Annotated in this window: 44 protein-coding genes; 19 read left to right on the top strand and 25 right to left on the bottom strand. The window is 63.8% G+C overall.

All coding sequences use genetic code 11. The features are described 5' to 3' along the window. The coding region (locus ABIV12_RS04480) for a PPC domain-containing protein (RefSeq protein WP_348056659.1) at window positions 1–188 on the top strand (188 nt) is incomplete at its 5' end. 93 nt (window positions 189–281) lie between these two features. Here ABIV12_RS04480 and ABIV12_RS04475 read toward each other — a convergent pair. From ABIV12_RS04475 to ABIV12_RS04455, 5 genes are all read right to left on the bottom strand, one after another. After that, window positions 282–602 carry a DUF3761 domain-containing protein gene (locus ABIV12_RS04475; RefSeq protein WP_348056657.1) on the bottom strand — a complete coding sequence of 107 codons (321 nt, stop codon included), beginning with the start codon at window positions 600–602 and terminating at the stop codon, window positions 282–284. Between the two features lie 162 nt (window positions 603–764). After that, window positions 765–1,139, bottom strand: coding sequence for a hypothetical protein (locus tag ABIV12_RS04470; protein ID WP_348056655.1), 375 nt, complete (start codon window positions 1,137–1,139; stop codon window positions 765–767). 231 nt (window positions 1,140–1,370) lie between these two features. Next, window positions 1,371–2,633 carry a hypothetical protein gene (locus tag ABIV12_RS04465; protein WP_348056653.1) on the bottom strand — a complete coding sequence of 421 codons (1,263 nt, stop codon included), beginning with the start codon at window positions 2,631–2,633 and terminating at the stop codon, window positions 1,371–1,373. Window positions 2,634–2,756: 123 nt separating this feature from the next. After that, window positions 2,757–4,034 carry a DUF6596 domain-containing protein gene (locus ABIV12_RS04460; RefSeq protein WP_348056651.1) on the bottom strand — a complete coding sequence of 426 codons (1,278 nt, stop codon included), beginning with the start codon at window positions 4,032–4,034 and terminating at the stop codon, window positions 2,757–2,759. Window positions 4,035–4,088: 54 nt separating this feature from the next. Continuing rightward, entirely contained in the window at window positions 4,089–4,436 is a 348-nt protein-coding gene (locus tag ABIV12_RS04455; RefSeq protein WP_348056649.1) for a YciI family protein, read from the bottom strand. Between the two features lie 225 nt (window positions 4,437–4,661). On the opposite strand from ABIV12_RS04455, the gene ABIV12_RS04450 reads away from it, so the two are divergent. From ABIV12_RS04450 to ABIV12_RS04425, 6 genes are all read left to right on the top strand, one after another. After that, window positions 4,662–6,110 carry a M48 family metalloprotease gene (locus ABIV12_RS04450; protein ID WP_348056647.1) on the top strand — a complete coding sequence of 483 codons (1,449 nt, stop codon included), beginning with the start codon at window positions 4,662–4,664 and terminating at the stop codon, window positions 6,108–6,110. Between the two features lie 262 nt (window positions 6,111–6,372). Beyond that, complete coding sequence (locus tag ABIV12_RS04445) at window positions 6,373–6,639, top strand: DksA/TraR family C4-type zinc finger protein (protein WP_348056645.1); 267 nt, start codon at window positions 6,373–6,375, stop codon at window positions 6,637–6,639. Between the two features lie 50 nt (window positions 6,640–6,689). Continuing rightward, window positions 6,690–7,595, top strand: a complete 906-nt coding sequence (locus ABIV12_RS04440) for a dienelactone hydrolase family protein (protein WP_348056643.1) — start codon at window positions 6,690–6,692, stop codon at window positions 7,593–7,595. A 274-nt stretch (window positions 7,596–7,869) separates the two neighbouring features. Further along, window positions 7,870–8,232 carry a hypothetical protein gene (locus ABIV12_RS04435; RefSeq protein ID WP_348056641.1) on the top strand — a complete coding sequence of 121 codons (363 nt, stop codon included), beginning with the start codon at window positions 7,870–7,872 and terminating at the stop codon, window positions 8,230–8,232. A 178-nt stretch (window positions 8,233–8,410) separates the two neighbouring features. After that, window positions 8,411–9,544: a diguanylate cyclase gene (locus ABIV12_RS04430; protein WP_348056640.1), complete on the top strand. Its 1,134-nt coding sequence runs from the start codon at window positions 8,411–8,413 to the stop codon at window positions 9,542–9,544. Between the two features lie 80 nt (window positions 9,545–9,624). Further along, entirely contained in the window at window positions 9,625–9,798 is a 174-nt protein-coding gene (locus ABIV12_RS04425; protein WP_348056638.1) for a hypothetical protein, read from the top strand. Between the two features lie 27 nt (window positions 9,799–9,825). On the opposite strand, the gene ABIV12_RS04420 is transcribed toward ABIV12_RS04425, so the two are convergent. The 3 genes from ABIV12_RS04420 to ABIV12_RS04410 all read right to left on the bottom strand — a co-directional run bounded on the left by ABIV12_RS04420 (window position 9,826) and on the right by ABIV12_RS04410 (window position 12,196). Next, window positions 9,826–10,395, bottom strand: coding sequence for a gamma-glutamylcyclotransferase (locus ABIV12_RS04420; RefSeq protein WP_348056636.1), 570 nt, complete (start codon window positions 10,393–10,395; stop codon window positions 9,826–9,828). A 101-nt stretch (window positions 10,396–10,496) separates the two neighbouring features. After that, window positions 10,497–11,258 (bottom strand): ABC transporter permease, encoded by a 762-nt coding sequence (locus ABIV12_RS04415; RefSeq protein ID WP_348056634.1) that lies wholly within the window; start codon window positions 11,256–11,258, stop codon window positions 10,497–10,499. After that, window positions 11,255–12,196 carry an ABC transporter ATP-binding protein gene (locus ABIV12_RS04410; RefSeq protein WP_348056632.1) on the bottom strand — a complete coding sequence of 314 codons (942 nt, stop codon included), beginning with the start codon at window positions 12,194–12,196 and terminating at the stop codon, window positions 11,255–11,257. Before ABIV12_RS04410 ends, ABIV12_RS04415 begins: the two co-directional genes overlap by 4 nt. Before the next feature lie 142 nt (window positions 12,197–12,338). Between ABIV12_RS04410 and ABIV12_RS04405 the strand changes: the two genes are divergently transcribed. Beyond that, on the top strand, window positions 12,339–12,617 hold the full coding sequence (locus ABIV12_RS04405) for a DUF3297 family protein (protein ID WP_348056630.1): 279 nt from the start codon (window positions 12,339–12,341) through the stop codon (window positions 12,615–12,617). Further along, the gene (locus tag ABIV12_RS04400) at window positions 12,614–12,988 is read left to right on the top strand and encodes a YciI family protein (protein ID WP_348056628.1); all 375 of its coding nucleotides are present in this window, start codon (window positions 12,614–12,616) and stop codon (window positions 12,986–12,988) included. Before ABIV12_RS04405 ends, ABIV12_RS04400 begins: the two co-directional genes overlap by 4 nt. A 54-nt stretch (window positions 12,989–13,042) precedes the next feature. Here the strand turns inward: ABIV12_RS04400 and ABIV12_RS04395 are convergent, their stop codons facing one another. Further along, on the bottom strand, window positions 13,043–13,510 hold the full coding sequence (locus ABIV12_RS04395) for a hypothetical protein (protein WP_348056626.1): 468 nt from the start codon (window positions 13,508–13,510) through the stop codon (window positions 13,043–13,045). A gap of 265 nt (window positions 13,511–13,775) precedes the next feature. Continuing rightward, window positions 13,776–14,120 (bottom strand): hypothetical protein, encoded by a 345-nt coding sequence (locus ABIV12_RS04390; RefSeq protein WP_348056624.1) that lies wholly within the window; start codon window positions 14,118–14,120, stop codon window positions 13,776–13,778. Window positions 14,121–14,426: 306 nt separating this feature from the next. On the opposite strand from ABIV12_RS04390, the gene trxC reads away from it, so the two are divergent. Beyond that, on the top strand, window positions 14,427–14,873 hold the full coding sequence (gene trxC, locus ABIV12_RS04385) for a thioredoxin TrxC (RefSeq protein WP_348056623.1): 447 nt from the start codon (window positions 14,427–14,429) through the stop codon (window positions 14,871–14,873). Window positions 14,874–14,904: 31 nt separating this feature from the next. On the opposite strand, the gene ABIV12_RS04380 is transcribed toward trxC, so the two are convergent. Next, a complete protein-coding gene (locus tag ABIV12_RS04380) occupies window positions 14,905–15,642 on the bottom strand; it encodes a methyltransferase domain-containing protein (RefSeq protein ID WP_348056621.1) in 738 nt (245 codons plus the stop codon). 219 nt (window positions 15,643–15,861) lie between these two features. Here ABIV12_RS04380 and ABIV12_RS04375 point away from each other — a divergent pair, with 219 nt between their 5' ends. Both ABIV12_RS04375 and ABIV12_RS04370 read left to right on the top strand, forming a co-directional pair. Then, window positions 15,862–17,514 (top strand): M28 family metallopeptidase, encoded by a 1,653-nt coding sequence (locus ABIV12_RS04375; protein WP_348056619.1) that lies wholly within the window; start codon window positions 15,862–15,864, stop codon window positions 17,512–17,514. 130 nt (window positions 17,515–17,644) lie between these two features. Next, window positions 17,645–18,847, top strand: coding sequence for a cation:proton antiporter (locus ABIV12_RS04370; RefSeq protein WP_348056617.1), 1,203 nt, complete (start codon window positions 17,645–17,647; stop codon window positions 18,845–18,847). On the opposite strand, the gene ABIV12_RS04365 is transcribed toward ABIV12_RS04370, so the two are convergent. Then, window positions 18,844–19,554 carry a pseudouridine synthase gene (locus tag ABIV12_RS04365; protein WP_348056611.1) on the bottom strand — a complete coding sequence of 237 codons (711 nt, stop codon included), beginning with the start codon at window positions 19,552–19,554 and terminating at the stop codon, window positions 18,844–18,846. The two genes, ABIV12_RS04370 and ABIV12_RS04365, sit on opposite strands and share 4 nt — an antisense overlap. Window positions 19,555–19,563: 9 nt before the next feature. Beyond that, window positions 19,564–20,115, bottom strand: coding sequence for a YgjP-like metallopeptidase domain-containing protein (locus ABIV12_RS04360; RefSeq protein ID WP_348056609.1), 552 nt, complete (start codon window positions 20,113–20,115; stop codon window positions 19,564–19,566). 166 nt (window positions 20,116–20,281) lie between these two features. Here ABIV12_RS04360 and ABIV12_RS04355 point away from each other — a divergent pair, with 166 nt between their 5' ends. Continuing rightward, window positions 20,282–20,791 (top strand): DUF1993 domain-containing protein, encoded by a 510-nt coding sequence (locus tag ABIV12_RS04355; RefSeq protein ID WP_348056607.1) that lies wholly within the window; start codon window positions 20,282–20,284, stop codon window positions 20,789–20,791. A 15-nt stretch (window positions 20,792–20,806) separates the two neighbouring features. Here ABIV12_RS04355 and ABIV12_RS04350 read toward each other — a convergent pair whose 3' ends face one another. Continuing rightward, window positions 20,807–21,253: a YbaY family lipoprotein gene (locus ABIV12_RS04350; protein WP_348056661.1), complete on the bottom strand. Its 447-nt coding sequence runs from the start codon at window positions 21,251–21,253 to the stop codon at window positions 20,807–20,809. A 191-nt stretch (window positions 21,254–21,444) separates the two neighbouring features. Here ABIV12_RS04350 and ABIV12_RS04345 point away from each other — a divergent pair, with 191 nt between their 5' ends. After that, window positions 21,445–22,158: a pseudouridine synthase gene (locus ABIV12_RS04345; protein WP_348056605.1), complete on the top strand. Its 714-nt coding sequence runs from the start codon at window positions 21,445–21,447 to the stop codon at window positions 22,156–22,158. Window positions 22,159–22,332: 174 nt separating this feature from the next. Then, on the top strand, window positions 22,333–23,739 hold the full coding sequence (locus ABIV12_RS04340; RefSeq protein ID WP_348056603.1) for a M20/M25/M40 family metallo-hydrolase: 1,407 nt from the start codon (window positions 22,333–22,335) through the stop codon (window positions 23,737–23,739). Between the two features lie 222 nt (window positions 23,740–23,961). On the opposite strand, the gene ABIV12_RS04335 is transcribed toward ABIV12_RS04340, so the two are convergent. From ABIV12_RS04335 to ABIV12_RS04315, 5 genes are all read right to left on the bottom strand, one after another. Next, window positions 23,962–27,066 carry a S8 family serine peptidase gene (locus ABIV12_RS04335; protein ID WP_348056601.1) on the bottom strand — a complete coding sequence of 1,035 codons (3,105 nt, stop codon included), beginning with the start codon at window positions 27,064–27,066 and terminating at the stop codon, window positions 23,962–23,964. 328 nt (window positions 27,067–27,394) lie between these two features. Further along, entirely contained in the window at window positions 27,395–28,111 is a 717-nt protein-coding gene (locus ABIV12_RS04330) for a YebC/PmpR family DNA-binding transcriptional regulator (RefSeq protein WP_348056599.1), read from the bottom strand. 164 nt (window positions 28,112–28,275) lie between these two features. Next, window positions 28,276–31,140, bottom strand: coding sequence for a S53 family serine peptidase (locus ABIV12_RS04325; RefSeq protein ID WP_348056597.1), 2,865 nt, complete (start codon window positions 31,138–31,140; stop codon window positions 28,276–28,278). Between the two features lie 127 nt (window positions 31,141–31,267). After that, entirely contained in the window at window positions 31,268–32,266 is a 999-nt protein-coding gene (locus ABIV12_RS04320) for a hypothetical protein (protein WP_348056595.1), read from the bottom strand. A gap of 60 nt (window positions 32,267–32,326) precedes the next feature. Next, a complete protein-coding gene (locus tag ABIV12_RS04315) occupies window positions 32,327–34,117 on the bottom strand; it encodes a DUF255 domain-containing protein (protein WP_348056593.1) in 1,791 nt (596 codons plus the stop codon). A gap of 140 nt (window positions 34,118–34,257) precedes the next feature. Here ABIV12_RS04315 and ABIV12_RS04310 point away from each other — a divergent pair, with 140 nt between their 5' ends. Then, window positions 34,258–35,010, top strand: coding sequence for a queuosine precursor transporter (locus ABIV12_RS04310; protein ID WP_348056591.1), 753 nt, complete (start codon window positions 34,258–34,260; stop codon window positions 35,008–35,010). Window positions 35,011–35,042: 32 nt separating this feature from the next. Here ABIV12_RS04310 and ABIV12_RS04305 read toward each other — a convergent pair whose 3' ends face one another. Continuing rightward, window positions 35,043–35,171: a hypothetical protein gene (locus tag ABIV12_RS04305; protein ID WP_348056589.1), complete on the bottom strand. Its 129-nt coding sequence runs from the start codon at window positions 35,169–35,171 to the stop codon at window positions 35,043–35,045. 63 nt (window positions 35,172–35,234) lie between these two features. Between ABIV12_RS04305 and katG the strand changes: the two genes are divergently transcribed. Then, window positions 35,235–37,412, top strand: a complete 2,178-nt coding sequence (gene katG, locus ABIV12_RS04300; protein WP_348056587.1) for a catalase/peroxidase HPI — start codon at window positions 35,235–35,237, stop codon at window positions 37,410–37,412. 184 nt (window positions 37,413–37,596) lie between these two features. On the opposite strand, the gene ABIV12_RS04295 is transcribed toward katG, so the two are convergent. The 5 genes from ABIV12_RS04295 to ABIV12_RS04275 form a co-directional block, all read right to left on the bottom strand. Then, window positions 37,597–37,764, bottom strand: a complete 168-nt coding sequence (locus ABIV12_RS04295; protein WP_348056585.1) for a DUF2256 domain-containing protein — start codon at window positions 37,762–37,764, stop codon at window positions 37,597–37,599. Continuing rightward, window positions 37,764–38,345, bottom strand: a complete 582-nt coding sequence (locus ABIV12_RS04290) for a hypothetical protein (RefSeq protein WP_348056583.1) — start codon at window positions 38,343–38,345, stop codon at window positions 37,764–37,766. The genes ABIV12_RS04295 and ABIV12_RS04290 overlap by 1 nt, the downstream gene beginning before the upstream one ends. Before the next feature lie 3 nt (window positions 38,346–38,348). After that, complete coding sequence (locus tag ABIV12_RS04285; protein WP_348056581.1) at window positions 38,349–39,329, bottom strand: cryptochrome/photolyase family protein; 981 nt, start codon at window positions 39,327–39,329, stop codon at window positions 38,349–38,351. A 4-nt stretch (window positions 39,330–39,333) separates the two neighbouring features. Further along, window positions 39,334–40,350 carry an FAD-binding domain-containing protein gene (locus tag ABIV12_RS04280; protein ID WP_348056579.1) on the bottom strand — a complete coding sequence of 339 codons (1,017 nt, stop codon included), beginning with the start codon at window positions 40,348–40,350 and terminating at the stop codon, window positions 39,334–39,336. A 206-nt stretch (window positions 40,351–40,556) separates the two neighbouring features. Further along, a complete protein-coding gene (locus ABIV12_RS04275; RefSeq protein ID WP_348056577.1) occupies window positions 40,557–41,918 on the bottom strand; it encodes a chloride channel protein in 1,362 nt (453 codons plus the stop codon). 237 nt (window positions 41,919–42,155) lie between these two features. Here ABIV12_RS04275 and ABIV12_RS04270 point away from each other — a divergent pair, with 237 nt between their 5' ends. Together ABIV12_RS04270 and ABIV12_RS04265 are read left to right on the top strand one after the other, a co-directional pair. Continuing rightward, window positions 42,156–43,430, top strand: coding sequence for a sodium:proton antiporter (locus ABIV12_RS04270; RefSeq protein WP_348056575.1), 1,275 nt, complete (start codon window positions 42,156–42,158; stop codon window positions 43,428–43,430). Beyond that, window positions 43,430–44,737 (top strand): DUF2254 domain-containing protein (locus ABIV12_RS04265; protein ID WP_348056573.1); only part of this gene is annotated, 1,308 nt, incomplete at its 3' end. The genes ABIV12_RS04270 and ABIV12_RS04265, both read left to right, overlap by 1 nt.

Raw genomic sequence — 44,737 nt, 5'->3', positions numbered from 1 at the left:
GTGACGGAGATCTGTATGTCCGTTCCGGCTCCGCGCCGACCACCTCGACCTATACCTGCCGGTCGTGGGCAACCGGCAACACCGAAAGCTGTTCGATCAATTCGCCGTCGGCAACCACGTACTACATTCGCGTGTACGGGTACACCGCGGCATCGGGCATCACGCTGAAGGCCACATACACGCCGTAGCGGCATGTCGATGCACTCGGGCAACTGACGACAAGGTGGCGGAGCAATCCGCCACCTTTTTTTGCGCGTGGTATCTCGTGTGCGTAGCGGAGATTACTGCTGGGCGACCAGCCACTCCATCACGCCACCGTGCTTTGCACAGGCACTTTCGCGCCGAGGGTTGTAGCTAAACGACAAATCACGGCATTGGGCGCTGGCTTCGAGCCCATCGCTTTCCTTGGTCTTGGGCGGCGCCTTCGCGACGCATTTACCGTCTGCGTTGAGGTGTCCGATGGTCGCATTGGCGGCATTCTGCGGACCTGCAGCGCGCAACGCGCAGCCTTTTCCTTCCGCTGCAGACACCGGCGCGGCCGTCGCCGCAAGGGCCAGAACCGCGGCACACGCGACAAGCTGGAGTATATTTCTGGAATTCATGGCGCACTCCCTTCGTTGACAAGCGCAATGAGAGAGGCATATTGCGTGCCATGAATGGTGTCGCTGCTCAATCGAGCGCGCCACGCAGTCCGATCGTGTTTGAAATCGATACCGACCGGTGCGATTGGGAACCGGTCAGCAGGAATCAAAGCTCCGTGGTGCTCAGGGCTGACTCCAGTTGTCGACCTTGCCGTCGCGATCGAATCCGACGCGACGGTCGCCGTCGTAGAACCAGGTTTCCGACACCGAGGTGATTTGCTTGCTCTGCGGTCGGCCCAGCAGGGTCGTCACCGCGCGCTCGCCCATGCCTCGGTGCAGTCCCGACCAGTCGCCCGCGGAGATCGGCTTGGGTGGAGGCGGGGGTGCGACCACGACCGGTGAGGTGGCGGCAGGTGCTGCGATCGGTGCTGCGATCGGCGCCGGCGGGGTCGACTCATACACACCGAGGCGTTTTTCGAGTTCGGCCATCCGCGCCTCCAGCGCCTTGATGCGCTGGTCCGTCACCGGATCCGCCGCGCGCGCAGGAAAGATCGGCATGACTCCGATGACCAGTCCACACAGAAGCCCCGTCACTGCCAAACGCTGTCGCATAAAACCCCCGCACATGGACCGATGCCGGGAGACTAGCAGGAAATCGGATTGCCGCTGATCGCCGACCGACGCGTGCGCGGTCGATTCGCGGATTGTGCATTTGCACACGGTGCCGTCGTCGATTGACGGATGCGGAGCGCGAAGCGCAACGCCAAAACGCGGACCGGCACTCCATCGTCAGCGCGATGGATCATCGAATCCGCTGGCAAAGATCGTATCCACTGCCGGCTCGATGTAGCGCCAGACGACGCCATGCGTGTGATCGCCCATCAGGATCACGTAGCGGCCGATCGACGCGGCATATGCGACCGATGTGCCATAGGGATTCGAGCCGTTCGCATTGACCGGTGCACTGTAGTCGCGCACCCAGTTCGTATCGTCGCCAATGACTGCACGGGCTTGCGTCGTTCCGATGAACGAATTTCCGTAGAGGTAGTTCGCTGTCGCGACGATGCCCGACGTCTGCACGCCTTCGAACGTTCCGGGCCAGTTGCCCGACACGACTGTGGTCCACGTCGCGCCCTGGTCGCTCGATTTGGCGATGTCGTTCCAACCCGCCGCGTACCACGTGCCATCGGCGATTTTCCAGGCGCCGAAGCTCCCATGCACGTGTTCGACGTCGCTCACCTTGGCCCATGCGGAGGCGCTGATCGCGCCGTCGCGGAATTTCAGTGCCGCAGTGCCGCCGATGCGGCCTGCGGTCGCGGTGCGCCAGATGCCGTTTTCCCCGTTATTACTCTGGGCAATCACGCACCACGTCGTGCCACTGATCGGAATGACGTAGTGCGACGTGCCGACTCCGGGCGGCGGCGGATGCACGACCCAGCTGACACCACCGTCCCAGGACTCGCCGAAACCGCCATCGGGGTTGTCGGCGAATCCGTAGTGATAGGTCGCGAGGATGTGGTTCGGTGGGTCGTCCGGAAGCACCATCACGTGGTACAGATCGGTCAGGGTAGGGCCGAACGGATTGAATGGCGCGAATGCCGCATCCGCTCCTTGCAGGCGGATCCATGATGCGGCGCCGTCGGTCGATTTCCATGCGCCGAACGAGCCATAGCCCGCCGGCGAGTACAGGGTGGGTTCGCTTCCCGCCGGTCGGAGCGGGTCGGGATCGATGCTGAAGCCCCACGGATTGCCGTGCATCGTGGTGGCGTTGCGCACGGTCCATGTGTCGCCGAAGTCGGTCGTGCGCAGCCAGGTGATCGCGCGGCCATCGTTGTTGCCCGCGCCGAGATAGAACACGCCGGGGTTTGCCGGATCAGCCATGATGCTCTGGATGAAATCGCCATCGTCGACGTTGGCATCACCCCCGTTCAGCGCGGCAATCGTGATGGGTTGCCAGACGCCGTCCGTGCCGGTCGGTCCGCCCGCCGAAGCCGGCGACATCGTGCCGGCGACGCAAAACGCTGCCGCCGAAATCATCGTTCGATTGATCATGCCGTGCACCGGTGTCCCATCCGGAGCGAACTGTGGACCGGACATTCGCCGCGATCCATGACGCGGCGAACAGTTCACGCATGCGATCTATCCGCACGATGGAGGGTTTGCCGGTCACGACGGTCACATTTCTGACCGCACGACGACGGAACCCAGCAGGCCCTGACGCCGCCGCAGGAAACGCCGGACCGCATCGTCGCTCTCGAGCGCAATCGCCATGTCGTACGCCGCGTGTGCGTCTGCATCGGCTCCGTTGCGCGCCAGCAGATCGGCGAGTGCCGCCCAGTACGGTTGATAACCGACGAGGCGGGAGTCCGTGGCCGGATCGGGCATTGCTTCAAGCGCTGCCGCAGCGCCGCTGAGATCCGCGATGGCCAGTGCGCGATTGACCGCGGCGACTGGGGAATCGAGTCGTTTCGCAAGCGCGTCATGGAGTTGCACGAGTGCACGGGAGACGTCCTTGCCGCTGCGTCGTCGCTCGACCTGCGCCGATTGCAGCGCCGCTTCCAATTGGTACCGCCCGATCTGGTGCATCGCGCTCGCGCGTCGGAGCGCGGCTTCCGCTTCCTCGATCATCGACGCGTCCCAGGCAGACGTGTCCTGTTCGGTCAGCGGCACGTAGTCGCCGTTCGCGTCGCGCCTCGCGGCGCGGCGGGCGTGTGCGTGCAGCAGGCAGGCGAGCAGTCCGGCGCATTCCGCCTCGTTCGGCATCAAGGTGACGAGGAGGCGGGCGAGGAAAATCGTTTCGTCGGCCAGATTGCGGCGGGTCGCATCGATTCCTGCAGGATCCGCCCAGCCGTGGCCGAAGGCCGCGTAGACCGCATCGAGGACGGTTTCGAGTCGTCCGTAGAGTTCGTCGCGTGCGGGGACCCGAAACGGGATTGCCGCCTGGCGGATTTTCTCCTTCGCGCGGCCGAGACGCTTGCCGATCGCTGCCGGCGACATGAGGAACGCGGCGGCGATCCGGCGAGCGTCGAGTCCGAGTACTGCCTGCAACATCAACGGCGCGCGAACGCCGGCGTCGATCGCCGGATGCGCGCAGGCGAACATCAGTGCCAGCCGATGGTCGGGGATCGTCGCATCGTCCGGCGCGGCGTCGAGTGTGTCGGCCATCCGTTGCAGCTCGGCTGCGGCGGCCAGCGCAATGTCCTGCTGGCGCGCGCGATCGATCAGCTTCCTGCGTGACACCGTCAGCAGCCACGCTTCCGGATTCGTCGGGCAACCGGTGCGCGGCCAATCCGCCAACGCGATCGCGAATGCGTCCGCCAGCGCGTCTTCCGCTGCAGCGACATCGCGCGACCGCGCAGCGAGAAAGGCGACGAGCTTGCCGTAACTGCGACGTGCAACCGCCTCGGCGGTTGCACGTGCAGCATCGATCGGATTGATCCCGGCAAGCGTCATGCAGCGGTCCGCATCAGGTGTCCACCTTGCGGCGTCCACGACATGCGATCGCCCCTACATCGACCAGACCGGACGCACCTCGATGGTGCCATGACCCGCTCCGGGGCAACGCGCTGCCCAGGCCAGCGCCGCGTCGAGATCGGCCGCTTCGATGAGGTAGTAGCCACCGAGCTGTTCCTTCGACTCGGCATACGGCCCATCGAGCACGTTCGGCTTGCCGTCTTTCAAGCGCACGGTGGTCGCCGATGCGGACGGCTGCAGCCGGTTCGATCCGGCCAGCGCACCGGCCTTTTGCAGCGCTTCGGTGTAGGCGGTGTAGGCGGCGATTCCGTGTCCGCGCTCGACTTCGCTCATCGCGTCCCAACCGCTCTCGTCCGAATACAACATCAACAGATACTGCATGGTTGCCTTCCTCGTGATGGTCGACGGCCAGGATGCCGCCACTACGATGACGTTTGCGATTGTCGCATTTGGACAGGTCGGCCGATCGATGCGCGCCGGGGGACATGGTGCCGCGTCGGTCGAAGGTCGGCACGCGCCCGGACGTTGTCGGACGGGCGGGCCGTTTCCCGTATGGAGGTCGAGCAACGGCGTTCCGCCGGCGCTCCCTCCGGACATTCCAACACGATGACGACCGATCCACCGTCCGCAGACGGGTCTTCCGTGGCGCCCTTCACGCCAGCCGAACGCGAGGGATTCTTCGCCGGCATCGAGCGCCACCGGCGCGCGGCGCTGCGGGTCTCGCTGATCGCCGCGCTCTGCGCGATCGTACTGGCGTTCGTGGTCGCCGTGCTGATGTCGCCGTTGCTGTACGCGATCGTTGGCCTGCTGCTCGATGTCGCGAACCATGTCGTCGCGACGCCGGATCTGATACGCGACATCACCCAGGTGATGTCCGAGACAACCGATCATCTGGAAAGCATTCCCGCCGCACGCTGGCTCCAACTCGCGGTCGTTGCGTCGCTGCCGGGTCTCGTCGTGATGGCGCTTGCGGTGCGCACGCTCGGACGCATCACGCGCGAGGCGATGGGGAGCGATTCCATCGCAGCCCTCGCGCGACCCATCGATCGCGGCGTGCTTGCCGAGCAGCGGTTTGCCAACGTCGTCGGCGAAATGGCGGTGGCTGCCGGCCTGGCGATGCCGCGTGTGCTCGTCGCGCCAACCAGTGCGGTGAACGCGGCAGCGTTCGGTGCCGACAGGGCGCATGCCACCATCGTCGTCACGACGGGCCTGCTCGTCGAACTGGATCGCGCCCAGTTGCAGGGCATTGCCGCTCATCTGGTCGGGTCGATCGCCAACGGCGACATGCGGATCGGCGCACGCATCGCAACGATGCTCGGCCTGTTCGGGCTGATCTCGAAACTCGGAACGTCGTTCACCGATCGTGAGGGCGCGCGTCGATTTTTGAAACTCCTGCTCGCGGCGCTCAAACCCGGCGGCAGCGCCCGCGATGGCGAGCTGGTCATGGAGCTCACCAATCCGTTCGAGCCGGAGCGTTCGGACACTGCGCCGGCTCCAGCCGACAGGTCCGACAGGATTCCCTGGAAAACCCTGCTCTGGATGCCGCTCGCAGGTCCGCTCGCGATCAGCGGCTTCTTCGGCGGGTTGCTGTGCGCACTGGTGCTCGGTCCGCTGCTCGCGCTCACCTGGCGTCGACGCAAGTCGATGGCGGACGCGACGGCGGTGCGACTGACTCGCGACCCCGACACGCTGGGGCACGCGCTGGAAAAACTGCGGGGAGCGCCGGTCGACGGGGCCTTCGGAAGCTGGATCGCCCATCTGTGCGTAGTGCCGAGCGGGCTGATCGGCGCGCGCAGCATCCTCGGCCGCGCGAGTGTGCCGATGGCGCCTTCGCTGGATCGACGCCTGCAGGCACTCGGTCTGATGGGCGCGCGCGTGTCGCCGCGTTTGGAGCGGACAATACCCGGTTGGGCGTGGGTCATCCTCGCGCCTGTGTGCGCGTTGCTCGCGGTGCTGATGGGGGTGGTGGTGTTCGGCCTGCTGTACATTTCGGTCGCACTGTCCGGGCTCTTCACGTGGCTGCCCGCGATGCTCATCCACGCAATCGTGCGCTGAGGCCCACGCGTTGCCTCGCAGTGCCTGCGCGGGCGGGCGTGCGTGCGGTTCGTTCTGGCTGTGACCGATCGTTTTGTGCGGGAACGCTTCACCCCGGAATCGAGCAACGCTTGACGTTGCCGCGGACGCGCCCCATGTAGCGGCACGGCGTGCAATTCAGACGCGTTGGAGCAAGGGTTGGCGCGCGGTTCCATCATCCCGAATCAGTTCATCCGGTCGGCGCTATTCTCGTCGTCGATCGTGGCAATCCCTGGAGAACATCATGGCGACCGGTTGGGCCGGAGACGGCGCGGTGCAGGATCAGATCGACGCAACCGTCGGCGATGCAGTGAAGCGCGCGCGCAGCCAGCTCCCGAAAGGGCCGGGTCTCGCGCGCTGCGAGGATTGCGATGCGCGCATTCCGAAGGCGCGACGCGAAGCCGTGCCAGGTGTACGCCTGTGCGTCGCCTGCCAGGAGATCCACGACCATGCGCAAGGCTCTGCCAGCGGCTACAACCGGCGCGGCAGCAAGGACAGTCAGCTTCGCTGATGCGCGAAGCGACGGTTTCGCATCCGACCACCTGTTCAAAGGAGTTTCCGATGTCTGATGGCAAGCAGTCCAAGGCAAGCGATTTCGACCCTGAAGTGCTGCGCCTGTTCGACCAGTACGTGCATGGTCAGATTGATCGACGTGGCTTTCTGTCGAGTGCCGCGCGGTTTGCCATCGGCGCGAGTGGCGCGGCGGCCTTGCTCGACGCGCTCAGTCCGAAGTTTGCACAGGCGCAACAGGTGAAGCCCGACGATGCTCGGATTCGCGTGAAGTCGGTCGATTTTCCATCACCGAACGGCTACGGAAAAGCGCGTGGCTATCTCGCTCAACCGGCGAAGGCGACGGCGAAATCGCCTGTGGTGCTGGTCGCTCACGAAAATCGCGGCCTCAACCCGCACATCGAGGATATCGCCCGCCGCCTTGCGCTCGATGGCTTCATCGCATTTGCGCCGGATGCGCTGTTCCCGCTCGGAGGCTATCCGGGCGACGAGGACGCGGCGCGCGACCTCTTCGGCAAGCTCGATCAGGCGAAGACCCATGAAGATTTCCTCGCGGCTGCCGAATGGCTGGCGCACGTGGAAGGTGGCAACGGCCGCGTCGGCGCGGTGGGCTTCTGCTATGGCGGCGGTATCGTCAATTTTCTTGCAACGCGCCTGCCACATCTGGCGGCGGCGGCCCCGTTCTATGGCGTGGCACCGCCCAGCGAGGACGTTGCCAAAATCAAGGCAGAAGTACTCGTGGTCTTGGCGGGCAACGACGAGCGCGTCAACGCGGGGTGGCCGGGTTACGAGGCGGCATTGAAGGCAGCCGGCACGCGCTACACGCTGTTTCAGCCTGCCGGGACCCAGCACGGTTTCAACAACGACACCACGCCGCGCTACGACAAGGAGGCTGCGGGCCAAGCTTGGAGCAAAACCCTGGCTCTGTTCGATCGGACACTCCGCAAGTCCGCCTGACGACCGGCCGCGAGCACGTTTTCGACGTTCTGTTGCGATCCACGTCCGATCTGCCCGACGACCCGGATGCGTCGCGCGAGCGCCTCCGGCGAACTCGCCTGCTCCACGCGCGCGCAAATCCGATGTCTTGGGGTTCACCGTGAAGGAGGAATCGCGTCCTGCAGACCGTCCTGTTGTGACAGTTTCAGGTTGGCCCGATCGTTGCTCTCCATGATGAGTCGGCCGTTCGAGGTCGACATCCGGTTGGACGTTTCCATTCATCAGGAGAAAACCCGTGTCGAAAATCCTTCGTTTCAGCATGCTCGGTTCAGTGTTGCTCGTCCTTGCATCCGCTCCTGCGCTCGCCGAGAAGACCGCGTCAAAGATCGTCGTCGTCAACAAGTCGGCCTGGGCCATTCACGAATTGTATTTTTCTCCCACCAACGAGACCGAGTGGGGCGAAGACCAGCTGGGCAAGAAGACGATCAACACCGGCGACCAGTTCACGCTGACCGGCGTTCCATGCGGCAAGTGGGATGTCAAGGTGGTCGATGAAGACGGAGACGAATGCGTGGTAGAGGATGTGGCGTTGTGTGGCGTGACCGACAACTGGGTTATCGACGACAAGAGTCTTCTTGCCTGCCAGTCGAAGAGCTGACGCAACGCGATGCGCGGAAGGAGGCTCGCTCCGATGCGGGCCTCTTCGTCAGCAGCAGGCATCGGACCTGTCGCAGAACGCAGGTCGTCCAGTCGCAGCGGAATCGAGCGTCGCTCGGTGGATTCCGTAAACGGGGGCGACTGGTAATAGACTTGAGACGTCGTCCGAGCGGTCGCGCATGACCCACTCCGCAGCCATCAACCTGAACGCGCTTGGCTCGGCCGCCAACTGGGATGCGCTCGACGCGGCCGGTCGGCGCGTGATGCTCACGGAAATTCTCGCCCACGTTTCCAGCGAAGCGTTGCAGGGTGAGACTCTGGAGGCCGTGCTGCAGCGAATCGTTGACTGTATTGCGCAACGTCTCCCGGTGACGATCGCCCGCATCATCATGCTCGACGAGGAGGGAGAGCATTTCGTGCAGGAAGTATGGTCCGGCCATCTCGCGCTCGACCTCCCGGGCGGGCTGCCCTGGCCCGTGTCGATCGGTGTATCGGGACGTTGCGCGCGCACCGGCCAACCGCAACTCATCTCCAATGTGTCAGGAGATCCGGACTATGTGCCCGGAAATCGCGATGTGAAGTCCGAATATCTGGTTCCGATCCGTCATCGCGACCGGCTGCACGGCGTGCTGAATCTCGAAAGCACGAGCGCAAATTTCTTCACTGCCGAGGTGTGCTCCGTCTTCGACGCGATCGCTCGCCAGATTGCCGGTGCGATCCACTTCGCGCGCGTTGTGCGCGATCTCGAAATCGCCAATCGAAAACTGCGTCAACTCTCGATGAGTGATGGCCTCACGGGCATCGCGAACCGGCGCTGCTTCGACGAGCGCATGGCGCTGGAATGGTCGCAGCACGCACTCGCCGGGTGCCCACTCGCGCTGCTGCTGGTCGATGTCGACTGCTTCAAGCCCCTCAACGATGCGCGCGGTCATCTGCACGGCGACGAATGCTTGCGCGAACTGGCTGGCGTCTGTTTCCGGGCGCTGCGCGGACACGATGATCTGGTCGCGCGCTACGGCGGCGAGGAGTTCGCCTTGCTGCTGCCGGGCTGCGATCTTCGCAGCGCGCGGCGGGTTGCCGAACGACTTCGGCGTGGGGTCGAATCGCTCGCGTTGCCGCATCTGACCTCGCCGGTCGAGCCCTATGTGACGGTCAGCGTCGGAGTGAGCGCGGTCGTACCGGCGTCCGCATGGTCATCCGACGCGCTGATCGCCGCCGCCGACCGCGCGCTCTATATCGGCAAGGCGCGCGGTCGCAACCGCGTGGTCGCGAGGCTGGTTTCCGGCGACGGTTTCTCAACCGATCGCCGCTGACAGCCGATGCGGGCGGTGATGGTCGGCAACCATTCAAGTCGCTTGCAGCACGCTCGCGCCTGCCCTTCGCGAGTTGTCCGATGACCCAGCCGAAACCGCCTCCGTGGAAGCGCCCGTTGCCGAAGGCGCGCAAGGCGCCAGTGTCGTTGACGACGGCGCAGAAGAACGCAGCACGCGACCGTGCGAACGCCGCCGGACGCCGCTATCCGAATCTCGTCGACAACATGTGGGCGACGAAGCAACCGAAGACTTGAGTTTCTGCTGTGCACGTGTGTGATCGATCACGCGGCGTGCAATCCGCGCAGATGACGCTCGATCGCGAACACATGGACATCCACTTCACCCAGTTCGCGGAGCGCATCGGCGAGATGGAAGAGGTAGTCGCGATTGTCTCCGCTTGGTCCGGTTGATCGGTCGATCTGGCGCGCGATCTCCTCGTCGGATGCCGGCCCGAGATACGCGGCGTTGTTCTCGTCGGCGATGTAGATCAGTCCGTTGTCGACGCTGTGATCGTCGAACCGGAGCTCGACAACGTGCCGCAGATAACCGTTCTTCTCCCGATGATCGAGATGGTCGAACACCTCCGGCGTGATCAGGTAGCCCATGCCGGCGCACACGGAGCCGTGGTCCGGCACCAGGGTGAGCACTCGCCCGGGTGAATCGGGCGTCCCGCGATGATCGTGCGACCCCTGCCAGAAGCGGCGTGACCAATTGCGAATGGTTGCCCGACGCCGCTCGATGAACGGAAACTCCGTTTTCCAGATCAGTGATCCGTAGCCGAACAGCCACACTTGCGGCTGGCCGTCGAAACGGTTCATCCGCTGGTTGAGGGCAATCGTGTCTGCCGACATGCGCGCGATTGAGCAGGAGAATTGAACATCGTAGCGAAGCGTCCTGCCGGATGCGAAGACGCCGGTTGCAGAATGCTCCCGCTCGACGTCGGCCGCGCGACTCAGCTCTTGAGCTTGTAGCCGGTGCGAAAGATCCACCAGACCGCGACCAGGCACAGCGCCAGGAACCCCAGCGTCGCCACCGCGCTGACCACCACGTTCACATCGGAGATTCCGTAGAAGCTCCAGCGGAATCCGCTGATGAGATAGACCACAGGATTGAACAGGGTGATCTTCTGCCATAGCGGGGGCAGCATGTTGATCGAGTAGAAGGCACCACCGAGGAAGGTGAGTGGCGTCACCACCATCAGCGGGATCACCTGCAGCTTCTGGAAATCGTCCGCCCACAGGCCAATGATGAAACCGAACAGACTGAACGTGATAGCGGTCAGCACGAGGAAGAACGCCATCCAGAACGGATGCTCGATGTGGTACGGCACGAAGAAGCGCGCGGTGACCAGAATCAGGATGCCGAGGATCACAGACTTCGTCGCCGCGGCACCAACATAGCCCAGGACCACTTCGATGAACGACACCGGCGCAGACAGCAGCTCGAAGATCGTGCCGGCCCATTTGGGCATGTAGATGCCGAACGATGCATTGGAGATGCTCTCGTTGAGCAGCGACAGCATGATCAGGCCGGGAATGATGAAGGCGCCATAGCTGACGCCGCCGACGTCGCCCATGCGCGATCCGATCGCCGCGCCGAACACCACGAAGTAAAGCGACGTGGACAGTACCGGCGAAGCGATCGACTGGGTGATCGTGCGGAACGTGCGCGCCATTTCGAAACGGTAGATCGCGCGGACGGCATGCAGGTTCATGCGGCGACTCGCTTTGGCGCCGAGTGGACGAGACTCACGAAGATGTCCTCCAGCGAACTCTCGCTCGAATGCAGGTCCTTGAAATCGACGCCCTGCTCGCCGAGACGTCGCAGCAACGCGGCAATGCCGGTTTCGTCGGACTGCGTATCGAAGGTGTACACCAGTGCGGTACCGTCCTGGGCGAGTTCGAGGGGGAGGTCGGAGAGCGCGACTGGAATCGACAGTAGTGGCGTCTGCAGTGTGAGTGTGAGCTGCTTCTTGCCCAGCTTGCGCATCAGCACCGACTTGTCCTCGACCACGACGAGTTCACCTTTGTTGATCACGCCAATGCGGTCTGCCATCTCCTCCGCTTCCTCGATGTAATGCGTGGTGAGGATGATGGTGACGCCGTTCTCGCGCAGTTGCCGAACCATGCGCCACATGTCGTGGCGCAGTTCGACATCGACGCCCGCGGTCGGTTCGTCGAGAAACAGGATGGTTGGTTCGTGCGCAAGTGCCTTGGCAATCAGAACGCGTCGCTTCATGCCGCCCGACAGCGTCATGATCTTGCTGTCCTTCTTGTCCCACAACGAGAGGTCGCGCAGCACTTTTTCCAGATGCGCCGGATCGGGCGGCTTGCCGAAGAGCCCGCGACTGAATTTCAACGTCGACCAGACATTTTCGAACGCGTCGGTCGAGAGCTCCTGCGGCACGAGTCCAATCTTCGAACGTGCATGACGGAAGTCGCGCACGATGTCATGACCATCGGCCGTGACGCTGCCGGCGGTGGCATTGACGATTCCGCAGACAATGCTGATCAGCGTGGTCTTGCCAGCGCCGTTGGGCCCGAGCAACGCAAAGATTTCGCCGCGCTGGATGTCGAGATCGACTCTCTTCAGGGCCTGAAAGCCCGACTTGTAGGTTTTTTCCAGATTCCGGATGGAAATGATCGGCGGCACACTGGATCCTTCGGGACAGCGGGGCGCTTATCCTAGCGGACCTCTGGTTGGCCCGTCAGTGCAGGCGGAGGGGGCGAGCCCTACTCAACATCGGGCAACCCGCCTATGCTTCCAACCCCTCTGCATTGCGTGAGCGAACCCGATGAACGAACCGATGCCGGACCGCCTTGCGGTCAACCCGAAAAGCCCGTTCCACAATGCAGACCTCCTTGCTCGCGGAGTGGGCATTCGTTTCAACGGAAAGGAACGGGTCGACGTGGAGGAATATTGTGTCAGTGAAGGCTGGGTGCGCGTCGCCGCCGGGCGCGCCCGCGATCGTCACGGCAACCCGATGACTATCAAGCTGAAGGGCGAGGTTGTGGCTTACCTTCAGGAGAGCCCTGCGCCCAGGGCTGCAGCAGTCGGTGAGGAGACGACGTGAAGTTCCTGGTGATGATCTACAGCGACGAAACGCTGGTCGAAGCGATGCCCGCCGGCGCCTTCGATACGACGATGCGCGAGTGTTTCGTGCATGCCGACGAGCTGAAGTCGCAGGGAAGCCTGATCGAATCGCAACAACTCGAACCGCCGGCAACCGCGAAAACGATCCGCGTGCGCAACGGTCGACGCACCGTGCTGGACGGTCCGTTCGCCGAGGCGAAGGAAATGCTTGGCGGGTTTAACGTGATCGAGGCGCCCGACATGGACGAAGCGCTGCGCATCGCGATGGAATTTCCGTGGGCGGCAACGGGCAGCATCGAGGTGCGTCCGCTGAAGGACCTTTCCGACGTCAGGCGCCGGGTCGGGGCCTGAAGGGCGCGTTCACCGGCCCTGTCATGCCCAGGTCCTGATCGTCCCGGCGGATGATCAGTGTGGGTGGAACTTCCTCGTCGCGACAATTCCCAGCGCAATGAAGACCAACAGCACGATGCCCTGCGCAATCGCGAACGGGGGTTCGGCCTGCGTCGGAGCGAGGGCATGCAGCGCCGGCACTTTCTGGAACGCCTGCGCCACGAGCACGAACACGTTGAGGTAGAGCGGGAACACCGCCGTTGCGACATAGATCCAGCGCCAGGCGCCTCGCAGGTGCAGGGCGTACAGCGCAGCGAGCGCAATCGCCAGCGCCGCCAGCGACATGATGCCGACGATATGCGACGGCAGCAGATGGTCGAACGGAAAGAAAAATCCGGTGACGCTGGTCGCGACCGTCGTTGCGAGGAAGGTCGCCGTGAGTGCGGGCAGCCGGTTGGATGCGAGCATCCCGAACAGGACGAGAAGCCCGGACGCAATGCCGATCAGACTCAACAACACGTGGAAAAACGTGAATGGTGTCATTCCGAAGATCATCCGCCTTCCCCTTGCCAACGGCTCAACCCAGCGCTCGATACTGAAGCTGAACACCGTCGAGGGCAATAGTGCGAACGATGTTCCTTGGAGTCGCGCCACGTCGTTGCAGTGTTTTCGACATTTGGCGCTTCCGTCCGGCTTCGTCGTTTGCCGGTCCGCTCGGGATGCCGATGGACGTGGAGCTTTGAATGAACGCGGGTGACACCGGCGACGACGTCGCCCGTGTCACCCGCGTCCTTCAGACGTCCCGTTCTTACTCGCCGAACTCGATCGGGGTATCGAGGTCTTCGCAAAAGTTCTGCTTGCTCGCTTCGCTGAAGCTGCCGTCGGCGAACTTGGCGCGAATCCACTGATCGCAATTCTCGCCGTCGGTGCTCTTGTCCCATTCCATCGTGGCCGTTTCACCGACAGCGATGCCGCTGCCGACGTCGAACGCGCCCCATTTCTTGTTGTCCTGCGACACCTGCAGGGCGGTGATCTTCGACTTGGATGTGTTCTTCACGACGAAATGCCACTCGTCGGCTGCATTCGCGAACGCCACGGTGAGCGGCAGCGCGCAGAGGAGCAGGGCGATCTTGAAACCGGTTCGGCTGGACATGGAACACCTCGTGGGTTGGTGGGAGTTGCGCGACGATCGACGATGACCGCGCGGTCCTTGAGCTCTGGGGCCGTGAACGCGGGTCTCGCCCAACGCAGAGCAAGAAGAAGGCCAACGCAATTCAGCGCGTTTGCACGGCGCATCCTGATCAATCAACGGCGCGTGTCCGCTTGTGACGGGAGTGTGCGGCCAATTGTGACGCGTCGCTTCGGCCCATCGTGCGTTGCTGCGCCCCGTTCCGCTGTCAGCGCACTTGCACTTGCGAGACTGCGTCCCTACCTATCGTCGAACGGAACGAGATCGACGATGAACGCAATGCCCATTCTGATTCCATGCCCGTCCTGCGGTGCGATGAACCGTGCGGCGGTCGATCGCGTCGCGGAATCGCCGACCTGCGGCCGCTGCCACGTTGCGCTGTTCCAGGCAAAGCCGATCGTGCTGACGACCGGCGAATTCGACCGGCATGCCCTGCGAAGCGGCGTCCCGCTTCTGGTCGATTTCTGGGCGCCCTGGTGTGGTCCGTGCGTCGGCATGGCAAAACATTTCGCGGCCGCCGCGCGACAACTGGAGCCGCGGATGCGCCTTGCAAAGGTGGACACCGACGCCGAGCCAGCGCTCGGGACGCGATTTGCAATTCGCAGCATCCCGACGCTGATCGTGTTCGCGAACGGCCGAGAGGTGGCGCGCCAATCGGGCGCAATGGGCACGGACGACATCGTGCGCTGGGCCATGTCGCAACTGCCGGGTGGGTGAGTCGACTGCGCTGCGTCGGGTGGCGCCCGCGTCAGCCCGCCAGCGGACCGGGACGGTGAGTCCCTTCGCAACCTGTCGCCATTTGACCGGCATCCGCGACTGACCCGGGCACGCGAGCACTGCGCCGATAGCTCAACAGGCGCCCGCGAAAGGGCGGCGTATCGTTGGTGCCCATCGGGCCGCGCTGTTCGCTCACGTCGAAACCTTGCGCCGCCAGTGCGCGCGTCAACGGACCACTGTTGCCGCGGCCGGGGTCGCTGATGAGGACCTCCGCGAGTTCACTGGCGTGTCGCGAGACGAGCGCAGCGAGAAGGCTGGAGTGGTCGCGTTCGTACAGGATGTCGCTGCCGATGATCAGATCGAAGCGGCCGAGCGTCTCGTTCGGAACTGACCATTGCAGCTCCCGATAGCTCACCGCCGGCAGTTCATTCAAGGCGCAGTTGTAGGCGAGAAACACCTCGGCAAGCGGATGGTAATCGCTGGCGACGACGTCCGCGCCACGACACTGCAGCACGAGGCTCGCCAAGCCAAGGCCGCATCCGATTTCGAGAATGCGCTTGCCGGCGATTGCGTGGCGGCTCATCGCTTCGGCAAGCATGCGAGCTGCGGGCCATACCTGTCCGAACAATGCCCATTGTGCCGATGAGATGCCTGCGCGTTCGGCATGCTGGTCCGGATCGGCAAATTGCTGGAGATCGCTCAACGCGCGGATGCGATAGTCCTGATCGCCGAAGCGAAGGACAATCCGGCGTGTGACATATCCCTGCATGTGTGCTCCCGGTGTGCAACGTGCGGCCGCGACAATAGGAAATCGCGGGAAGGGAGCGATGGGTCGCCGCAGAAACGTCGTGTGGATTGCGTGGACGTGTGCGAGTCCGTGCGCATGTTACGTGAAAGAGCTCTTGCTGCACGTCGCAGGCCATCCTGCACTGGACCCCTCGGCAAGGAGACTCTAGCATTCGCTGATTCACGATCTGGAGTGTTGCCCATGCAGCGTTGGCTGTTCTCTCTTGTCACCTTCTCCGTTTCCGCCGCCGCGATGTCTGCGGCCCCTCCGTCCTTTGATCCGAAGCGTCTGTCGGACGAGGTGAAGACGCTGTCGTCCGACGCGTTCGAAGGGCGTGGTCCGGCGACTGCTGGCGAAACGAAAACGGTCGCGTACGTGATCTCGCAGATGAAGGAAGCCGGTTTGCAGCCAGGTGGTGACCTCAAGGACGGCAAGCGCGCATGGACACAGGCGGTGCCGCTGCTGCGCGCCGACATCACGGGCACGCCGAAATTTTCGGTCGATGTCGGCGGCAAGGCGCAGGCGCTGACGCAAGGCACGGAAATCGCCGTCCGCGCCGCGATGGACGGTTCGAAGGCCGTGACGATCCACAACGCGCCGATCGTGTTCGCCGGCTATGGAGTAAAAGCGCCGGAACGCAACTGGGATGACTTCAAGGGGATCGACCTGCATGGCAAGGTCGCGCTCGTGCTCATCAACGATCCTGATTTCGAAACTGGCACCGGCGATTTCGGTGGCAAGGCGATGACCTACTACGGTCGCTGGACGTACAAGTTCGAAGAAGCCGCGCGCCAGGGTGCGGTCGGCTTGCTGGTGATCCACGAGAGCGATCCCGCGTCGTACGGCTGGGCCACGGTCAAGAATTCCAATACCAATTCGATGTTCGACATCGTTCGCGACGACCCGGCATCCGTGCATCCGAGGATGGAAGGCTGGGTGCAGCGTGATTTCACCGTCGATCTCTTCAAGCGCTCCGGCCTCGACTTCGATGCACTCAAGAAGCAGGCGCAGACACGTGCGTTCAAACCGGTCGTGCTGAAGGGGGCTACGTTTTCCGCCGACTACGCGGTCGATGCAAAGGTGATCAATACGCAGAACATCGTCGGGCGCATCGAAGGCAGCAAGCGCCCCGATGAAACGGTCATCTACAGTGCGCACTGGGATCATCTGGGCATCGGCGCACCGGACGCGAAGGGCGACACCATCTATAACGGCGCGGTGGACAATGCGACGGGCACTGCGGCGCTGATCGAACTCGGACGTGCATTCGCACACGCGCCAAAGCCGCAGCGCTCGATCGTTTTCCTCAACGTCACCGCCGAAGAACGCGGGCTGCTGGGCTCCGAATACTATTCGTCCAAGCCGCTTTATCCGCTGGCGACGACCGTGGCCGACATCAATATGGATGCGCTCGATCCGCAAGGTCCGGCGCGCAATTTCTCAACTTCGGGCAGCATTCCCTCCGATCTGCTCGACACGCTCATCGCCGACGCCAAGGCAATGGGGCTCGCGTATGTCGTCGATCCGCATCCCGAGGCCGGGCACTTCTTCCGTTCGGACCATTTTCCGTTCGCCAAGCGCGGCGTGCCGTCGGTGTCTTTCAGTTCGGGCAATGACCTTGTGAAAGGCGGCATTGAAGCGGGTGAAGCGGCGGGCAAGGACTATGTCACCAAGCGCTACCACCAGCCGGCCGACGAATGGCTCGCAAGCTGGAGTTTCGCCGGCATGGCGCATGATTTGCCGCTGCTTTACAAGTTTGGCGCCGATCTCGCCAATTCGGACGCATGGCCGAACTGGGGCAAGGATTCGGAGTTCCGCGGCACGCGTGATGCGAGTGCTGCAGAGCGCAAGTGAACAAGGCGCGACGGCGTCGCCGTCGCGCCAACAGGGCGCATGATGCCAGCCCGCGAATTGCCGTAGTGACGATCGGGCGCTGAGGGTTCGGCGCCCTCGGTCGGCCGAACGATCGTCTTGCGGAGAAGGGATGAACGTCACCGAATTGTTCCTGATCGCGATGACGATCATCTTCGCGGTGCCCTACCTGATCTGGCGTGTCGGCCGCACGGAGTATTACGCGCCGCTCGTCGTCGTGCAGATCCTCACCGGCATCCTTCTCGGACCTGGCATCCTCGGCGCGCTTGCGCCGGATATTTACGGCAGCGTGTTCTCGACCCCGGTGATCCAGTCGCTCAATGGCATCGCGTGGTGGGCTGTGATGGTGTTCGTCTGGATCGCGGGCGTCGAGCTCGATCTGGAGCAGGCGTGGCAGCAACGACTCGAATGCGGCGTCACCGCGGGCCTCGCGTTGCTGACGCCGCTTGCGTTCGGCTGCATCGCAGCGTTGGGCATGCTCGCCTGGCGCGGCGGCTGGGTCGGGCCGGCCGCGGCAACCTGGCAGTTCGTGCTGGGCGTCGGCATGGCATGCGCCGTGACCGCGTTGCCGATTCTCGTGCTGCTGATGGAGAAAATGGGCATTCTGCGCGCGCCGCTCGGCAGGCGCGTGTTGCGCTATGCGAGCCTCGACGACCTCGCAATCTGGGGTGTGCTTGCTCTGATCCTTCTCGACTGGCAGCGCGTCGGGATGCAGGTCGCATTTCTCGTGTCGTTCGCGCCGGTCGCATGGGGATTCCGCGCGTTGATGCGGCGGATTCCGGAAAGCGATCGCTGGTATGTCGGGCTGATCTGGCTTGCCGCATGCGGTTTCCTAGCGGACCGCGCGGGCCTGCATTTCATGGTCGGGGCGTTCCTCGCCGGCGCGGTCACCGATCGCGACTGGTTCAACGAGGAGCGCATGGATCTGTTGCGCCATCATGTCCTTCTGGTCGTGATGCCCGTGTTCTTCCTGTCGACCGGACTGCGCACCAACTGGGCCATTGGCGGATCGGCCGTCGTCGTCGCAGCGCTTGTGCTGCTCGTCGCCGGGGTTGCGGGAAAGCTGGTCGGCGTGCGGATCGCAGGCTGGCTGCTCGGGTGGGAGAAAGGTGACAGCTGGATCATCGGCTGGCTGCTGCAGACGAAAGCGTTGATCATGATCATCTTCGTCAACATCCTGCTCGACCGTCAGGTCATCACCAGCGAAACCTTCACGGCGCTGTTGCTGATGGCGGTCGCGAGCACGATGTTGACGGTTCCGCTGGTTGCACCGCGTCTGCACGCAATCGGTCGCGCGGCGAACCACCCGCTCTAGAACTTTGTCCCGGCCTTCAACGGGCGCCAGGTACCGACCGGCATCTTGGCGAGCGACACGCTGCCAATGCGAAGTCGCCGCATTGATACAAGCGCGATGCCGACGGCGCCGCACATGTGACGCAATTGCCCGCGCTGGACGTTGTGCATCGCGAATCGCAGACGCAATTCGCTCTGCCAACTCACCTTGCAAGCGGGCAGCTCGCGACCGTTGAAGCTGAGTCCGCGCGCAAGTTGCCCGAGCGTGTAGGGACCGCCGCGGCTGTCGACGTCGACGATGAATTCCTGCTCGATTTCGTCGGCGTCTTCGCTCAGGCGCCGCCACACGCGACCATCCTGGCTCAAGACGATGAGCCCGCTGGCGTCGTCGTCGAGTGGCATCAGCGGAGTCAGGTTCACGTAGTGCCGCTTGCGCATCGTGACGCCGGACGGGTCGTCGACCATGCGCGTTTCCGGCACCACCAGCGCGGCGGCTTGCACCATCGTCATTCCAGCCGGCTTGTGCACCAGCACGGTCGCAGGTTCGATCGCGTCGGGATGCGCCGCGGCAGCCACCTCCACGGTGTCGGTATCGACGATCCGCTGCGCATCGGTGACCACGGCACCGTTGATCGACGCGCCGCCATCCGCAATGACCTGTTCGGCTTCGGCGTAGGAGCATGCGCACAGCTGCGCAACGCGCCGGGTGAGGGTGAGGGGTTCGGTCATGGGGTTGGATCAGTCCGGCAAATCGGTGAGCGGTGGCGAGGGAATCAGTGCAGGCCGCGCTGATTTTTCGCGGGAGAGGTCGAGGTGGGTGAGATACAGACGCACGTCGAATTCCAGTTGATGGTAGTCGGCCGTCATGTGAATGCACAGCTGATAGAACGACTTGTCGTGGTCGCGCTCCTTCAGGTGCGCCAGTTCGTGCACGACGATCATTTCCAGAAATCGCGCCGGAGCGTCGCGGAACACGGTGGCGATGCGGATTTCGCGACTGGCTTTCAAGCGGGAGCCCTGCACGCGCGAAATCGTCGTGTGTGTTCCCAACGCGTCGCGAACCACCTGCAACTTGTTGTCGTAGATCACCTTGGCCAAAGGATCGGCCTTGCGCAGGTAGCGATCCTTGATATCGATCGCGTAGTGGAACAGCGCCTTGTCGCTGCGTACGTCGTGCGCAACGCCGTAGCGCTCTTGCAGCACGCTGCCGAGCCGATCTTTTTCAATCAGATCGCGAACGCGCGCCAAGGTCGATTCGTTGTACCCGGTCAGGTATTTGAGTGGTTGCATGCGCGAACGATACGGGAAGCGGGCCGGATGTGTCGTTCTGGCCGGCATTTTTCATGCGCGCAACCACAGGAAATCGCCGCTCGCGAAGTCCTTGCCGCCAAGCGGGGGTGCGACGACGCGACACGCGGTACCATCCACGCCCCTTTCGAATGCATGAGCAAATCCCATGAGCCTGTCAATGTACGAAGCCTCGGTTCCCGTGTTCAAGCAGTTGCTGGTCGCGCTCGATGCCAATCTGGCAAAAGCCGAGGAGCATGCAGCTGCGCGGAAAATCGAACCTGATGCGCTGCTGCACGCGCGGCTCTTCCCGGATATGTTCGCACTGATCCGCCAGGTTCAGGTGGCCTGCGATTTCGCCAAGAGCGTGCCGGCGCGACTGGCCGGCGTCGATGTGCCGACCTTCGACGACAACGAAGCGAGCTTCGGCGATCTTCGTGCGCGCATCGCGAAAACGCTGGCATTCGCCGAAAGCCTTGATGCCGCGCGTTTCGACGGCAGCGAGCAACGCGAGATCGTGTTGCGTCCTGGAACGCCGAAGGAAAAGCGTCTGGACGGCAAGGCCTATCTTCTGGCGTACGCCCTGCCTCAGTTCTTCTTCCACGTGACGACGGTGTACGCGTTGCTGCGCCACAACGGTGTCGAGATCGGCAAAAAAGACTTCATGGGCGCCTACTGACGCGCGTCCTCCAAGCTAGCGAAGGTCGGCACGCACGAGCCGGAATTCGACCACGGCCTGGCTGCCGGGAGACACAGGCACCAGCGCCGCGGTCGCGAACAGGAGCGTGCCCTTGGCGTCGCGCAGACACGCACGAAGGCCATGGCGCGCACTGGTTTCAAGGCTCGCGGCATCGTAAGGAATGTCGAAGGCAAACGGCGAACCGCGCAGGTTGGAGGCGTGTTCGGTGTTCAGCACCTTCGTCTGTTGCGGATCCGTGCCGTCTTCAATCAGTTGCACGTCCAGCGTCGCGCCGGGGGGAAGCACCAGGGATTCGAGACCGATCGCGCGAGCACGAATGCGGGTATCGACCGAATGTCCAGAGTGATCAGCCGTCGCGAGCGCATGCATCGATGTCTCGGGCCGGGTGACCGGCTGGCAGGCTGCAAGCCCGATCGTCGCGCCCGCAAAGAGCGTGCGCACCAAGCGAGAAGGAAAGGGTGGGCGGGAATTGATCGGCATACGACAATCTACACGTCGCACGCGCGTGTCGCATGCGGTGGCGCATCAAGGACCTGCGATCGTGCCGGGGTCGTGATGAGCCCGCGTCGATTCCAGCGGGTTTTCCTCCGCATCCCTTCGCGCGCCGCGCGCCCAGCCTCTAGAATGATCGCATGCGACTCAATAAACACATTGCCGACACTGGCTTCTGCTCGCGTCGCGAAGCCGATCGGCTCATTGCGGAAAAGCGCGTCACGCTCAATGGCCAACCCACCGGCATGGGCAGCCAGGTGGAGGAGGGCGACGACGTCCGCATTGATGGCAATCCGTTGCTCGCACGCCGCGCCGCCAGCGCGACGCGCAAGCATGTCTACATCGCGTTGAACAAGCCGATCGGCATCACCTGCACGACCGAAACAGGGGTCGACGGCAACATCGTCGATTTCGTCGACCATCGCGAACGGATCTTTCCGGTCGGTCGGCTCGACAAGGACTCGGAAGGTCTGATCCTGCTGACCAGCAACGGCGACATCGTCAACGAGATCCTGCGCTCGGAGAATCGCCACGAAAAGGAATATCTCGTCGGCGTCAACAAACCGGTCACGCCTCAATTCCTCGCGGGCATGTCGCGCGGCGTGCGCGTCCACCACGAGATGACCAAGCCGTGCAGGGCGACGCGACTCGCGAAATTCGGGTTCCGCATCGTGCTCACGCAGGGACTCAACCGGCAGATCCGCCTGATGGCCGATGCCTTCGGTTACCGCGTCACGCAGCTGCGCCGCATCCGGATCGTCAATATCAAGATCGGCGTGCTCAAGGTCGGGCAGTGGCGCAATCTCACGGATATGGAATTGCGCGGACTGCTGCCCGATCGCACGGACTGGTAAGTATCGTTTGCCTTGATTGCGCGCGCGGTTGAACGGACCGGGATTGCCGGCTGGTGTGGGTGATCGGGCGGTTCTTGCATCATCGTTGCGGCTCCGTCAGTGTCCGCATTCGACTGAGCAAGGAGTGACGCAATGCCCATCCGATCCAGGGTCATCGCACGTGGAAGATCGCCAATGACTCGCCTCCCGGCGGCCGTCGCTTGCGTGTTCTTCTCGGCCGCAGTGGCGGCGAAGCCGGCCGCCGACGACGCTGCGTTCCGCGCGTTGTACAAGCAACTGGTCGAGATCAACACCACGCTCTCGGTCGGCAGTTGCACCGAGGCTGCGAAGGCAATGCAGGCGCGGCTCATCGCGGGGGGATTCGCCGAGGCCGACGCGACGGTCCTCGTGCCGGCCGATCGTCCGAAGGACGGCAATCTGATTGCGACTCTCGAAGGGGCGGACGCGAACGCGTCACCGATCCTGTTGCTGGCGCACTTCGACGTGGTCGAGGCGAAGCGCGCCGACTGGAAGCGTGATCCGTTCAAGCTCACCGAAGAAGGGGGCTTTTTCTACGCGCGCGGCGCGAGCGACGACAAGGCGATGGCCGCGGTGTTCACCGACACGCTCATCCGCTATCGCAAGGAAGGGTTCAAACCACGTCGCACGCTGCGGCTGGCGCTGACCTGCGGCGAGGAAACATCGGACACGTTCGACGGCGTGTCGTGGCTGATCGGGAAACATCCCAACCTCATGAAAGCCGCGTTCGCATTGAATGAAGGTGCGGGCGGCGAACTGGATGCGCAGGGCAGGGCGGTCGCATTGCAGATCCAGGCAGGCGAGAAGGTGTACCAGGATTTCCGCCTGGAAGTAACCGATCGCGGAGGGCACAGCTCGCGTCCGACGCGCGTGAATCCGATCTATTCGCTGAGTGCCGCGCTCGGGCGGATTGGCGCGTTTCAGTTCCCGATCGCGCTCAATGACGCGACGCGTGCGTATTTCAAGGGGCAGCTGGAACTCGCCCCGACTGACGTGGCCGAAGACATCAAGGGAGTCCTGCGCGATCCTCCCGATGGTGCAGCGGCAGACCGGCTGTGGACTCTCAATCCGGCGTGGAATGGAATGTTGCGAACGACCTGTGTTGCAACGATGGTCGATGCAGGTCATGCGCCCAATGCATTGCCGCAGCGCGCGGGTGCCAACGTCAATTGCCGCATCCTGCCCGGAACTCCGCTCGCGGCCGTGAAGGAGACGCTCGCGCGTCTCGCCGACGACCCGACGATCTCCATCAAGGCGATCGGCGAGCCGAGTCCGACCGGCAACGTGCCCACACTCGGACCGGAAATGATGGAACCGCTGCGCAAGGTCGCCGAAGCAATCTGGCCGGGCGTTGCGATCGTTCCGACGATGTCGACCGGTGCAACCGACGGACGTTTCCTCAATGCGTTCGGCACGCCGACGTACGGCTTGTCGGGCATGTTCCACGACGCCGAAGGCAGTCACGCACACGGGCTCGACGAACGCATCCGGGTGCGCTCGTTGCTCGACGGAAGAACGTTTCTGTACGAAGTCGTGAAGCTCTACGCGAACGCGGTCGACTGACCGACCCGAGCAATCAACAATTCGCTTCGCCGGCACGCTGGAGCGCCGGCCAGCGGCATTGGCGGCGATGGCCATCACCATCACCGCGTGCGCAGGGGCGGCGGACCGGCGCAAACGCCGCCGCGAGAGCGGGTGCCGACGCTTCTGCGACACAGCAACGAAACAAAAAAAAGGCCCGGGCATCGCGAACGACGCCCGGGCCGATGTTTCAAGCAGTGGCTCTTATTCGAAACCGTTCGCGAAGATCACGTCGCTGACCACGGTGGTCGCCGCAGCGGCGTTGATGAAACCGTAGCCGTCAACGCGCGAGTAGCCATGGCCGATCGCGTTCTTGATCGTGCCGGTGAACGTGCCGCCGCCGTCGGTGGTTCCCGTGAACGTCATGCCGTCGGTCACCACCGCTCCACGCGGCAGGAACACGCCGCCGCCCCACAAATCGGCGAGCGGAGAGATCGATGTCGCACCGGGTCCGATCACCGTGCCATTGCCGGTTGCCGCGTTGTGTTGCGAACCACGACCCACCGTGAAGCGCATCTCCTTGCCGGCACTGAATGCGCCGGACGTGAAGCCGATCGTCATCGACCAGAATTGCGAGGTGCCATTCGACGGCGCCGGAGCCAGGTTGGCAAATCCCGTGTAGGGAGCAGCATTCTGCGGCTGGGTGATGTCCCCGGCCGTCAAGCCAACCAGCGATCCCAGCGTGAATGCCTTGGCGGCGGGCTGAAATACGAGGCCCGGATAGTCGTTCTCGAAGTAGGTCAGCGTTGCGGGGCTCGACCCTGCGTCGTCGATGTAGCCGCTGTTGCCGCCGGTCACGTTGCCCGCAGTGGTTGCCGTGCCCGCCGGATTGAACGTGAGGCTGGTGATCGACCCCGTTCCGGTAAACGACACCGCGATCGAGTTCGGATCGTTCAGGCCCGTGGCCGTGTTCGAGTCGCCGTCGCTGTTGACCGTGATGGTGACCGTCCCGCCATCACTGGTCGTTGCGACGCCGCTCGCGGAGGACGGATCGAGATCATGCGGGAACGCACTCTGCTGCAGGATCGTTGTCATCTCCGTCGGCGTGACCGAACCCGGCCCACCACGCGACTGCAATACCAGTGCCGCGATGGCTGCGGCGTGGGGCGCGGCTGCGCTTGTGCCGGAGAAGTTCGGGTTGCTGTCGAGATCGCCGGTTGAATCGCCGCCGAACGCGGATGTATTCGCAGCGTCGGCTGCCGCGACACGTGGCTGTTGGCGGACGTCCGGCACAGCCAGGCGGTTCGAGTCGCTGTCGAACAGGATGGTTGCAGGGCCCGGCGAGGTGTAGGTCTCCGGCTGATTTGCACGGAATACGCTGAACGCCGCAGTGCCGTTGCAACCCTTGGCCGTCGCGTGGCCTTTCGTGGTCACCGCGTTGTACGTGAAGTACTCGGCCGGTCCGATGCCGCCGGCTCCGTTTCCGCGCACCGACCAGCGCACGCGTGTCGGCAACTGGGTAGCGGCCGGAGTGTTGGCGCGGGCGATGACAAACTGGATCTGCGTTTGTCCCGACGGCGACGCGATGCTGCCGAGCTCCACCGGGCGGTTGTTCGCGAGGTTGTTGCTGGTCAGCGAAGTGCTCGCGATATACGCACCCGTGTCCGCTCGGAACACCAGCAGGTTGAGATCAGTGGTGACACCTGCGACGCCATTGGCGGTGTTGACGGTCAACGTGAAGGAGCCGGTGGTCGTGCTGTACGGCGTGATGACGATGCGGTACTGGCCGCTGGTCGGCGGATAGAACTGGACCGTTTCGTCCGTGCCGGTGTCCTGGCTGACGATCAGCGTATTTGATGCGTCGTAAATGTTGACGATTCCATCGAAATTGCCACTGGTCGCGGTTTCCTGGATGACATAGGACGTGCCCTGCGTGAACGGCGGCAAAGCCGGCGTGGTGGTGGCATCGAAGGTCACGGACGTGACGCCACCGCCGATCGTGCCCGTGCTGGCAAAAATCTGCGGACCGAGCACGAGATCGCGCTGGTCATACGGATCGTCCCACTGCATTTCGGAAGACTGCGCGGAGGTGGGCATGTTGACCAGCTGCGCCACATCGAGTGCGCCGGTTTCGGGACTGAAATTGTGGAACCCGCCGGCGTAAAGATTCGCCGGTACCCCGGTCAGATCGATGTTGGTGCCGGCAAGCGCACTGTTGGTGTCCGACGTGTCACCCGTGCCGTTGGGCACGATGCGGAGATCGGATTCGTAGGCGTTGATGCCGATGTTGTTGCCGGCCGACGAGAAATACGAAACGCCCGCGGCCGCCACTTCATCGATCGCGCCCCCGATGATGCTTTCGCCGTAGAACGGTTCGCCGCCGTAGCTGATGTCGTCGGTGATCACGTCGGCCTTGAAGCCGTTTGCATTCGCCGGAATCCCCGAGAGCTGACGGATGCTTTCGGCGAAGCCCACCTCGCCGAGTGAACCGCTTGCAAAGCCCAGGCGTGCACGCGGCGCCATCTTGTGCAGGATCTCGACCATGCCACGCCCTTCATCCGTCGCGCCGGCAGGTCCCTCGACGAGCACAAAAACCGGTTCGGTATTGAGCGGGTGGCTGGCAGACCCCGGCAGGTCGAATGACGCGACGCCGTCCGCTGCGTGGGGTCCTGCAGCGCGTGTGTCGTAACTGTCGGACATCGCGGCGATCGTGATGCCGGCACCGTCCCAGTTCACCGGAGCGTCGTGGTTGTAGAACTGGTTGATCTCGTCGACGCGATGCTGGATCACGCCCTGATCGAACGTGCTGCCGAGCTTGAACAGGGTTTCGCCGGGAGCAACCTGCGGATTCGGGCCAGCGCTGGTCGGCGGCGACGCGACGGTCCCGGTGTCGACATGGACCGAGTCGAGTTCGGGCTGCAACGCAAGGAAGACCGATTTCACGCCTTTTGCCTGCGCAAGAATCTGCACATCGGCCACCGTGACATAGGCTTCGATGATGCCGGCGTGGCGATACTTCGCATCGACGGCGGAAATTGTCATGCCGGGAACGGAGGCCACGAGCGCATCGCGCACCGTCGCGACCGGCACGCGGCCGTTGAGCACGATGTCGACCAGCACGCGACCGGTGGCAGCGTCCTTGATCGCGCGGGCTGCATAGTCCGCCGCGGCTTGCGTCGCGTAGCCATTGAAGAGCGGTCCGATCGCGCCGCCTGAACGGAGCGCGACATCGCTTTGAACCAGTTTGTCGAGCCCGTAGCCGAGATTCTGTGGAACGGGTTGCCGTGCGAACAGCGGCGTGGCGAACAGCGCAGCGGCAATGCCGACTGCGAGTACGCCGCCATTGATGTGTCGAGTGTTGTGGAGCATTGGATTTTCCCGGAAGAAGCAACTGTGAAAGGAAATCCCCGACGGAGATTCCTCACCCTGACCCGATGGAGACGCGGTCGTGGAAAAGCCAATACGCCCACGATGCGTGTCAACTACGGGAACCCTGTTCATTCACGACTGCGGACATGAACCGTTGGCCGAACGATCCGTCCGCTTTGGAGCAGCTTATTAGCACACTGACCATCGGTCAGATACGTCCGCCTGCGGTCGCCGGATGCACGATGGACCTGCGCCTTCCGTCCGCGACGTCAATCGGTCGCACAAAGCCTCGAACGGGCCCACCGGAATATCCCGGCAGCGGAATCGGTCAGTCGGCCATCGCGGCGTTGTGATACACGTCCTGCACGTCGTCCAGCTCATCGAGCCAGTCGAGCAGATCGCGGAGTGTTTCCTCCACATCGCCACTGACTGCAACGCGGTTTTCCGGACGCATCACGACATCCGCGCTCACTGCGGTGAAGCCCGCGTCACCCAGTGCCTTCTTCACCGTTTCGAAGTGGTCCGGCGCGCACAGCACGGTGCTGCGTGTTCCTTCCGTCTGCACGTCATCTGCGCCTGCATCGAGCGCGGTTTCCAGCACCTTGTCCTCGGCTCCGGCGGCCGCGGTGTCGACGACGATTTCGCCGAGCCGGTGGAACTGGAAGGCGACCGATCCGGTGGTGCCGAGATTGCCACCGTGCTTGGACAGCGCATGCCGCACATCGGAGACCGTTCGTGTCGGGTTGTCGGTCATCGAATCAATGATGATCGCGACGCCGGAAGGACCGTAGCCCTCGTAGCGCAGCTCCTGCATGTTGTCGGCGCCTTCGGCACCCGACCCGCGCTTCACCGCGCGCTCGATCGTGTCCTTCGTCATGTTCGCCGACAGCGCCTTGTCGATGCCCATGCGCAGCCGCGCATTGGTCGCAGGATCGCCGCCGGTGCGCGATGCGATCGTGATCTCGCGGATCAGTTTGGTGAAGACCTTGCCGCGACGTGCGTCCTCGGCGTTCTTCCGGTTTTCGATGCTCGGGCCTCTGCCCATGGGAATTCCTGGCGTTCTGCGGGGTGCGGGCGACCCGTTGGCCGTCCATGCCGGCATTCTACGATTGCGCGACGTTGCCGTCTCGCGCCCGCCCCGATCGTCGACGCCGGTGCTGCGAAATGGCCGGTGCCGCTCAAGCAGGCGCAGTGTCGGCCAACGGGTTCCTAAAGACGGCAGCCGGTCGGTACCGGGGTGATGCGCGAGAGCTCCAGCGTTCCGCTCAGTCCCGTGTTCTCCCCGGCAGTGAACGTGTAGCTCATCGTCGCGCTGCTGCAGCTATGGAAATCGATTCGCGTTGTTCCAACAGGGAGCGTCGTGGTGGCCGCGGGCCGATCGAATACCCCGCCCGTCGTTTGGTAGATGCCGACATCGTTCCAGGTGGACGCGCTGGGCGACGCCGCCGCCTGCAGCGTGTACCAGTGCTGGCCGGCAGCGCGATCCGTCGGTGAGCCGTCGTGCAGATACGTGTACCAGCCTGCGAACAGCAGGTTTTGCGCACCCGACGGACCAATGTCGAAGACCAGCCCTTGCCCGCTGTTGCGCGTGTCGGCCCACGTCCCGCCAAGCAGGTAGTTGTCTGCCGTGTGTGAAACGCCACCGGAGGGCGAGCACGTCACATTCGGCAGCAAGCGCACGATGGGAATGGTCGCATCGGGTCGACTGAGATTGTCGAAGTGGTAGTCGAGCGTGCCGTGCGCGCAATCGCTGAACCGCATCGTCATTGCACCGACGGGCACGGTCGAGGTGGCCTGTGCACTGTTGAACAGACCACCGACCGTTTCGTAGATCGGAAGAGAGGCCGAAGCGCCGCTGCCGACGTAGCCCTGAGTGGTGTACCAGCGCTGTCCGCCAGGCGCGGTGAGGTCATACGTGTACCAACCGGAGAACACCAGTGCGGAACCCGCGCCGGCAGCCTCGGGGGAGACCTCCATCACGAATCCCTGGCCGTCCGTTTCCGGATTCGCCCACGTTCCGCTGAGACCTCGCTGGACCAGATTGACGGCGACTGATTGCGGCACGCTCCACTGTGCGAGCAGGTTGCCGATGTGGATCGATCCGAGACCCGTTGCCAGGTCGAACCCGGTATCGAGCGAAAAACCCTGCAACCCTCCGGCCAGTCCGGTCGGGCCAGCCGTGCTGTTGTTGCACAGGCTCGGAATCGCCAGCGAACATTCCGTGACGCCGCTGCTCGCAGGAGTTGCATCGTGGAAGACGCGATTGGCGGGATTGGCTGCCAGTGCATACAGGCGTGGATTGAGATTGCCCTGAGGGCTACCGACCTTCTGGTTCAGTCGCGCTGCAATGCCCGCCATGCTCGGGGCGCTCGCAGAAGTGCCGGCTGACACGAGAAAATTGAAACCGCCTCCGGACACTGCGCACGACCCGTTGCCTGCAGCGAAACAGACGAAATATCCATCGTGCGCCGCGGCGGAAAACGAGACATCCGGCGTGTAGCGTCCGGCGTTCCCCGGAACACCGGGGCCTACTTGCCACGCCGGTTTTGCGATGTAGAGGCTGACGCCGCCGCCGGTACCGCCAAGCTGGGCCACGCCGCTGGCGTCGAGAGGCTCGTTCCAGGCGCCTTCCGGAATGTAGCCGATCGCCGACCCGTAATTCGCGTCTGAAGTCTGCGACCACCACAACGCTGGTTGCGCCGTGTCGGCAAATTGCGTTCCGCCGACGCAGGTCACGTGGCCCGACGAACACAGCGCATTCGTTCCGGCGGTCTGCACGGCAGGGGGCGCTGCGAGATGATCGGCGCAGCCCGCGGCGCCTGCGTCGCCCGATGCCACGAACACCGAGATCCCTTCCGCTGCCGCCTGCGCAAACAGGTCGTCGAGGTAATGCACCACTGCTGCACCGTTGTCGGATTCACATCCGAGATAACTGATGCTGAGAATGTTCGCGGGCGGAGGCGTGGTGTCGATGACGTATTCGATCGCGTCCTGGATTCCGCTCGCGGTGGGGCTGTCATCGGCGACGATGAGCTTGATTGCGGCTCCAGGAGCCGTTCCGCCGGCGCGCTCGACATCGAGGGTCGCTTCCGATTGATCGGAGAGGGCGTCGTCCGGATTGGAACAACTCGGTGTTCCCGTCGCACTGCACGTCGAGGCCGGAGCCCCCGGATCCGCGCTGCCCGGGGGAATGATCACCGTCGGCACACTTGCGCCAAGACCGCTCAGCGTTCGGAAGTTGGCGATGTCCGGTTCATACACGCGGGTGCGCGCCACGATGGCGATGCTCTGTCCTGTTCCTGTCATGGTCGGCACGGCATTCGCACCGTAGATCGTCGCGAAGTCGGCCGGGAAAAGGAAGTTTTCGCACGGTGTGCTGCGGCAGTCGGTCAACGCCGGTCGCGGCGACGATGGTCCGGTCAACGCGGCCTTCGGTGCGCTGATTCGCTGCAGCGGACGGAACGAGGGGCGACCGAGACCGGTGATCGTGCGAACCACTGTCGAGAGTGCCGCGGGAATCGATGGGTCTTCGATCGATGAAATGCGTTTCTCGGCGCCTTTTTGCAGATAGTGCAACGGCGCCTGGAACGCGTCGGCGACCGTTGCCGCGGTTCCGCTGAAACGGATGCGCGTGCGACTCGCATTGACATCACCGACCGTGAAGCCATGCGTGGTCAGCCAACTGGAAAGTGTGTCGATGTCCTCTTGCGCGGGACCGAAGCGTTCGCCGATCTCGGTGGCGGTCAACCAGTGCTGAAAGTGAGGCGATTGCGGATCCTGCTGATCGCGAAGCAGCTGCTCGAACGCACGTTGACGCGCTTCGGGGCGCAGCAGCGACAACGCCATCCGGGTCATCGGAAGCGCCGCGGGGACGGCCCCCGAATCGCTCGCATCAGCGGCCCAGCGCGCGCGTGTTTCCGCGAGGATCACGCGATCGCCGTCGTCGACCGGACGGACAATCATTCGTGTTGGCGCACTCGCGGCGTGGGAAAGAGGCGGCAGTGCCAACGCCATCAACACAGCGAGGGTGCCGGACACGCGGATGAGCAGGGGAAGGCAGTTCGATGTCGGCATGGCAAGGGTTCGTGTGGACGATCGGTGATGGTACGACTTCGCAGTGCGGGCCGACACGACGGTGCGGATTGTTCGTCCGCACCAACAAACTCGTCCCATTCCCGGAGCGTTGTTCAGGATGCGAGCGTCATTGCACGTGCGACGACGCGGTGATCGCCAGTCTGATCGCCGCGTCCGGCGCGGTGTCATCGAAGCGCACACTGTTGCCAACCGCGATCACGCCAAGCCGGCGCCAGAGTTCATCGAGATCGATCGGCATTGCCGTATCGGCCATCCGAGCGTAAAGCGTCTCCAGCACGCGGTGGTCGCCAGCAGCGCGATCTCCCGTATTCATCACCCTGGTCACGGACCAATCGTGTTCGATCTGTCCGCCCGCTGCGATGACACCACGCAGCGCATCGCGCAAGCCGCTTTGGTTGCCGCTGGCGCGACGGAGTTCCACATCGGCCAGCAGGCAGAACAACGCGCCTCCCCAGTAGGTGCGGCCCCACGTCGGCGTGCGGTCGAGTCCGCGATCGCCGTCTGCGGGCAAGCCTTTCGGCATTCCATGCAGCATGTCCGACCAGACCTGGTCGACCGACAGTTGCCCCAACTGCGCGCGCGCGATCGGCTCGACATAGGTTGCGATTCCTTCTTCCAGCCAATGGCTGTCGCGCGGAACGCTGGGCACAGCCAGATGCACCATCTCGTGCGTCATCATCCAGTCGTGTTGCAGGTCGCTGCGCGTCGCGTCGCGACCGAGGCGAATCTCGCTGTAGGGTCGGTCACCGGTGTCCCGATCGGGCCAGGTCGTGCCGCCTCGCACGCCGGTGCCTGCGATCGCTTCGAGCACGATGTGCACGTGCGCGACCGGATATCGCCCAAAGTAATGGGCGACGGCCGTCGCGGCCTGCACCGTCCATTCGCAGATTGCCGGAACGCCCACCGAGAATGCGTCGCGGTCGAAGGACAACTCGATGATCGATGTTCCGAAGTGGATGGGTTGACCGGCAACGCACTCGCCGAGCGGCTGGGCGCCATCCGCGGTCGGCATGGTCTGTGGCATGGCAGCGGCCACATCCGCCGACCCAACCGCCGCACCGGCCAGCAACGCGCACATCGACGTGGAAAATGCTCTGCTGTTCATCGATTGTCCGATGCGGGCGATTGATGTACGACCACGGTTTGCGCGCATCGGTTCCGCACGTCAACGCGGCGTGCTGGTGATCTCCGAGATCCTGTCCACCGCGACGGCGATGTCGGTCGCTGCATACACCGGCGGCGAACACGCGTTGCCGGTGCAGACGAACGCGGCGGGTCGTGAAAGCCTGGGGTAGACGACATCCGGATTGGGTAACGGTCCTTCGCGCGGATCCCACAGATCGATGCGACGGTACAGTGCCGGGTAGGCGAGGGCAGCCGCATGCATCGCAGCGACGGTTGCATTGTCGCGTGCTCCAACGACTGCGACGTGCAAAGGTTCGCTTGCGCGTTCGCGGTCGAGCAGCAGCAGGGACGGCTGGTATCGCTGCGGGTTTGCTTCGCCCCAGGCGAACGCAAAGCGAGCGGCGTGTTCACTGGTGCGACGATCGCGCGGGTTGGCCGTCGAGCGCCAGGCGAGATTCGCGACACGGGCCAGTTCGATGTTCTCGTCCTGCTGGCGCAGCGGCTGGGCAAGTGCGCCCACTGCGTTTTTCGCCAGCGGGCTACTGAGGTACCCGGCGTCGGGTGAATGCAGCCGTGCCTCGATGAAGCCGAGTGTCGCTTCCGCGTGTGTCAGCCATTCCCTCTCGCCCGTCGATCGGTAGAGCGCGAGAAGCGCGCCGGCCATTGCGACGTTGTCGGCGAGATAGGGGCCCGCCACGTCGCGCTCGTCGTGGCGGAATCCACCGCCCGCGATGCGACGGTGATCGAGGATCCATCGGGTTGCACGTCTCGCAACCTCCAGTGCGTACGAGTCGCCGAGACTGTCGTGCACCTGGCACAGGGCCGCGATCGCCCACGCGTTTTCGCGCGTGTAGACGTGCGTGTCGATGCGTGGCATGCCGAGAGCCCGCCGCCCGGAGTCGTCGAGCGCGAAGTACGCATGTCCGTCGACGGTGGCGCTGAGGTCGGCATCCTGGCTCACGTAGAAGGCGCCCTGTGGAGAAATCAGGAACGTCGTCAGGTATCGCTCGATTGCGTGCGCCGCGTCCAGATAGCGCGGATCCTTCCACCTCGCATACGCGAGCGCGTAAAGGCGCAGGTCGTCGGCCTGGAATGACATGATCTTCTCGAAGTGCGGATCGTGCCATCCTGGTCCAATCGAATACTGGTAGACGCCGCCCCACACCGGATCGATCAGGTGCAGGTTCGCATCGAGCGTTTGCCGCGCCATCGATTCGGCGCCGTTGTCGCGCCCGTGGGCGTCTTCGAGCGTCCATTCGATCGACGCGACATCGAGGTAGCGCTGTCCGTCGCCCCAGCCCGCGTGCGGCTTGTCGAACAAGGCGTGGACGTCCGACATCCGCCGCGTGCGGCTTGCCGCGTCAAGAGCCGCCGTGTCCTGAGCGACGATAGCTGCGGCATCGACGACCGACGGGCCGGGCGACGGATCAGCCACGATTGCGTCGAGCAGCGCGACGAACCGCTGCGGTTCGATGAACCCACGACGCTTGACGATCTCGCTGCCGTCTTCGGCGAACACGATGGTCGCGGGCCAGCCCCAGTCGCCATAGCGCGCGGCAAAATCCGGGTTCGCGTCCTGGTCGAGTTTGAGCAGCACGAAATGGTTTCCGATGGCCTGCTGCTCTTTCTCGTTGCCGTAGGTGTCGCGGTCCATCACGTGACACCAGTGGCACCAGACGGCTTCGAGGTCGAGGATCACGAAGCGGTGTTCGCGCTTCGCCTGCGCAAATGCATCGGCTGGAGACGTGACCGGGGAAGCGACCGCCATCGACGTCCATGCGACGCACGACGACATGGCGACTGCGAGAAGGTGGGTGATCGGGATGCGCATGGACACGGCCGGGGAGTGATGGGAGATCCATCGACCACTACGCGGCAACCGGGAGTCCGGATGCGATGCACGCGAGTCGATCGTGCGCGCGCAGGCACGCCCAACCGGTACCATCGCACCGTTGCCGAAGGGGATTTTCGATGAATGCTGCAGTCACGCCGCCGCGCGCCGCCGGCTTCCGTTACTACGACCTGCTGGTCGGCGGGATGGTCGCGGTGCTTCTGTGTTCCAATCTGATTGGTCCCGCCAAGGTCTGCATCATCACGCTGCCGCTGCTCGGCGCATTGAGCTTCGGTGCCGGAAACCTCTTCTTTCCGATCAGTTACATCTTCGGCGACGTGCTGACCGAGGTGTACGGGTATGCGCGAGCGCGCCGCGCGATCTGGGCCGGATTTGGCGGGCTTCTGTTCGCCGCGTTCATGACGTGGGTCATCCTCGTGATGCCGCCCAGTCCCGGCGAGCCCTTCAACGTCGCGTTGCAACCAGCGCTGGAAGTCGTGTTCGGCGGTACCTGGCGCATCGTCGCCGCGTCGATGGTCGCGTACTGGATCGGCGACTTCGCCAATTCCTACGTGATGGCGAAGATGAAGGTGTGGACCAGAGGCCGGATGCTGTGGACGCGCACGATCGGTTCGACCGTCGTCGGCCAGGGCCTCGACAGCATCACGTTCTATCCGATCGCGTTTGCCGGAATCTGGGAAGGCGAGACGCTGCTCAAGGTCATCGCATTCAACTGGACCATGAAGGTGCTGGTCGAAGTGCTTCTGACGCCGGTGACGTACGCGGTGATCGGATTCCTCAAGCGTCGCGAGGGCGTGGACGTCTACGATGACGACACCCGCTTCACGCCTTTCAGCCTGCGTGACGACGGCGAGGTGCGGGAGTCGCGCTGATCCGCGCGACGAGGCGACGACGGTCTTTCCATTCAAGCAGGCACCAGTGCCCACGACAGCGGTCCGCGGATCTCGACGCATGAGCGCGCTCGACGGGAAACCGGCGTCGTCGCATTGCGATAGGTGAAATCGATGGCTTCCATCAGAACAAACGATTTCATCAATCGTCGCGCGTGGCACAAGCTGCGCAGGCCAATGAGGCGGAACAACCCCAGGAGGACGTCATGTCAGTCGATTCGAAGTGCCCGATGTCGGGCGGCGCGCGCAGAGCGCAGACCAATGTGCAGTGGTGGCCCAACCAGTTGAACCTGGGTCTGTTGCACCAGCATTCGTCGCTGTCCGACCCGATGGTTGAGGATTTCGACTACGCCTCGGAGTTCAAGACGCTCGATCTTGATGCGGTGGTGAAGGACCTGCATGGACTGATGACGGACTCGCAGGACTGGTGGCCGGCCGACTATGGCCACTACGGACCGCTGTTCATTCGCATGGCTTGGCACAGCGCAGGCACCTACCGGATTTCCGACGGACGCGGTGGCGCCAGCGCAGGCGAGCAGCGCTTCGCGCCGCTCAACAGTTGGCCGGACAATGGCAATCTCGACAAGGCACGTCGCCTTCTGTGGCCGATCAAGCAGAAATACGGTCGCAAGTTGTCGTGGGCGGATTTGATGATCCTCGCGGGCAACGTCGCGCTGGAGTCGATGGGATTCAAGACGTTCGGTTTCGGCGGTGGTCGCCGCGACATCTGGGAGCCGCAGAACATCGATTGGGGTGCGGAGTCGACCTGGCTTGGCGACGAGCGCTACAGCGGCGACCGCGAGCTTGCCACCCATCTCGCGGCGGTGCAGATGGGGCTGATCTACGTGAACCCGGAAGGCCCGAACGGCAAGCCGGATCCACTCGGATCCGCGCGTGACATCCGCGAAACCTTTGCGCGCATGGCGATGAACGATGAGGAGACTGTCGCACTGGTCGCCGGAGGACACACGTTCGGCAAGTGTCACGGAGCTGGCGACGCAAGCCAGGTCGGCGTGGAACCGGAAGGCGCGAACATCGAGGAACTGGGCCTTGGCTGGAAGAACAGCTTCGGCAACGGACACGGGCTGCATGCCATCACCAGTGGTCTTGAAGGCGCGTGGACTCCGCATCCGACGACGTGGGACAACGGCTATTTCGAAACGCTGTTTGGTTACGAGTGGGAGCTGACGAAGAGTCCCGCGGGTGCGCATCAATGGAAGCCGAAGGGCGACACCGGCGCGGGCACGGTACCGGATGCGCATGATCCGAATGTTCGCCATGCACCGATGATGACGACGGCAGATCTTGCACTGCGCATCGACCCCGTCTACGAGAAGATCTCGCGTCGCTTCATGGCGAACCCTGCGGAACTCGCCGACGCGTTTGCCCGCGCGTGGTTCAAGCTGACCCATCGTGACATGGGCCCGATCAATCGCTACCTCGGCCCGTTGGTGCCCCAGGAACACCTGATCTGGCAGGACCCGATTCCGGCGGTGGATCATCCGCTGATCGACGCGCAGGACATTGGCGCGTTGAAGACGCAGCTCCTCGCATTGGGACTTTCCACCTCCCAATTGGTCACCACCGCGTGGGCGTCGGCGTCGACGTTCCGTGGCAGCGACGCACGCGGTGGTGCGAACGGCGCGCGCATCCGTCTTGCTCCACAGAAGGACTGGGAGGTCAACGAGCCTGCAGAATTGTCGAAGATCCTCACGATCCTCGAAGGGATCCAGAAGTCGTTCAACGATTCGGCCTCGTCCGGGAAGAAGGTTTCACTCGCCGACCTGATTGTTCTCGGCGGCTGTGCCGCGGTCGAAGCCGCTGCGAAGAAGGCCGGCTACGACGTCACCGTGCCGTTCACGCCAGGCCGCATGGACGCAACGCTCGAGCAGACCGACGTCGATTCGTTCGCAGTGCTCGAGCCAGCCGCGGACGGATTCCGCAATCATGTCCGCAAGGGATTCGAAGACGCCGTCGTCGAACTGCTGATCGACAAGGCGAACCTGCTGAAGCTGACTGCGCCGGAGATGACGGTGCTGGTCGGCGGCCTGCGTGCCCTCGATGCGAATGCCGGACACGCGCAGCACGGTGTGTTCACCAAGCGTCCCGGAACATTGAGCACGGATTTCTTCGTCAACCTGCTCGACATGCGCACGGCGTGGCAGAAGTCCGCCGCCGACGGCACGGTGTTCGAAGGCCGCGATCGCACCAGTGGCGATCTGAAGTGGACAGCGACGATCGCCGATCTCGTCTTCGGTTCCAACTCGCAGTTGCGCGCACTCGCTGAAGTCTATGCATCGAGCGACGGCCAGGAGCCGTTCGTGAAGGACTTCGTCGAGGCGTGGGACAAGGTGATGAGTCTGGATCGCTTCGATTTGGCGTGACGAACGTCGATTGAACGTCGCGGATGGATGGAGTGGGGCCAGTCTCGAAGTGGGGCTGGCCGTTCGATCGATCGTCGTCCGCGGCGTTGGGGTCGGTCGCTCCGTCTTCCGGACGGGCGTCCGGATCCGCTTGGCACTCAGGCGTGACGAGGTGCAGCCGAGCCCTGGCCATCGACTCGGCTGGTCACTTCGACGATTCCCTGGTCCGTCGACGCAGGTCGCTCCTGCAGCGGTCCGAACACGTTTTCACGCTGTCCCAATCGCGCTCCCACTTTTTGCGCCACGCGAACGGGCGTCCACACGCCGTACAGGTCTTCGTCGGCAAGTCGGATTTCGCGATGCGCTTTTTCATCACAACGAGCCGAGGAACGTTCCGGCACTCTCGGCAATGCGTTGCCGCTCGTCTGCCGAAAACCGGTCGTGGATGCGGACCACCGGCATCATCCGTGGATTGGCGGCAAAGCGCTCGCGGTTCCGCGCGATGAAATGCCAGTACAGCGCGTTGAACGGGCATGCATCCGGGCCGGTCCGCACCTTCACGGCGTAGCGGCATGATCGGCAATAGTCGGACATGCGATGGATGTACGCGCCGCTCGCCGCGTATGGTTTCGATGCGAGGAGGCCGCCGTCGGCGAACTGGCTCATGCCGACAGTGTTCGGCAGCTCGACCCACTCGTACGCATCGCTGTAGACGCTGAGATACCACTCGTGCAACGCGTGCGGGTCGACGCCGGCCAGCAGCGCGAAGTTGCCCGTGATCATCAGGCGCTGGATGTGATGGGCGTAGGCGTACTCACGGGTTTGCGTGACGGTGGCGCGGACACACGCCATGTCCGTTTCGGCCGTCCAGTAGAATCCCGGCAGGGCGCGGGTGTGCGCAAACACGTTGCTGTGTTCGTAGCCGGGCATCTTGAGCCAGTAGATGCCTTGCACGTATTAGCGCCAGCCTAGAATCTGGCGAATGAATCCTTCCGCCGCATTGAGCGGGACCGCACCTGCGCGCCAGGCCGCTTCCACCCGGTTGCAGACGCGTCGCGGATCGAGCAGCCCGCAGTTGAGATACTGCGCGATGACGGCGTGGTACAGGAACGGCTCGCCAATCAGCATCGCATCCTGATAGTCGCCGAATCGCGGGAGCGCGCGTTCAACGAACGTCTCGAATGCGGCTTCCGCGTCCCGTCGGGTGACCGCGTACCCGAATGGGTGCAGGTCACCGAAATGATGGTCGAAACGGGCGGCGACCAGCGCGAGCACGTCGGTCGTGATGCCGTCGGCCACGTAGCGCGCGGGACGCGGCATGAAGAGGTCGGTCCGCGCCGGTTTTCGATTGTCGGCATCAAAATTCCACTTCCCACCCGCCGGCTGCTCACCATCCATCAGCAATCCGGTCTGGCGCCGCATGTTCCGGTAGAAATATTCCATGCGTAGCGGCGACCGTCCCTCCGTCCACGCAGCGAATGCGTCCGTCGAGCAGAAAAAACGGTCGTCGGCAAGAATCTCGACCGGCACCGCGAGAGACGTTCGCCATCGTTCGAGCATCTGCTGCACGCGCCACTCGCCCGCCGTGGTGACGAGGACACGCGTGGGCTGGAGTCGGGCGACGGCGTCGGCGACCTGTCCGGTGAAGTCGCCGCAATTGCCCGGCGCGTCGAGTGCCACATAGTCGACGGTCCAGCCCAGTCCCCGAAGCTCCACCGCGAAATGGCGCATCGCCGAAAACAGGAAGGCGATCTTCTTCTTGTGGTGTGGCACGTAGGTCGTCTCGTCACTGAGCTCCGCCATCAACACGCGATCGCGCGCCGGATCACCGGCTGCGAGGCTCGAGAGGGTCGGCGTCAACTGATCGCCAAGGACGAGGATCAGATTGCGGATCGCGGTCATCGGCAACCACCGACCGGAAACGGATGTCTGCGCCATGCGCTCACGCGAGACCTTCCTTGTGCAACAACGCAAGAATGTGTTCGCGGAATGCAAAGTAGCCCTTTGTCGCATGGGGCCAGAAGGTCGAATCCCATTGCCTCTGCAATTGCACGAGCGTGATCTGCGCGTTCGCCAGGTTCCCGCTGAGCGCGGCAAGCGCATCGGCAACCGGGCCGACCGGCGCACGCGCGGTGATGATCTGACGGACACCTGCCGCGCGTGCTGCGTCGATCAATGTCGACGCATCGAGCGTGTCCGAACGTGTCGTCGTCCTGCGGAAATGAGCGTCGCAGCGGGTCGCGGTATCGTCGCCCGCCGTTGCGGCGAACTCCCGGCTTTTGTCGCCCCACAGCAACGTTGCGTCGATCGCGACGACCACGGCGGCGACTGTCGTGCCGTCCGGCACGACCGACTCCGGATGCATGTCCTCGTGCGTGACCAGCAGGAGCGATGGCACGTTGTCTGGCGAGTTCAACGCCAGTGGGACGATTGCCGGAGGTACGACGAACGCGTCGGTGACCGCCGCCGCGGCAGTCACCAGTCCGACAGGCGAGAAGCGGCCGTTGGTGCAGCGCGCGATGTTGTCGGCGGTCGCGAGATAGATCTTGCCCACGGTGTGCAGCCCGGCAACCCACCGCCACGACAACGTGTTGCTTGCGGCGTCCGCATCGAGCAGGTGACGCAGGAAGAAATCGGCGCCGAGCGTCCACGGAAGCCGCAGCGTGAAGATCCAGATTGACGCGAACCACATGCGCGCATGGTTGTGGAGATAGCCCGTTGCAACGAGTTCGCGCGCCCAGTCGTCGAAGCCGTCGATTCCCGTTGCGCCGCGTTCGGCGGCGTCGAGCGTACGCGCATCGTGCGCGCCCAGACGCTGCCGTTCGCGTTCATCGAGGAACCGGGTCCAGACTGCCGGACGCATGTCCAGCCACCCCTTCCAGTAGGTTCGCCACAGGACTTCCTGCACGAATTTCCCGCTTGCTGCGGCGCCATGCAAGCGGAGGACCTCGGCAACCACTTCTCGTTCTGTGATCAGACGGTGGCGTAGATAGGGGGAGAGTCGGGACACTGCGCCTTCCGAATCCGGCCCATGGTCCGTGTTCCTGTCCAACGCGTAGGCTTGGCCTGCAGACGGCGCGAACTGCGCCAATCGATCGAGCGCCGCGGCACGAGTCGGAGTGAAGGATCGCATCGCACCGGGCACGGCGCCACTCTGAACCACGGCTATCCTTGCGGTCCGGCGGACACCGGTGCGTCGGGTGATTGCCGCTGCTCGACAAGTCGGCTCGCGAATGCGCGGTAGATCGGTGTCGGACATGCGAGCGTCGAGAACGCGCGAGAGAGCAGGCACACGGCCATGATCGGAAGGATCAGGCTCTGATTGGCGGTGAGCTCCAGGGAGATCACCGCGGCAGTCAACGGCGCTTGCGTCACGCCGGCGAGAAACGCCGCCATGCCGAGCAACACGACGGCTTTTGGATCGGTGCCGCCGAGCAGGCTTGCCAGCGTATTGCCCATGCCTGCGCCGACCGCGAGCGCCGGCGAGAAAATACCGCCAGGAATGCCGGCCCAGTAGGACAGCGTGTTCGCCGCGAGTTTCAGCAGGCCAAAGGTCGCCGCTTGATCGTGGGTCGCCTGCACGAGCGCGTGCGCCTGCGCGTATCCGGTTCCGTAGATCGCGCTACCGCTGAACACGCCGAGGACGGCGAGTGTCAGTCCGCACGCTGCCGCGAAGCGGATCGGAGCGCGTTGGCGAAGAGTCGCGATGCGACCGAGGACGCCGCTCTCGTCGAGCAGGATCAAGCGCGCGAAGAGTCCACCGCCGATGCCTCCGCAGACACCGCACAGTGCGACAGCAAGCCAGCCCTGGCCGAGCGGCAGGATCGCGTCGACCTTGCCGAAGTAGGCGTAGTTGCCCGACACGCCGAGAGAGACGACGCCGGCAAAGATGACCGCCGTCAGCACGATTCCGCTGAAGCGGTGTTCGTAGGTACCGGCGAGTTCCTCGATCGCGAAAACGACGCCAGCCAGGGGCGTGTTGAAGGCTGCCGCGATGCCTGCGCCGCCACCGGCGAGGATGAATCGCGAAAGGATCTTCGGGTCGGTGTAGCCGAAGCGCCGGCCGAGCCAGAGCATCAGCCCGGCGCCGACGTGCACGGTGGGTCCCTCGCGCCCGATCGACGCGCCGCCGGCCAGCGCAACGAGCGTCAGCAGCATCTTGCCCGCCGCGACCGGAAGGGACAGAAGCCGCGCGCGGAAGCCCGTGTCTTCCACCTCGATCGCCGCGATGACCTGCGGAATGCCGCTGCCGCGCGTCGACTTGAGCGCACCGAGGGTCAGCCAGGCGAGGCCGGCGAAAACGGCCGGAGTGAGCAGCAGCGGCAACCACGGCGAGATCGCAACGACCCGTTCGAAACCGGCGAACGCAAGATCGCTTCCACGCGCAAACACGATCGCGGCGACACCGACGAGAATGCCGCCGCTCCACAACGCAATGCGTCGCTTCCACTGCGCGGGCGCGAACAGCTCGTTGTGTCGCAGCGCCTTGTAGCGCGTCCACGCTGTTCGAAGTCGATCGCTTGCCATCGGTCAGTGGTGTTCGAAAGTCGTTCGGGCACGCAAGTGTCGAGCTTCGGCAGCCATCGGGCAAATGTTGTTCGAAGACGAACTCGGGCAGGGAAGATGCGTCACGCCAGGATTCGTGCACGCTGACGGGTGTTCGCGGAATGGCTTGATGCTCCGTGTGCGGATCAGGCGAGGACATCCGGTGGGCGCTATCATGGGACATGCGCTGCCGCACGGTCTGCTGTCGGGTCCATCCCATTGAATGAAATCGCGGCAATCCTGATTGCGGTGACTGCCGCATGTGCGTGGATCAACGAGCGCTGGCTCAAGTTGCCGATGGCGGTCGGCATCTTCGCGCTATCGCTGCTTGTATCCGTGACCATGCTTGGCGCCATCCATGTTGGTTTCGGGGCGCTTCCGGATGCCGCCGCAAAACAACTGGCGTCGATCGACTTCAGCGTGTTGCTGCTGCAGGGCATGCTCTCGTTCCTGCTGTTTGCCGGTGCTCTGCACGTCGACGCGCATGCGCTTCGCTCGTTTCGCTGGCAAGTCGGCTTCCTTGCGCTGGTGGGGACGTTGGCAACCGCCTTCATCATCGGCATCGCAACGTACTTCTCCCTCCGCTGGGCGGGGTTCGAGCTGTCCCTTCCGATGTCGCTGGTGTTCGGTGCCCTGATCGCTCCCACCGATCCGGTGGCGGTGATCGGCGCCCTCAAATCCGCAAAGGCTCCGCACGAGCTGGAGACGACGATCGCGGCGGAATCGCTGTTCAATGACGGCGTCGGCGTGGTGCTCTTCGCGATCTTTTCGGAGCTTGCCCTCAACGGAACGACACCTTCGCCCGTGTCCTTGAGCGTATTCGCGGTTCGCGAAGTGGTGGGTGGATTGGCACTCGGCGGCGCAGTCGGCGCCATCGCGTTCTACGCATTGAGGGCTGTCGACAATTACGAAGTCGAAATCCTCGTGACGCTCGCGGCTGTGATGGGCGGATATGCGTTGGCGACCCCATTGGGTGTTTCGGGCCCTCTCGCGATGGTGATCGTCGGACTGATCGTCGGAAACAAGGGGCGCGAACTGGCGATGTCGCAGCAGACACGCGTCGAGCTGGATCGGTTCTGGGCGCTGGTCGACACCGTTCTCAATTCGCTGCTGTTCGTCCTGATCGGACTCGAGGCGCTGGTGATGGATCTTCCGCTGCGGGCCATTCCGATCGCGCTGGCGGTGGTCGTTCTGTCACTCGCTGCGCGGTCGCTCACGGTCGGCCTCCCGGTCGCTCTGCTTCCACGCTGGTTCCGGTTGCCCAAAGGGTCATCGAAAGTTCTCGTGTGGGCCGGCCTTCGCGGTGGAATCTCGGTCGCCCTCGCGCTCTCGCTGCCGAAAAGTCCCGAGCGCGATCTCGTCGTGCTGTTGACCTACACGGTGGTGCTGTTCTCGGTGCTGATGCAGGGACTGACGATCGGCCGTCTCACTCGACGCTGGCTCGGCAACGCGTGCGGGCCAGCGGATGTCAACGAACCGACAGGAAACGCCTGATGCTTGCAAGACTGCAGAAATGGTCCGGCCTGTTGCGCGACGCGTTCTGGCTGGTGCCGGCCGGAATGGTCGTCGCGGGCATCGGCCTCGCACTGCTGCTCGTATGGATTGATCGGGCGGATCTTCTCCCGCAATCGTTGCTTGCCAGCAACTGGCTCTACAACGGCGGCGGGACTGGCGCGCGAACCTTGCTCGGTGCGGTTGCCTCATCGACGATTGGCGTCGCCGGTACGGTGTTCTCGATCACCATCGCGGCGCTGTCGCTGGCGGCGGGGCAGATGGGTCCACGACTCCTGCGCAATTTCACGCGTGATCGCGGCAACCAGGTCGCGTTGGGCGCGTTTCTCGCGACCTTCAGCTACGCGTTGATGGTGTTGCGCAGCGTCCGTACGCAGGAGGAGGGCGCGTTCACGCCGCACCTGTCGATGACGGTGGCGATCCTCCTCGCGTTCTTCTGCGTCGCGACACTGGTCTATTTCGTCGGTCACATGGCGAGCCGGATCAACGTCGATGTGGTGATCGACCTTGTCAGCGAGGACGTGCGCGAAGCGGTCAAGCGGCTCGAACCAAAAGACCGGGAGCAGGCATCGGTGGATTGTTCTGCGGTCTTCGGGCCGGATGCGCTGATCGTGAACGACAAGCGCAGGGGCTATCTGCTGCATGTCGATGAAGAAGGTCTGGCGGATTGGGCCTCCGAGCGGAAGACGACGATCCGGCTGCTGCTTCGACCGGGCGAATATCTGTTTCCGGGTGTCGCGATCGCACTCGCGAGCCCACCGGTCGACGACGTCGACGACATCACCCGCCAGTCGACCTCATTCGGAACGCAGCGCGGAAGCTCGGAGGATCTCGAGTTCATCGTTCGTCAGCTTGTCGAAGTGGCCGTGCGTGCGCTCTCACCCGGCATCAACGATCCACACACCGCAATCAGTGTGCTCGATCGACTCGGCACCGCGCTGTGCGATCTGGTCGAGCATGCGCTGCCGCGGTCGACCTACGACCGCGAAGGCCGATGTGTGCTCGTCATCCGGACGCTTTCCTACGACGGACTGACCGACACGATGTTCCACATGATCCGCCAGAGCGCAGCCGGAAGCGCCGCGGTGCTGATCCGCATCCTCGACGTGCTGGCAAACGTCGTGACGGTAGAGCTCGATCACGATCGGCAGGCCACCCTCGCTCGCCACGCGGCGCTGATCATGGGCGATGCGGAACGCAGCATCGGTTCGATCGGAGATCTGGCCGATGTGCGCATGCGATGCACGCGTTTTCATTCGGCGTTGAAGTCGGGCAGGACAGATTCCGAC

This window comes from Dokdonella sp., from assembly GCF_039926425.1.
Taxonomy (GTDB): domain Bacteria; phylum Pseudomonadota; class Gammaproteobacteria; order Xanthomonadales; family Rhodanobacteraceae; genus Dokdonella_A.
The sequence above is the reverse complement of the archived record's forward strand: the minus strand, read 5'-3'. Positions and strand labels throughout refer to the sequence as shown.

Bases quoted from the DNA above. Each gene is read 5' to 3' on its own strand.
- ABIV12_RS04320 (WP_348056595.1), bottom strand. From the start codon at position 32,266: ATGAACAGCAGAGCATTTTCCACGTCGATGTGCGCGTTGCTGGCCGGT.
- ABIV12_RS04295 (WP_348056585.1), bottom strand. From the start codon at position 37,764: ATGAAAAAGCGCATCGCGAAATCCGACTTGCCGACGAAGACCTGTACG.
- ABIV12_RS04420 (WP_348056636.1), bottom strand. From the start codon at position 10,395: ATGTCGGCAGACACGATTGCCCTCAACCAGCGGATGAACCGTTTCGAC.
- katG (WP_348056587.1), top strand. From the start codon at position 35,235: ATGTCAGTCGATTCGAAGTGCCCGATGTCGGGCGGCGCGCGCAGAGCG.
- ABIV12_RS04330 (WP_348056599.1), bottom strand. From the start codon at position 28,111: ATGGGCAGAGGCCCGAGCATCGAAAACCGGAAGAACGCCGAGGACGCA.
- ABIV12_RS04345 (WP_348056605.1), top strand. From the start codon at position 21,445: ATGCGACTCAATAAACACATTGCCGACACTGGCTTCTGCTCGCGTCGC.
- ABIV12_RS04365 (WP_348056611.1), bottom strand. From the start codon at position 19,554: ATGACCGAACCCCTCACCCTCACCCGGCGCGTTGCGCAGCTGTGCGCA.
- ABIV12_RS04430 (WP_348056640.1), top strand. From the start codon at position 8,411: ATGACCCACTCCGCAGCCATCAACCTGAACGCGCTTGGCTCGGCCGCC.
- ABIV12_RS04325 (WP_348056597.1), bottom strand. From the start codon at position 31,140: ATGCCGACATCGAACTGCCTTCCCCTGCTCATCCGCGTGTCCGGCACC.
- ABIV12_RS04360 (WP_348056609.1), bottom strand. From the start codon at position 20,115: ATGCAACCACTCAAATACCTGACCGGGTACAACGAATCGACCTTGGCG.
- ABIV12_RS04405 (WP_348056630.1), top strand. From the start codon at position 12,339: ATGAACGAACCGATGCCGGACCGCCTTGCGGTCAACCCGAAAAGCCCG.
- ABIV12_RS04440 (WP_348056643.1), top strand. From the start codon at position 6,690: ATGTCTGATGGCAAGCAGTCCAAGGCAAGCGATTTCGACCCTGAAGTG.
- trxC (WP_348056623.1), top strand. From the start codon at position 14,427: ATGAACGCAATGCCCATTCTGATTCCATGCCCGTCCTGCGGTGCGATG.
- ABIV12_RS04310 (WP_348056591.1), top strand. From the start codon at position 34,258: ATGAATGCTGCAGTCACGCCGCCGCGCGCCGCCGGCTTCCGTTACTAC.
- ABIV12_RS04415 (WP_348056634.1), bottom strand. From the start codon at position 11,258: ATGAACCTGCATGCCGTCCGCGCGATCTACCGTTTCGAAATGGCGCGC.
- ABIV12_RS04465 (WP_348056653.1), bottom strand. From the start codon at position 2,633: ATGATCAATCGAACGATGATTTCGGCGGCAGCGTTTTGCGTCGCCGGC.
- ABIV12_RS04275 (WP_348056577.1), bottom strand. From the start codon at position 41,918: ATGGCAAGCGATCGACTTCGAACAGCGTGGACGCGCTACAAGGCGCTG.
- ABIV12_RS04355 (WP_348056607.1), top strand. From the start codon at position 20,282: ATGAGCCTGTCAATGTACGAAGCCTCGGTTCCCGTGTTCAAGCAGTTG.
- ABIV12_RS04445 (WP_348056645.1), top strand. From the start codon at position 6,373: ATGGCGACCGGTTGGGCCGGAGACGGCGCGGTGCAGGATCAGATCGAC.
- ABIV12_RS04395 (WP_348056626.1), bottom strand. From the start codon at position 13,510: ATGACACCATTCACGTTTTTCCACGTGTTGTTGAGTCTGATCGGCATT.
- ABIV12_RS04335 (WP_348056601.1), bottom strand. From the start codon at position 27,066: ATGCTCCACAACACTCGACACATCAATGGCGGCGTACTCGCAGTCGGC.
- ABIV12_RS04470 (WP_348056655.1), bottom strand. From the start codon at position 1,139: ATGCCGATCTTTCCTGCGCGCGCGGCGGATCCGGTGACGGACCAGCGC.
- ABIV12_RS04315 (WP_348056593.1), bottom strand. From the start codon at position 34,117: ATGCGCATCCCGATCACCCACCTTCTCGCAGTCGCCATGTCGTCGTGC.
- ABIV12_RS04455 (WP_348056649.1), bottom strand. From the start codon at position 4,436: ATGCAGTATCTGTTGATGTTGTATTCGGACGAGAGCGGTTGGGACGCG.
- ABIV12_RS04340 (WP_348056603.1), top strand. From the start codon at position 22,333: ATGACTCGCCTCCCGGCGGCCGTCGCTTGCGTGTTCTTCTCGGCCGCA.
- ABIV12_RS04380 (WP_348056621.1), bottom strand. From the start codon at position 15,642: ATGCAGGGATATGTCACACGCCGGATTGTCCTTCGCTTCGGCGATCAG.
- ABIV12_RS04475 (WP_348056657.1), bottom strand. From the start codon at position 602: ATGAATTCCAGAAATATACTCCAGCTTGTCGCGTGTGCCGCGGTTCTG.
- ABIV12_RS04375 (WP_348056619.1), top strand. From the start codon at position 15,862: ATGCAGCGTTGGCTGTTCTCTCTTGTCACCTTCTCCGTTTCCGCCGCC.
- ABIV12_RS04390 (WP_348056624.1), bottom strand. From the start codon at position 14,120: ATGTCCAGCCGAACCGGTTTCAAGATCGCCCTGCTCCTCTGCGCGCTG.
- ABIV12_RS04460 (WP_348056651.1), bottom strand. From the start codon at position 4,034: ATGACGCTTGCCGGGATCAATCCGATCGATGCTGCACGTGCAACCGCC.
- ABIV12_RS04305 (WP_348056589.1), bottom strand. From the start codon at position 35,171: ATGAAATCGTTTGTTCTGATGGAAGCCATCGATTTCACCTATCGCAAT.
- ABIV12_RS04285 (WP_348056581.1), bottom strand. From the start codon at position 39,329: ATGGCGCAGACATCCGTTTCCGGTCGGTGGTTGCCGATGACCGCGATC.
- ABIV12_RS04425 (WP_348056638.1), top strand. From the start codon at position 9,625: ATGACCCAGCCGAAACCGCCTCCGTGGAAGCGCCCGTTGCCGAAGGCG.
- ABIV12_RS04450 (WP_348056647.1), top strand. From the start codon at position 4,662: ATGACGACCGATCCACCGTCCGCAGACGGGTCTTCCGTGGCGCCCTTC.
- ABIV12_RS04370 (WP_348056617.1), top strand. From the start codon at position 17,645: ATGAACGTCACCGAATTGTTCCTGATCGCGATGACGATCATCTTCGCG.